The following is a 57,164-nucleotide window of genomic DNA, read 5'->3' as shown; positions in this document are numbered from 1 at the left end:
ACCAGCCGCTGTTCGTGATCGCCTGAGCCTTCGACCCCGCGCCGCCCCCGGCGGCGCTTCGCTTACGGACGAACGGGAATCTTCCATGCTGGATAAAGTCGTCATCGCCAACCGCGGCGAAATCGCGCTGCGCATCCTGCGCGCCTGCCATGCGCTCGGCATCCGCACCGTGGCCGTGCACTCCACCGCCGACCGCAACCTCAAGCACGTGGCCATGGCCGACGAATCGGTCTGCATCGGCCCGGCGCCGTCGCCCGAGAGCTACCTCAACATGCCGGCGATCATCGCCGCGGCCGAGGTCACCGACGCCCAGGCCATCCATCCCGGCTACGGCTTCCTGTCGGAGAACGCCGACTTCGCCGAGCGGGTGGAGCAGTCCGGCTTCATCTTCATCGGCCCCAAGCCCGACACCATCCGCCTGATGGGCGACAAGGTGGAGGCGATCCGCGCGATGAAGGCCGCCGGCGTGCCCTGCGTGCCCGGCAGCGGCGGCCCGCTGGGCGACGATGCGGCCACCAACGTCAAGATCGCGCGCGAGATCGGCTACCCGGTGATCGTCAAGGCCGCCGGCGGCGGCGGCGGGCGCGGCATGCGCGTGGTGCACTCGGAGGCGGCCCTGGTGAACGCCATCGCCACCACCAAGGCCGAGGCCAAGGCCGCGTTCGGCAACGACATGGTGTACATGGAGAAGTTCCTGGAGAACCCGCGCCACGTGGAGATCCAGGTGCTGGCCGACGGCCAGGGCAACGCCATCCACCTCGGCGAGCGCGACTGCTCGATGCAGCGCCGCCACCAGAAGGTGGTGGAGGAAGCGCCGGCGCCGGGCATCACCCCGGAATTGCGCGAGCAGATCGGCAAGGTCTGCGTGGAGGCCTGCCTGCGCATCGGCTACCGCGGCGCCGGCACCTTCGAGTTCCTGTTCGAGAACGGGCGCTTCTACTTCATCGAGATGAACACCCGCATCCAGGTGGAGCACCCGGTGACCGAGATGGTGACCGGCATCGACCTGGTGCGCGAGCAGTTGATGATCGCCGCCGGCCACAAGCTCTCGATCAAGCAGAGCGACGTGGTGCTGCGCGGGCATGCGATCGAATGCCGGATCAACGCCGAGGACCCGGACACCTTCTTCCCCTGCCCCGGCCTGATCCAGCACTTCCACGCCCCGGGCGGCCCCGGCGTGCGGGTGGACTCGCACATCTACGAGGGCTACCGCGTCCCGCCGAACTACGACTCGATGATCGGCAAGCTGATCGTGCACGGCGCCGACCGCGCCCAGGCGATCGCGCGCATGCGGGTGGCGCTGTCGGAGATGGTGATCGACGGGATCAAGACCAACATCCCGCTGCAGCAGCGGATCATGGCCGACGGCGGCTTCTGCCAGGGCGGCCAGAACATCCACTACCTCGAGAAGCGCCTGGCCGAGCGCAAGGAAAAGGCGCTGTCGATCCTCTGACCCGCGCCCGGGCCCGCCCCGTTCGAGGCGGCCCGCCTCTCCGTTCTGCGCGAGCGCACCTCCCCGCCCGGCATGAGCCCACCTCCCCGTTCGTGGTGCGCCTGTCGAACCACGGACGGGCCCACGCGCCCCGCTCATCCTTCGCCAGGCGCAGGACGAACGGGCGGAGGATTCCTCGCGCCCGCCCTCCGGCAAACGGCCTATGCCGCCGCGCGGTGGCCGCCGGCCGCGCCGTTTTCCGCTTTCCCCGGATAGCGCCCCGCTCTCCGGAGATCCCCATGCACCGCCGCACCACCGCGCTGTTCGCGCTGTCCGCCACCCTGCTGGCGCTGCCCGCCGCCAGCCAGCAGGGCAAGACCCCGCCGGTCAACCTGTACATCGACGTGCTCACCCATGACATGGCCGGGATGCCGGACATGGGCGGCATGCTGGGTGGCCTGGGCGGCTTCATGGCGCGCCGCATGGGCGGTGCCGAGCAGGTGCGCCCCACCTACCCGACCACCCGCAGCGGCGGCCTCACCGGCCAGTACCTGGACATGGCGCTGCTCAACACCCTCAAGCCCGGCGTCGCGGTCGAGGACCAGATCCCGGCCGGGCTGCAACTGGGCAAGTCGCTGACCCTGGTGCCGTTCGAACCCTCCACCTCCGGCAAGGGCACCAGCAGCCCCGGCAAGGTGCCGGACGTGGAGGTCAGGATCAGCGAATACTGGGGCTGCGGCGCCGGCATCCGCCCCGGCCAGCCCAAGGTGGCCACGTTCAAGGTCAAGGGCGGCGACAAGCCGATCGACCCGAAGAACCCGATGGCCGGGATGCAGGGAATCGCGGTGGAGGCCAGCGGCAGCCTGTCGCAGGGCCTGTACGCGCCGGACCGCGACATCGACCTCAAGCCCGGCTACGTGTACTGGCCCAACCGCCAGTACGGCAAGCAGGTGCCCAGCGGCGCGCGCCTGGCCGGCCAGCACCGCATCAGCGGGGACGGCATCCCGGCTTCGATGCAGTTCCAGGTGGAGCAGGCCGCCGACTTCATGCCGCGCCTGGCGCTGCGCACCCAGGGCGGCCTGGACCAGGCGATCGCGCTCGAGTGGCCGTCGGTGGAACGCGCGCGCGCCTACTTCATCACCGCCATGCACATGCAGATGCTGGGCGAACACGCGTTCGCGCTCACCGTGTGGAGCAGTGCCGACGTGCCCGGCGCCGGCAGCCAACTGCACACCTACCTCGGCGGCGGCACCCTCGACAAATGGCTGCGGCAGAAGGTGCTGCTGCCCGCCAGCGCCACCGCCTGCAGCATCCCGCAGGGCATCTTCGCCGGCACCTCCAACCTGCAGGGGCAGCAGATGGCGATGCCGGCCATGCTGATGATGACCGCCTACGGCCCGGAAAGCTGGATCACCTACCCGCCGCGACCGGCCGACCCCAAGCAGGCCTGGAACCCGCAGTGGAGCGTGCGCCTGCGCGCCCGCTCCACTGCCACCGCGATGCTTGGCTTGGATTTCGGCGGCATGCCGCGCATGGACGGCGGCGAGGACGGCCCCCCGCCGCCGCAGAAGAAGCCCTCGATGAAGGGCCTGCTGAAGGGCATCCTCGGCGGCTGAGCCTCCCCGCGCCGGCGGGGTTCAAGGCGCGCATCCTCTAGGTGCGCCCCTCCCGTTCGCGGTGAGCCCCCTCCCCCTCGTGGTGAGCCCCTCCCACTCGTGGTGAGCCCATCGAACCACGGGCGGGCCCGCGCGCCCCGTTCATCCTTCGACAGGCTCAGGACGAACGGGTGGAGGATTTACCGCTCATGGCAGGCCCGTCTCCCGTTCGCAGTGCGCCCCTCCCGTCCGTGGTGAGCCCCTCCCGCTCGTGGTGCGCCTGTCGAACCACGAACGGGCCGGGCGGAACCTGCGAGAATGGCGCGACCTCCGCGCTCCGTCCGCCCATGCCCTATCTGCAACTCTCCACGCCCTGCAGCGAAGCCGAATACCCGCGGTTCGAACGCGCGCTGGAAGACGTGGGTGCGCTGGCCGTGACCCTGCAGGACGCCCACCTCGACCAGCCCGATGAGCAGGCGATCTTCGAACCCGGCGTGGGCGAGCTGCCGCTGTGGCAGCAGATGACCCTGACCGCGCTGTTCGACGCCGCCACCGACGGCCTGCTCCTGCTGGCCGCGCTGGAAGCGTTCGACCCGGCGCTGGACTGGTCGCAGGCGCGCTTCGAGCGGATCGAGGACCAGGCGTGGGAACGCGCGTGGCTGGACAGCTTCCAGCCGATGCGGTTCGGCACGCGCACCTGGATCGTGCCGTGGAACCACCCGCTGCCCGCCGAGGCCGGCGCCGATGCGGCGATCGTGCGGCTGGACCCCGGGCTGGCGTTCGGCTCCGGCACCCATCCCACCACCGCGTTGTGCCTGCGTTGGCTGGACGAACTGGCGAGTGCCGGCGGCCTGCAGGGCAAGGCCGTGCTCGATTTCGGCTGCGGCAGCGGCATCCTCGCGCTGGCCGCGCTGAAGCTGGGCGCCGCCAGCGCGAGCGGGATCGACAACGATCCGCAGGCGATCACCGCCACCGCCGACAATGCCGAGCGCAACGGCGTGGAGATCGCCACCTTCCTGCCGCAGGACGCCCCCGCGGGGCGCTATCCGGTGGTGGTCGCCAACATCCTGGCCTCGGCGCTGGACGCGCTGGCCGAAACCCTCGCCGCGCGCACCGCGCCCGGCGGGCGGCTGGCGATGTCCGGCATCCTCGCCGGGCAGGAAGAGGCGCTGCTGGTGCGCTTCGCGCCGTGGTTCGATGCCCTGCAGGTGGCGCGCGAGGACGACTGGGTGCGCTTGGACGGCATCCGCAACCAGGCCGCGGTGGCGGCATGAGCCGCGCACCCGGCACCCCGGGCTTCCTGGCCGGCGGGCGGCCGGCGCCGCTGCGGCGGCGCGGCGAGTGGCTGGCGCTGGCGCTGCTGGCGGTGGCCCTGCTGGCGCAACTGGGCTGGCTGCAGCGCGCGCAGCTGGCCGCCAGCCCGCGCCTGCGGCCGCTGCTGGAAGCCGGCTGCGGCCTGCTGCACTGCCCGCTGCCGGCTTGGCGCGAGCCGGGCGCCTTCAGCATGCTCTCGCGCGACGTGATCGCCCCGCCCGACCGCCCCGGCGTGTTGCGCGTGCAGGCCAGCTTCCGCAACGACGCGCGCTGGGCGCAGCCGTGGCCGGCCCTGGTGCTGACCCTGGCCGATGCCAACGGGCGCACCCTGGGCAGCCGCCGCTTCCTGCCGCGCGACTACCTCGGCCCGGAGCCGCACCCGGCACTGCTGCAGCCCGGCCAGGCCGGCCAGATCGCGTTCGACCTGGTGGAGCCGGCGCCGGACGTGGTGGCCTTCGACTTCCGCTTCGAATGACCACCCGCGCCGCGCCTGCGCTATAGTCATAGCCCGCGCCGCACCCGTCCGGGTGCCGGCGCGCCGCCCACCGGGACCCCGCTTGAACGCATCCAGCCATCGCCAGGACACCGGCCGCGCGCCGCTGCGCGAGCATGTCGCCCACTCGGTACGCCGCTACCTGCAGGACCTGGACGGCTGCGACACCGACGACCTGTACAACACCGCGCTGCGCGAACTGGAAATCCCGCTGTTCACCGAGGTCCTGCGCCACTGCGCCGGCAACCAGAGCCGCGCCGCGGCGATGCTGGGCATCCACCGCGCCACCTTGCGCAAGAAGCTGCGCGACTACGGCCTGGCCTGAGCGGCGGCCGCGGCCGGCCCGGTGCCGGCCCGTATAATGCCGGGCTTCCCCATCGCACCGCCCTCTGCATGTCTGCCGATGCCTTCCCCGGCGCGCCGGTGACCGTTCGCCGCGCCCTGCTGTCCGTTTCCGACAAGACCGGCCTGCTCGACCTCGCCCGCGCGCTGGCCGCGCACGGGGTGGAGCTGGTCTCCACCGGCGGCACCGCGCGCGCGCTGCGCGAAGCAGGCCTGGCGGTACGCGACGTGGCCGACCTCACCGGCTTCCCCGAGATGATGGACGGCCGCGTCAAGACCCTGCACCCGGTGGTGCACGGCGGCCTGCTCGGCCGCGCCGGGGTGGACGATGCCGTGATGGCGGAGCACGGCATCGGCGCCATCGACCTGCTGGTGCTGAACCTGTATCCGTTCGAGGCCACCACCGCGCGCGCCGGCTGCACGCTGGCGGAGGCGGTGGAGAACATCGACATCGGCGGCCCGGCGATGCTGCGCAGCGCGGCGAAGAACTTCGCGCGGGTGGCGGTCGCCACCGATCCGGCGCAGTACGCCGGCCTGGTCGCCGAACTCGACGCCAGCGGCGGCCGCCTGTCGGCCGGCACCCGCTTCGCGCTGTCGGTGGCGGCGTTCAACCGCGTCGCCCAGTACGACGCCGCGATCAGCAACTACCTCTCGGCGATCACCGACGCCTCCGCCGCCGTGCCGGTACGCGCGGCATTCTCCGCGCAGGCCAACGGGACGTTCGTGAAGGTGATGGACCTGCGCTACGGCGAGAATCCGCACCAGCAGGCCGCGTTCTACCGCGACCTGCATCCGGCGCCCGGCTCGCTGGCCACGCTGGAGCAGCTGCAAGGCAAGGAGCTCAGCTACAACAACATCGCCGACAGCGACGCCGCGTGGGAATGCGTGCGCCAGTTCGATGTGCCGGCCTGCGTGATCGTCAAGCACGCCAACCCCTGCGGCGTGGCCGTGGGCACCGGCTGCCTGGACGCCTACGAGCAGGCCTATGCCACCGACCCCACCAGCGCGTTCGGCGGCATCCTCGCCTTCAACACGCCGCTCGACGGCGCCACCTGCAAGACCATCCTCGACCGCCAGTTCGTCGAGGTGCTGATCGCGCCGGATTACGACGACGACGCGCTGGCCTACGCGAAAAAGAAGGCCAACGTGCGCGTGCTGCGCATCGCGCTGGCGCCGCCGTCGCCCGGCTTCATCGACACCAAGCGGATCAACTCCGGGTTGCTGATGCAAACCTGCGACGACCGCGTGGTCACCCGCGACGAGCTGAAGGTCGTGACGAAGCTGGCGCCGACCGAGGCGCAGTTCGCCGACCTGCTGTTCGCGTGGAAGGTCGCCAAGTTCGTGAAGTCCAACGCCATCGTGTATGCCAAGGACCAGCGCACGATCGGTGTCGGCGCCGGGCAGATGAGCCGGGTGTATTCGGCGCGCATCGCCGGCATCAAGGCGCAGGATGCGGGGCTGGTGGTGCCGGGCTCGGTGATGGCCAGCGACGCCTTCTTCCCGTTCCGCGACGGCATCGACGCCGCGGCCGAGGCCGGCATCCAGGCGGTGATCCAGCCGGGCGGCTCACTGCGCGACGCCGAGGTGATCGCCGCGGCGGACGAGCACGGAATCGCGATGGTGTTCACCGGCGTCAGGCATTTCAGGCACTAATCGCCTTACTGTCATTCCCGCGCAAGCGGACCGCTGTTCACGACCGTTTTCATGTATTCAGCGCTTGTCATTGGCTGTGGAAAATCAAAGGCTGGATTCCCGCCTTCGCGGGAATGACGGGCCGGGAGTTTCAGGATGAAGGTTCTCGTCATCGGTTCCGGCGGTCGCGAGCACGCGCTGGCGTGGAAGCTGGCGCAGTCGCCGCGCGTGTCCGAGGTGATCGTCGCGCCCGGCAATGCCGGCACCGCGACCGAGGCCAAGTGCCGCAACGTGCCCGTGAAGGCCACCGATCTCGATGGCCTGCTGCGGCTGGCGCAGGAGGAAGGCGTGGCGCTGACCGTGGTCGGCCCCGAGCAGCCGCTGGTGGCGGGCGTGGTGGACCGCTTCCGCGCCGCATCCTTGCGCATCTTCGGGCCCACTGCCGCCGCTGCCCGGTTGGAAGGCAGCAAGGCCTTCGCCAAGGACTTCCTGCAGCGCCACGGCATCCCCACCGCGTTCTACGAAGTGCACACCGACATCGACGCGGCGCTTGCCTACGTCCGCCAGAAAGGCGCGCCGATCGTGGTCAAGGCCGACGGCCTGGCCGCGGGCAAGGGCGTGATCGTGGCGATGACGCTGGAGCAGGCCGAAGCCGCGGTGCGCGACATGCTCAGCGGCAACGCCTTCGGCGACGCCGGCGCGCGGGTGGTGATCGAGGAGTTCCTCGATGGCGAGGAGGCCAGCTTCATCTGCATGGTGGACGGCCGCACCGCGCTGCCGATGGCCACCAGCCAGGACCACAAGCGCGTGGGCGATGGCGACACCGGCCCCAACACCGGCGGCATGGGCGCGTACTCGCCCGCGCCGGTGGTGACGCCCGAGGTGCACGCGCGCATCATGCGCGAAGTGATCGAACCGACCGTGCAGGGCATGATCGCCGACGGCGTGCCGTTCACCGGCTTCCTGTACGCCGGGCTGATGATCGACGCCAGCGGCGCGCCGAAGGTGATCGAATTCAACGTGCGCTTCGGCGACCCGGAGACCCAGCCGGTGCTGCTGCGCCTGCAGTCCGACCTGGTCGAACTCATCGAGGCCGCCATCGACGGCAGGCTCGACGGCGTGGATGCGCAGTGGGACGCGCGGCCTGCGCTGGGCGTGGTGATGGCCTCGCGCCCCTATCCGGATACGCCCGTCACCGGCGAGGTCATTTCCGACCTCGACGCCGTGCCCGCCGACGTCAAGGTGTTCCATGCCGGCACCGCGCTGGGCGACGACGGCGCCATCGTCACCGCCGGCGGTCGCGTGCTGTGCGTATGCGCGCTGGGGAAGACCGTGGCGGAGGCGCAGCGCGCGGCGTATGCGGGCGTGGCGGCGATTCGCTGGCCGCACGCGTTCCACCGTACCGACATCGGCTACCGCGCGCTGGCACGCACGCCGCGGGACTGAACGCGCCACCGGCACGCAGCGTTCCGTGGCGGCCGCGCCGCGGATATGCCGGCGCGCGCACAATGCGGCCTCCCTTCCCCCTGGAGACCGCGATGAAGCTTTACTACCTGCCCGGTGCCTGCTCGCTGTCCCCGCATATCGTGGCGCGCGAGGCGGGCCTGGACCTGACCCTGGACAAGGTGGACCACGCCAGCAAGCGCACGGCCGCGGGCGAGGACTTCCTCGCCGTGAACCCCAAAGGCTACGTGCCGGCGCTGCGCCTGGACGACGGCGACGTGCTCACCGAGGGCGCGGTGATCGTGCAGTACCTGGCCGACCAACGCCCGGATGCCGGGCTGCTGCCGGCCGCGGGCAGCCGCGCGCGCTACCACGTGCTGGAAAGCCTGAGCTACATCGGCACCGAGCTGCACAAGACCTACAGCCCGCTGTTCAACCTGGCCACGCCCGAGGCCGTGCGCGCCGACCGAATCGCCTACCTCAAGCGCCGCTACGGCCTGCTGGAAGCGCGCCTGGCCGCGCAGCCGTTCCTGCATGGCGAGCAGTTCACGGTGGCCGATGCCTACCTGTTCACCGTCACCCGTTGGGCGGATTACCTGAAGCTGGACTTCTCCGAGTTTCCGGCCCTGGGCGCCTTCCAGCAGCGGGTGGCCGCGCGCCCGGCGGTGCAGGCCGCGCTGCGCGCCGAGGGCCTGTCCGGCTAACGCCTGCCGCCGGGCGGCGGCAGCGCATCCAGCGCGCGCAGGATCTCATCCGCCAGCAGCGGCTGCGCCTGCGCCGTGGGATGCAGGTTGTCGGCCTGGAACCAGCCCCGCCCGGTACCGAGCGGGGCCAGGAAATGCGGCACCAGCCCGGTGCCGAGGCGCTGGCTGATCAGCACGTAGCTGCGCTGGAACTCGCGCGCGTAGGGGCCGAAGTTCGGCGGCAGCTGCAGCCCGACCAGCAGCACGCGCGCACCGGCGGCGCGGCTGCGCCCGATCATCCAGCCGAGGTTGGCGCCCATCTGGTCCAGCGGCAGGCCGCGCAGGCCGTCGTTGGCGCCCAGTTCGATGATCACTATGTCGGGCCGGGTGCGCGCCAGCTCGGCATCGATCCGGCTGCGCCCGCCCGCCGTCGTCTCCCCGGACACGCTGGCGTTGCGGAAGTCGTATCGGCTCGATTTCGCATCCGCCAGCGCCACCCAGCCCTGTTCCGGGCGCAAGCCGTAGGCGGCCGAGAGTGAATCGCCCATCACCAGCACCACCTGCTCACGTGCGCTGGCCGTGGATGCGGCTAGCATCGCCAGCATGAACCCCACGCCCAGCCACCACGCTCGCACCACCGATACCATCGCGCCGCTCCCGGCTTCCGTTGCCGGCAACGCTAGCACGCCCGCGCCCGGCAGCCTGCGCATGCGCGGCGTCGGCAAGACCGTGGCGCTGCCCGACGGCGCGCTGACCATCCTCGACGGGATCAGCCTCGACATCGCGCCCGGCGAGCGCGTCGCGATCGTCGGCGAATCCGGCTCCGGCAAGACCACCCTGCTGTCGCTGTTGGCCGGGCTGGACCTGCCCAGCCGCGGCGAGGTGTGGCTGGACGGCGAGCCCATCCACGCCAGCGACGAGGACGCGCGCGCCGCGCTGCGCGCGCGGGCGGTCGGCTTCGTGTTCCAGAACTTCCAGCTGATGCCGGCGATGAGTGCGTTGGACAACGTGGCGTTGCCGCTGGAGCTGCGCGGCGAATCCGGCACCGACGCGGCGCGCGCGCTGCTGCAGCAGGTCGGCCTGGGCCAGCGCCTGCACCACCTGCCGCGCCAGCTCTCCGGCGGCGAGCAGCAGCGGGTGGCGATCGCGCGCGCCTTCGCCACCCGGCCGCGGATCCTGTTCGCGGACGAGCCCACCGGCAACCTCGACCGCCGCACCGGGCAGGCGATCGAGGACCTGCTGTTCGGCATGGACGATGCGCGCGCCACCACCGTGGTGGTGGTGACCCACGACGAGCGCCTGGCCGCGCGCTGCGACCGCCAGCTGCGGCTGGATGCCGGGCGGCTGCTGCCGTGACGCGGCTGCTGCGGATGGCCGCGCGCCAGGCCTGGTCGGGCTGGCGCAACGGCGAATTCGGGGTGCTGCTGGCGGCGCTGTTCGTGGCGGTGCTCGCGCTGGCCGGAGTGGGCAGCCTGACCCAGCGCACCAGCGACGCGTTGGCCGCGCAGAGCCGGCGGCTGGTCGGCGGCGACGCCGCCTTCAGCAGCGATGACCGCGCGCTGGGGACGGCCCTGCGCGATGCCGATCGGCTGGGGCTGCGCAGCTACCGCAGCGTGGAGCTGGCCAGCATGGTCGGCCGCCGCGGCGGCGTGCCCGAGCTGGGCACGCTGAAGGCGCTGGCCACGGATGCCCCGCTGCTCGGCCCGTACACCGTGCGCACCGCGGCCGGCGTGCAGCGGTTGCCGCGCCCGGCTCCCGGCAGCCTGTGGCTGAGCGCCAGCGGCGCGGCACGGCTGGGCGTGCAGCCGGGCGACCTGGTCGAGGTCGGCGGCCGCCCGCTGCGGCTGGCCGGGATCGTGCTGGACGAGCCGGACCGCCCGCTCAACGGGGTGGAACTGGGGCCGCGGGTGATCCTGCCGCTGGCCGAGGTCGAGGCCGGCGGCCTGCTCGCCCCCGGCGCGCGCGCCAGCTGGCGGCTGGCGGTGGCCGGCCCGGCGCCGGCGGTGGCCGCCTGGGTGAAGGCACGCGAAGCCGCGCGCGGCCCCGGCGACCGGGTCGAGACCGGCGACGACCTCAGCCCGCAGCTGCGCACCGCGCTGGACCGCGCGCAGCGCTTCCTCGCGGTGTCGCTGGTGCTCACCGCCGCGCTGGCGGCGGTCGCCATCGGCATGGCCGCGCGCCAGCACGCCGAGCGCCACCGCGCGATCGCCGCCACCCTGCGCGCGCTCGGCGCCGGCCAGCGCGCGATCGCCGGCCTGTACATCATGCAGCTGGGCCTGCTCGGCGGAATCGCCATCCTGCTGGCGCTGCTGGCCGCGCTGGGACTGCAGCAGCTGGCCGGGCTGTGGGTCGCGCGCGCGCTGGGCACCCCGCTGCCCCCGGCGAGCGCCTGGCCGCTGCTGAAGGGCGCACTGGTGGGCGGCTGGATCCTGCTGACCTTCGCGCTGCCGCCGCTGCTGGCGCTGCGCCGGGTCAGCGCGCTGGCGGTGCTGCGCCAGGACCTGCGCACGCCCTCGCCGCCGGCGCTGCTGCTGTTCGCGCTGGCGCTGGGCGGGTTGCTGGCGCTGTTCTGGCAGGCGGCCGGCAATGCCACCACCGGCGCGGTGCTGCTGGGCGGGCTGCTGGCCACCGCCGCGGTGCTGGGCGTGGCCGGCTGGGCGCTGGCGGCGCTGGTGGCGCGCGCCGGCCGGGCCGGCAGCGGGATCGTGCGCTATGCACTGCTGAACCTGTCGCGCCGGCGGCGCCTGACCATCGCGCAGGTGGTGGCGCTGGGCACTAGCCTGATGGCGCTGCTGCTGTTGCTGCTGGTGCGCACCGACGTATGGGACCAATGGCAGGCCAGCGTGCGCGCGGATGCGCCCAACCGCTTCGTGATCAACGTGCAGCCCGACCAGCGGCCCGCGTTCGAGGCGGTGCTGGCGCGCCTGGGCCTGCGCGCCACCGGGTTCTCGCCGCTGATCCGCGCGCGCTACGTGGGCGAGAGCGCGCAGCAGCGCGGGCGGCCGGCGCCGCAGGGCCGCGGCGAGCGCCTGCTCGACCGCGAGTTCAATCTCTCCACCGCCGATGCCCTGCCCACCGGCAACACCCTGCGCGCCGGCGCGTTCTGGAACCCGAAGACCGCACGCAATGAATTCTCGGTGGAGACCAGGTTCGCCGAACAGCTGCGCTGGCGGCTGGGCGATACCTTGGCGTTCGACGTGGCCGGCCGGCGCATCGAGGGCCGCATCACCAGCCTGCGCGACGTGCGCTGGGAAAGCTTCACCCCGAACTTCTTCGTGCTGGCCTCGCCCGACCTCGCGCGCGACCTGCCGGCCACCTACATCACCGCGGTGAAAGTGCCGGTGGGCGATACCCGGCTGGCGGTCGCGCTGGCGCAGGCGGTGCCGAACGCCAACGTGATCGACATCGATGCCATCACCGGCGAGATCCGGCGCATCGGCGACCAGGCCGCGCGGGTGATCCAGGTGGTGTTCTGGTTCGCCTTCCTCTCGGGCTGCCTGGTGTTCGTGGCGGCGGTGACGGCGACCCGCCGCGAACGCATCACCGAGCTGGGCGTACTGCGCACGCTGGGTGCCAGCAGCGCGCAGCTGCGGCTGGCGCAGCTGGTGGAATTCGGCGCGATCGGCGCGATCGCCGGCGGCATCGCCGCGCTGGCGGCGGCCGGCATCGGCACCCTGTTCGCCCAGCGCGTGCTGGACCTGCCACCCACCTGGAGCGGCACCACGCTGGCGATCGGCGCCATTGGCGGCATGCTGGCGGCGATGCTGGCCGGCTGGCTGAGCCTGCGCCGCCAGCTGCACGCCAGCGTGCGCGAGACGCTGGGCGCGGGCGTCGACTGAGCCGGCGCCCCAGGTTGCATGGGCCTCGCTGCCCGTATAACATCGGTTATAACAACCGCGAGGCCCGCCATGAAACTCAAGATCACCGCCATCGGCAATTCCGCCGGCGTCATCCTGCCCAAGGAGCTGCTGGCCCGCCTGCGCCTGGACAAGGGCGACGAGCTGTACGCGCTGGAAACCCCGGACGGCATCCGCCTGACCACCTACGACCCCGACTTCGCGGCCAAGATGGAGGTGGCGGAGCGGATCATGCGCGAGCGCCGCGGCCTGCTGCGCAAGCTGGCCGAGTAAGCCGACGTGCTGGTCTGGATCGACCGCGCGCTGGCGCTCGCCATCCACGGCCGCCAGCTGGCCGAGCACGGCGGCCGCGAAGGCGTGCGCGACGAGGCCCTGCTGCAGTCCGCGCTGGCGCGCCCGCAGCAGCGGCAGGCCTACGGCGACCCGCCGCCGGACCTGGCCGACCTGGCGGCCAGCCTGGCCTTCGGCCTGGCGCGCAACCATCCGTTCGTGGACGGCAACAAGCGCACGGCCGCGGTGGCCTGCGAAGTGTTCCTCGCCCTCAATGGCGCCACCCTGCTGGCGGATGATGCCGAGCTGTATCCGGTGTACATCGCACTGGCCGAGGGCTCGCTGGACGAATCCGAACTCGCCGACTGGCTGCGTCCGCGCCTGCGCCTGCCGGGGCGCGATGCGGTGCACGAGCCGGCCCCGCGCTGATCGGCAATCCGGCAGGCGCAGCGCACGCCCGGGCGCGCGCTCAGATGTTGGCATCCTCCGGCGCCACCCCGCGCGGCAAGGCGGCCGCCCCGGCCTCACCGCCAGCTGCAATGCGCGGGCCATCCGCGTCCAGGGTGAACGCGGCCATCGACAGTGACCCGTAGGCGAACCCGTCCACCAGCACGTCGCTTGCCCGCCCCGCGGCGGCGGACAGGCCGGCCAGGTAGAGCAGCGGCAGGAAATGCTCGTCGGTCGGCACCGCCTTGCGGTAGTCCGGATGCGTGGCCAGCGCGGGCAGGTCGTGCGGACGCTCGGCCAGCAGCGCGCGCGCATCGGCATCGAAGCGGCGTGCCCAGTCGAAGCCGCCCTCCGGCTGTGCCCAGTCGAGCGCGCGCAGGTTGTGCACCAGGTTGCCGCTGCCCATCACCAGCACCCCGCGCTGGCGCAGCGGGGCCAGCTTCGCCCCCAGCGCCAGATGCCAGTCCAGCGGCTTGCGTGCGTCCAGCGACAGCTGCACCACCGGGATGTCGGCCTCGGGGAAGGCGTGCACCAGCACCGACCAGGTGCCGTGGTCGAGCCCCCAGCCGTCGCGGTCGGCGCCGACCACGAAATCCGGCGCCACCGTATCCGCCACTTCCTCCGCCAGCTGCGGCAGCCCCGGCGCCGGGTACTGCAGGTCGAACAGCGCCTGCGGGAAGCCGTAGAAGTCGTGGATGGTGCGCGGGCGCGGCATCGCGGTCACCGCCAGGCCGTCGATATGCCAATGCGCGGACACCGCCAGGATCGCGCGCGGCCGCGGCACCGCCGCGCCGAAGGCCCGCCAGGCCGCGGTGTAGCGGTTCTCCTCCAGCGCGTTCATGGGGCTGCCGTGGCCGAGGAACGCGGCGGGCATCGGGGGGATTGCGGTCATGGCGCGGCTCCGGCAGTGGCGGGAGGGAGGATGACGCGGCGGGTCAATCGGCGCTGCCGCCCGCCGGCCGCAGCAGCGTATGCGGCAATCCATGCGGCACCGCGCGCAGGTAGCGCGGCGAGGCGGCCACCTGCGCGCCCAGCGCGGCGGCCGCATGCCACGGCCAGCGCGGGTTCCACAGCAGCGCGCGCGCCAGCGCGATGGCATCGGCGCGGCCCTCGGCCAGCGCGGCCTCAGCCTGCTCCGGGGTGGTGATCAGGCCGACCCCGATCACCGGCATCGCCACTTCGCGCCGGATCGCCTCGGCAAACGGCAGCTGGTAGCCGGGCGCCAGCGGGATCTGCTGGGCCGGATGCAACCCGCCGCTGGAGACGTGGATGTAGGCGCAGCCGCGCGCGCCCAGGCGCTTGGCCAGCGCGATGCTCTGCGTCAGGTCCCAGCCGCCGTCCACCCAATCGGTGGCGGAGATGCGCACGCCCACCGGCATCGCCTCCGGCACCGCCGCGCGCACCGCGTCGAACACCTCCAGCAGCAGCCGCATGCGCTGCTCCAGCCCGCCGCCGTAGGCATCCGTGCGGCGGTTGCTGAGCGGCGAGAGGAACTGGTGCAGCAGGTAGCCGTGCGCGGCATGGATCTCGATGGCATCCAGCCCCAGCCGCACGGCACGTCGGGCTGCGTCCGCGAACGCCTGCACCACGCGCGCGATCCCGGCGGCATCCAGCGCCTGCGGGGTCGGCCCGTCTTCCGCGTAGGCCAGCGCGGAGGGCGCCACCACCTGCCAGCCGTGCGGCTGCCCCGGCGCGATCGCGCGCCCGCCCTGCTCCCACGGGCGATGGGTGGAGGCCTTGCGCCCGGCATGCGCCAGCTGCACGCCCACCGGCACCGGCGACCACCGGCGCACGCTGGCCAGCGCCTGCGCGAACGCGGCCTCGCAGGCATCGTCGTACAGACCCAGATCGGCCCAGCTGATGCGCCCCTCCGGCAGCACCGCGGTGGCCTCGGTCAGCAGCAACCCGGCGCCGGACTGCGCCAGCATCCCCCAGTGCTGCACATGCCAGTCGTTGGCGCAGCCATCGCCGGCGCAGGCGTACTGGCACATCGGCGCCACCACGATGCGGTTGGCCAATGTCAGGGAACCGAAAGAAACCGGCGTGAACAGGTGCGGCATGGGCGGCTCCGGGGCGATCGGAAACGAGTGCCCGCCACTATCCGCGCCTGCGGGCAGCAGCTTCAAGCGCATTCATGCAACGCAGCCTTGCAGCCGTCCGCGCCGGCCGCGCGCCGCGGGTGCATCCAATCCGGATACCGCGGCGTACGCCACTGCACCGGCCGCGCGCCGGTCTTTCCCCCGCACAGGAGTCCCCCGCCATGCACCGCACCTCCGCAGCCCTGCTCACCCTGGCCCTGGCCCTGCCCGCCACCGCGATGGCCCAGAGCGGCCCCAGCTTCAGCCTGATCGCCGGTTATGACACCTCGGTCAGCGGCGACGTGCACAAGGGCGCGATCGCCCCGATCGCCGACCTCGGCCCGCTGAACCCCGACCTGGCCGGCGTGTCCGCCGAACTGCGGATCGGCGCGCGCTCGTACGACAAGATCTATGGCAAGGCGACCAACCTCGGGGTGGAAATGGCCTGGCCGATGGGCAACAGCGACGAGGTGTTCGGCCAGCTGGTGTACACCCGCACCGGCGCCGGCAGCACCCAGGTGGGCGGCGCCTACGTTCCGGCACTGGACACCACCTTGCCGGTGTATGGCCGCTTCGGTGGCTACGACGCGCTGGCGCTGGAAGGCGGCTACCGCTACTACTTCGGCAGCGGCGGCAGCGTGCGCCCGTATATCGCCGGCCGCCTGGGCACCACCCACGTCAGCAGCATCAAGGCCACCTTCACCATTCCCGATGCCAACATCGCCCTCAACGACGTGCCCTTCTTCAAGAGCGGCTGGCAGTTCAGCGGCGGCGCCGACCTCGGCGTGCTGTGGGCGCTGACCGACAAGACCTCGCTGGGGCTGGAAGTGGGCGCGCGCTACCACGGCAACCTGTCCGGCGACGACAGCGCGCTCGCCGGGCTGGGCCTGGCCGGGATCAACAACACCGGCAAGCGCACCTCCTACCCGGTCAACCTGCGCCTGCAGATGCGCTTCTGACGCGACCCCCTTCGCGCGCCGCCGCCACTCCCCCGTCCTCCTCCCCCGACGCGCGGCGGCGCGCGCTTCTCCTCCCCCGGCACCGGGCCTGCGGCTCTCCCCATACCGTCAAAGGTCCGGGGCCGCGGCCCGGTGTTTTTGCGTCAGCCCAGCGCCTTGACGTACAGCGCCTTGCCGCCACCGCCGCTTTCGCGCTCGACCACGCTGAAGTGCTTGGGATGCTTGCGCAGCAGGTCGCTGAGTTTCTTCTGCCCGTACAGGCGCGGGTCGAAGTTGGGCTTGATCTTGTTGAGGTAGGTGCCCATCGCGCCCAGGTGCGCCCAGCCCTCGTCGTCCGAGGCTTCCTCGATGGCCTGCCGCAGCAGCTCCAGCGGGAGCGGCAGCGGCCCGGCTTTTGCGGGCGCTGGCTCCGGCGTTGGCTCCGGCGCGGGCTTCGGCTTCGCGGCGGGCTTCTCCGCGGCCGGCTTGGCGGCAGGCTCCGGTGCCTCCTGCGCCTCGGCGCGCAGCACCTCGGTGTAGATGAACTTGTCGCAGGCCTGCACGAACGCATCCGGCGTCTTGTGCTCGCCAAAGCCATACACCGTCAGCCCCTCCTCGCGCAGGCGCTGCGCCAGCCGGGTGAAATCGCTATCGCTGGAGACCAGGCACATGCCGTCGAAGCGGCCGGTGTACATCAGGTCCATCGCGTCGATGATCAGCGCGCTATCGGTGGCGTTCTTGCCGCTGGTGTAGGCGAACTGCTGCACCGGGGTGATGGAATGCTTCAGCAGCACCTTCTTCCACTGCGCCTGCTGCTGCGAGGTGAAGTCGCCATAGATGCGCTTCACGCTGGCCAGCCCGTACTTGGCCACCTCCGCCAGCAGGCCCTCGATCACCGCGGCCTGCGCGTTGTCGGCGTCGATCAGCACCGCCAGCCGGCGCTGGCCGTCGTCGTGGGCCACGTGGGTGCGGGGTTTCATGGGTGTTCTCCTGTGGATGACGGCAAGCACAAGCACTGCTTGCGGCAAGGATCGTGTGTCTCCGGGCGGCTTGAAAGAATCATTCCGTCAACTCGGGGTAGCGCTCGCTCAGCGCATGCACGATGCGGTTACGCTGAGCCGGCGTAAGCAGCGGCGCGGCGCCCGCATCCAGGAACAACGACTTCATTTTCGGATTGATGACGCGCACCGCCGCGCCAGCGCTGCCTTTTACCAACGAGACGAACCAACCGGGCAAACACACAACGGGATGCACCACCACGGGCTCGCCAGTTTTATCGCGCAGATACTTGGCCAGCCAGTCCGCGATGGCGCGGGCCTGCTCTATCGGGCGAGTCTCTTTCCAGCCGGGGAATTGCAGGCATGTACCGTCATACCCGACGTTGGCTGACGCCTTTCCTTTCCCCGGTTTGCGGCGCGACTTGGTCTCGATGGCAAATACCGCGTGCGGCGCCACCACCACATGGTCGATATTGAAATCGCCAGCGGGAACATCGTGCAGCACGAAGCAGCCCTCGGCCTGCAACCGGTCCAGCTCCTGCGCGGCGGCAATTTCCGCCAGCATGCCTTCGCGCCATTGCCGGCGGCGGCGGCGCAACTGGGTGAAGCTGCGCACCAGCCACGCGACCCATGCCGTGGCGCCCGCAATCACCAGCCAATTGAGCCAGCCGAGCTGAAGTCTGTCCCAGCGCACCCGCGGCAGCAGGATGACCAGCATCGCCAGCGGACCGATCAGCATCAGCTGGGCCAATCGCTCCATCATGTCATCGCCCAGCGCGTCCATCTTCTGGCGCGCCTGCGCGCCAGCCTGGTGCAGCAGGCGCTCGCTGATGGGCGAACGGCGGTCACTGCGCTGCTCCCAACGCCGCTGCCACAGCATGGCAGCGATGGCGATGCCCAGCGGAACGAACACCAGGCCCAGCAGGATGACGCTTGGTATCAGGGTATTTAGCACGTCCGTGTTCTCCCGAACTCAGGTGCGCGCGCGCGCGAAATGCGTTCATGCCTAGCGAGCGGCGCGATCACGAGATCAATCAGCCCGCGTCCGTGCCCAGATCGACCAACCGCACCCAGTTGCCATCGCTGTTGCGGTATTTCCAGAACCACCAGCCGTTCATGCTGCGGTTGACGATAGACACGGCCGCCGCACTGAGTGACGGGTAGATCACCCCATCCAGCTTGACGGTATCGTCGCGGAGCAGCGTGGCGCGATAGGACTGGCGTTTGTAGTCGGCCTGCAAATGGAGTGGTCGCGGCAGTGCGGCGAATGCTGCCTCGCGGCGGGTGGACCGGGCAGTCGTCACAGGACGTGGCGATGTGGCCTTGCGTGCGGTCGGCATGTGGGACGCCCTGCCCAGCGCGGCCGCCCGCAAGCTGTCGTCGCGCCGCTTCATAGCCTGCGCCAGCGCGCGCTTGCGATCGCTGGCCCCCGGCAGCCGTCCACTCTGCTTGTTCCCGCTGGGGCTGTAGACCCGCAACAGCAGCGACTCCAGCGGCTTCAGATGTTCGTCGCGCGCGGTGAGGTACACGCTGAAGCGGTTCCATGCCCCGCGATGATGATCACTCTGGTGCTGATCCACCCGCCGCAGCAAGTCCACCGCTAGCCCCACGTAGTACAGCGTGTCGTCCTTGTAGAGCGCGTAGATGCCGGAATGGCCACGTATCAATTCGGCAAGCTGCGGACGATAGCGATCGTCCAGAATGGCGCCGGACATGCGCTCGATGTACTCGGTGACGAGGGTATCGTGCTGGCTCATGCAGCCCCCTTTGTTTTGCGTGGCTTCTTCGGCTTCGCCGCCGGCAGCAGGCTGGTCAGGGCCTGGTAGCGCTGGAACAGGAAGGCCACGCGTTCGGCGTCGGTGGAGAGTTTCGGCGGTTTGCGGCCGGCGGCTTTTTCGGCGGCGATGTAGGCGGCGTCCACCGCCTTGTCCAGCGCGGCGTGGGCTTTGACCAGCGCGGGCGGCATGGTCAGCGGGTCGTAGAGGTCGGCCAGTGTGGCGTCGGGGAACTGCGCGCGGGCGTCGAGGACGGCCTGTGCGGCGGCGGCGATGGCGGCGTGGTGTTTGTCGTCGTCGCCCAGCTCGGGCCAGGGGAAGTTGTTGTAGACGATGCCGGCAGAGTACTGATATCGACTTTCCAATCTTCCCGCGACTGCACGCATCCACGCCATATGCATCTGTGAGGTGATGACGCCGAAGTCGTACAGCCCGGCGCCCGCCACCACCAGGCTGGTGCCGCTGGCAATGGCATCCGGGCTTAGGAAACCGCAAGGGATGTATGCGCGGTTCTCGGAAGATACTTTTGGTAGCAGCAGATAGCGGCTGGCCGGCTGCCGGATTTCCCCGAACAGGCCCGGCGTTTTCGCCAGCTCGCGGGTGGTGGCCCTTCCGCTTCCAGCGCGGAATGCACGGCACGCTTCTATCCGTGCGCGCAGGAACGGTGACTGCTTGATGGCTGCCGGCGGCGCATCCACCAGCCACAGGCACCAGCGCGCGCCGGCATTGATGAATTCGTCGCCACCGAAATAAGGACGAATCCACGGCGCGATTGCCGGCTCGTCGGCAAGCGCCTGCCTGTACTCGTCATCACTCAGGATCAGGTGACCATCATCAATCGGCATGCTGCCGTAATTCATCGCGGGAGCCGTTGCACATAAAGGCGCACCGCGCTTCATGAGGAATACTTCCGGCGCATCCACCAAATAGGGATTAATGCGCTCCGCATCCAGCAACTGCGGCTCGCCATCCACACGCTCGTAGTCATACAGCGAAGCCGCGCGTAGGGGCTCAGCACCGAACCCAATAATCACGCAATGCACCGCCGCGTTCCCACGCGCCTCGTTGCTCCACTTGAACGTGCGGTGGGCGAACTGGATGTGCATGCCGCGCCGGTACAGCTCCGCCCATAGGATGCCGACCTGCTCGCCCTGGGTAATGGAATTGGTGGAAACGAACGCGACGCGCACGGGATGGCCGTCGATGTACTGCGCGGCCTTCAGATACCACGCGCAGACGAAATCCAGAACGCCGGCGCCCTTCACGCCCGCGAACACGGCCGCCATATCGGCCTTCTGCTCCGCGTTCTGCTCCTTCTTTCCCACGAACGGCGGATTCCCCAGGATGTAGTGCAGCTTCTCCGCCGGCACCACGTCGTTCCAATCCATCCGCAGCGCGTTGCCGTGGACAATCGTGGCGGATTTCTTCAGCGGCAGGCGCACCACGTTCTCGCCGAACTGCTCGGACACCCGCAGGTTCATCTGGTGGTCCATCAGCCACATCGCCACCTGCGCGATCTGCGCGGGGAACTCCTCGATCTCGATGCCGTAGAACTGGTCCACGTCCACCAGCACGTGGTCCTGCACGTGCGCCAGCACCGACTGCTGGGTGGCGAACTGGCGCTTGAGGATTTCCAGCTCCAGCGCGCGCAGCTCGCGGTAGGCGATCACCAGGAAGTTGCCGCAGCCGCAGGCCGGGTCGAGGAAGGTCAGCGTGGCCAGCCTGCGGTGCAGCTGCGCCAGCTTCTTTTCGTCATGGCCGGCCTTGTCCAGCTCGGCCTTGAGTTCGTCCAGGAACAGCGGGCCGATCAGCTTGAGGATGTTCTTCTCGCTGGTGTAGTGCGCGCCCAGGTTGCGGCGGGCCTTGGCGTCCATCACCGACTGGAACATGGCGCCGAAGATGGCCGGGCTGATGCGGCTCCAGTCCAGCAGGCTGGCATCCAGCAGCAGGCCGCGCATCTGCGCGTTGAAGTCGGCCAGCGGCAGGGTTTCCTCGAACAGCTTGCCGTTGACGTAGGGCAGCTCCGCCAGCTGCTCGTCCAGCGTGGTCTGGCGCTTCTCCGGCGGCGTGTTGAGCACCTGGAAGATGCGCCCCACCCACAGCCCGAGGTCGGCGCCGTCCTCGCTGGTGCGCTGGGCGATGAGCTCGTGGAAGCTCTGGCGCGGGAAGATGCCGGTGTCGTCCGCGAACAGGCAGAACAGCAGCCGCACCAGCAGCAGCTCCAGCGCGTGGCCGTCGTAGCCGGCGGCCTTCAGCGCATCGTGCAGCTTGCCCATGCGCTCGGCGGCCTGCACGTTGACGGGGTCTTCTTCCTTGTAGCTGCGGCTCTGGTAGCCGCTGATGAAGCCGAAGCGCCCGATCTGTTTGTGCAGCTCGGCCAGCGGAAAGTCGGTGCGCTCGCCGGTTTCCAGGTCGTGCAGGCGGAAGCGCTGGAAGTCGGAGACCAGTACGAAGCGCGGCAGCTCGGCGTCCTTCAGCCCGGCGAAGTAGTCGGTGGCCTGTTCGAACGCGGCGTCCAGGTCGCGGCCCTCGCTCTTGTGCTCGGCCAGCATCACGCCCGGCCAGAACACGTCGATGCGGCCGTGCTGGCTGCCGCTGAAGCGGGCGGCCTTCTGCTCGAACACGGCCACGCGCCGGCGGTTGACGCCGAACACGTTGAAAAACTCGTTCCAGAAGCTCTGCGCCTCGGCGCGCTCGCTGGTTTCCCCGGCCCATTCCCTGGCGAACGCGCGGGCGCGCTCGCGGATCTCGTTGAGGCTCAGTGGCATTCCTTGTCCCTCCCCCGGTGAGGATAGCCGGTCACGGCTCCGGTTTGCGCTGGGATCGCGGCATGGCTTGCGGGCTGCGTTGCTGGCAGGCGCAGCATGGCGGGCACGCACTCGCGGGAGGCCGCCCGTGGTTCGACAGGCTCACCACGAACGGCATCCTGATTCCGCCCACCACGCCCGGCCATCGCCGCAGGCCCGCAATGGGCGCGCGACTGCGGCTATCCTCCATGCATCCATCCGCTTCCTGCCATCGCCATGCGCACCTTCATTCCGCTGCTGCTGGGTACCGCCATCGCCACCGCCAGCGCGCAATCCACGCCGCCACCGGCCGACCTGCCGCTGCTGGACGCCCTGGGCCGCGCGCCTTCGGCGGCCAACATCGAGCGCGACGTGCGCACGCTGGTGGGCTTCGGCACCCGGCACACGCTGTCGGACACCACCTCGCCCACGCGCGGCATCGGCGCGGCGCGGCGCTGGGTGTTCGACGAGTTCACCCGCATCTCGAAGGCCTGCGGCGGCTGCCTGGAGGTGCGCTACGTCAGCGGCACCGTGCAGGGCGAGCCGCGCATCCCGGGGCCGGTGGAGGTGGTCAGCGTGATCGCCATCCAGCGCGGCACGGTGGACCCGAACCGCTACGTGATCATGAGCGGCGACATCGACTCGCGCGCCAGCGACGTGATGGACGCCACCTCGGATGCGCCCGGCGCCAACGACAACGCCAGCGGCCTGGCCGGCGTGCTGGAAGCCGCGCGCGTGTTGAGCCGGCAGCGCTTCGCCGGCTCCATCGTGTACGCGGCGCTGTCCGGCGAGGAGCAGGGCCTGTACGGCGGCAAGTTCCTCGCCGAGGAGGCCAAGCGCCAGGGCTGGCGGATCGAGGCGGTGCTGAACAACGACATGATCGGCAACATCGCCGGCATCGACGGCGTGATCGACAACCACACCGCGCGCGTGTTTTCCGAGGGCACGCGCGCCACCGAAACCGCCGAGGAAGCGCGCCAACGCCGCTTCACCGGCGGCGAGCTGGATTCGCCCAGCCGCAACCTGGCGCGCTACATCGCGCGCATGGCCGAGCACGTGCCCAACCTCGACGTGATGCTGGTCAACCGGCTGGACCGCTTCGGTCGCGGCGGCCACCACCGCCCGTTCAACGAGGCCGGCTATCCGGCGGTGCGGGTGATGGAAGCGCACGAGCACTACGACCGCCAGCACCAGGACGTGCGCACCGAAAACGGGCGCCGCTACGGGGACACCATCGACGGCGTGGATTTCCCCTACGCCGCCAAGCTCACCGCGCTCAACGTGGTGGCGCTGGCCGGCCTGGCCTCGGCGCCGCCGCCGCCGGCGGACGTGCGCATCGAGGGCGCGGTGAGCGCCGACACCACCCTGAAATGGACGCGCCCGCCCGCCGCGCAGGCCGCCACCCTGGCCGGCTACCGGGTGTACTGGCGGCTCACCACCGACCCGCAGTGGACGCACGGCCGCTGGGTGGGCGATGTCACCACCGCCACGCTGCACGACGTGGTGATCGACGACTACTTCTTCGGCGTGGCCGCGGTGGCGAAGGACGGCAGCGAGAGCCCGGTGGTGTTCCCCGGCGCCGCGGGCAGCTTCGGCGGGTACTGACGCCGGCTTCCGCTATCCTCCGCGCATCCATCCGGGGGATGCCATGGCCCACTCGCAGTTCGACCTGCTCCGGCAGCGCCGCTTCCTGCCGTATTTCACGGTGCAGGCGCTGGGCGCGTTCAACGACAACGTGTACCGGCAGGCGATCATCGGCCTGCTGGCGTACATGGCGGTGGACAGCGCCGAAATGGGGCTGTACGCGAACCTGGCGCCGGCACTCTTCATCCTGCCGTTCTTCCTGTTCTCGGCCAGTGCCGGGCAGATCGCGGAGAAGCTGGAGAAGCAGAAGCTCATCGTGATCACCACCTCGATGGAGATCGCGGTGATGTCGCTGGCGGCGGTGGGCTTTTTGCTGCAGAGCATGCCGGTGCTGCTGGTGGCGCTGTTCGGCACCGGGCTGCAGTCCACCCTGTTCGGGCCGGTGAAGTATTCGATCCTGCCCTCGGTGCTGAAGCCGGAGGAACTGACCGGCGGCAACGGGCTGGTGGAGATGGGCACCTCGGTGGCGATTTTGCTGGGGATGATCTACGGCGGCGCGGTCTTCCAGCTGGCCGGCGATCACGGCCCGCAGCTGGCGGCGGCCTCGGTGGTGCTGCTGGCGATCGCCGGCAACACGCTGGCGCGGCGCATCCCGAAGGTGGATGCCGGCGACCCGGGCCTGAAGGTGGACTGGAACATCCTGCGCGAGTCCTGGCGCATCTGGCAGCTGACGCGCCGGCAGCTGGCGGTGCGCAACGCGGTGCTGGGCGTGAGCTGGTTCTGGTTCGTGGGCACCGTGCTCACCGCGCAGCTGCCGGTCTATGCGCAGGCGAACCTGGGCGGCACCCAGGCGCTGTACATCTTCGCGCTGGCGCTGTTCTCGGTGGGCGTCGGCATCGGCTCGATCTCGTGCGAGAAGCTGTCCGGGCGCACGGTGGAAATCGGCCTGGTGCCGCTGGGCGCGTTCGGCATCAGCGCCTTTCTGCTCGACCTGTACTTCGCGCGGCCCGGGCAGGCGCTGGCGCACGGGCTGTCGGTGCTGGAGTTCGTGCGCGCGCCGGGTAGCCTGCGGATCATGGCCGACCTGGTGGGGATCGGCCTGTTCACCGGCTTCTTCGTGGTGCCGCTGTTCGCGCTGATCCAGAGCCGCACGCCGCGCAACGAGTTGGCGCGGGTGATCTCGGGCATGAACATCCAGAACGCGATGTTCATCGTCGCCGCGGCGATCATCGGGCTGGCGCTGCAACGTTTCCTCGGCTGGACGATCCCGCAGGTGTTCCTGGCGCTGGCCATCGCCAACACGCTGGTGGCGCTCTACATCTTCACCATCGTGCCCGAGTTCTTCATGCGCTTCCTCAGCTGGGTGATGGTGCGCACGCTGTACCGGCTGAAGCTGCACGGCATCGAAGACCACGTGCCGGACGAGGGCGCGGCGCTTTTGGTGTGCAACCACGTGAGCTACATGGACGCGCTGATCCTTTCGGCCTGTATCCCGCGCCCGGTACGGTTCGTGATGTATTACAGGATCTTCAACATCCCCGTGCTGCGTTGGATCTTCCGCACCGCCAAGGCGATCCCGATCGCCGGCGCGCGCGAGGACCCGGAGGTGATGCAGCGCGCGTTCGACGCGGTGGACGCGGCGCTGGCCGAGGGCGAGCTGGTGTGCATCTTCCCGGAAGGCGCGCTGACCAAGGACGGGCAGATCGCGCCGTTCAAGTCCGGCGTGGAGAAGATCCTCGCACGCGCCGCCGCGCGCGGGCAGGACGTGCCGGTGGTGCCGCTGGCGCTGCGCAACATGTGGGGCAGCATGTGGAGCCGGCGCAGCGCGTCTGCCGAAAGCGGGCGCTTGGGCCGCATGCGCCTGCCACGCCGGCTGCGCGCGCGGATCGAGGTCGTCGCCGGCGCGCCGATTCCGGGCGCGCAGGCCAGCGCCGCCCTGCTGGAAGCCCAGGTCCGCGCCCTGCGCGGGGACGCGGCGTAGGGCGGCGTCATCCCGCCTCCGCAGCGCCCCCCGCAATTCCCGTTCACGGTGAGCCCGGAATCCGGTTCACGGCGAGCCCGCAACTCCCGTTCGTGGTGAGCCTGTCGAACCACGGACGGGCCAGCAAGCCCCGTTCATCCTTCGACAGGCCCAGGGCGAACGGCGCATTCGGCGCGCGGCCGGACTCAACCCACCCAGCCGGCCACCACGAACAGGGCCAGCACCGAAAGCCACAGCAGCAGGACGCGCCAGGCCAGGTTCATCGCCTCGCGCAGTTCCGGCAGCGGGCCGAACACCTCGGTCAACGCCACCTCGGCGGCGATGCCTTCGGCGGTGTAGTCGGCGACTTCCTCGGCGATGTCGGTGCGCACGCTGGCGCGCGCTGCGGCATCCAGCAGGCCAGCCTGCAGTCCGAACGCGCCGGGCATGCGCCAGGCCGCGGCCACCGCGGAAAAATCCGCGACCACCGCCAGCGCCAGCACCATCAGCTGGGTCACCGGCCAGTCCAGCAGTGCCAGCAGGGTGCGCACAAACGGCCGGACGGGGCCCGGCACCGCCTCGGCCTGGTCTTCCGCGGCCAGCGCCGCCAGCCGGTACAGCAGGGCGCCGGCCGCGCCCAGCAGGCAGAACCAGAACAGCACCCCGAACCAGCGCCGCTGCGCGCCGCGGAACACCGCCTCCACGCAGGCCGCGGCGTCCGCCGGGGCGCCGCCGGCGGGCCACAGGCGCGCCGCCGCGGCCCGCCGGCCGGCCGGATCGGGCGCGGCCAGCACCGCCGCCACGTCGCGGTCGAGATCGCGTGGGCCCCAGCACCAGAACAGCACGACGATCCCCAGCAGCAGGCTGGCCAGGCCCCAGCCGAACGGGCGCAGGCCCAGCTGCAGGACGCCCATCGCCAGCACGGGCAGGCCCAGGGCGAGCAGCAGGTACAGCGCCGCCGGTAGGCGCTGCCCCGGCCAGCGCAGCCAGTCGCGGTAGGCCTCGAAGCGACGCACGCGGGCCGCCAGCCCCGGCGCCAGGTGGCCCAGGGCCAGGGCGATGACGACCGCGAGCAGGGTGATGGCCATGGCCGCCAGTCTAGCCGGCGCGGGCGGCGTCGTATTCGTCCAGCCAGGCGCGGATCACGTGGCGGGCGATGGAGATGGGCGACGGCAGCACGATGTCGTCGCCGGGGCCGTCGGCATCGTTCCAGTCGCGCGCCAGCGCCGCGCGCACGTCCTCGGCGCTGAACCAGCGCGCGGCTTCGATCTCCGACCCCGGCTGCGGCGGATCGGGCTCGGCCTGGGCAAGAAAGCCGAGCATCAGCGCGCCCGGGAACGGCCACGGCTGCGAGGCCAGGTAGCGCGCGCTGTGCAGGTGCACGCGCACGCCGGTTTCCTCCATCACCTCGCGCACCACCGTCTGCTCCAGGGTCTCGCCGGGTTCGACGAAGCCGGCCAGCACCGACCAGCGCCGCCGCGGCCAGCTGGCCTGGCGCGCCAGCAGCAGGCGCTCACCGTCGGTGATGGCCGCGATCATGGCCTGGTCGGTGCGCGGGTAGTGCTCGCTGCCGCAGGCATCGCACACGCCCAGCCAGCCGCCACGCGCGAACCGCAGCGGGCCGGCGCAGGCCGGGCAGAAGCGGTGGCGCTGGTGCCAGTGCTGCAGCGCCCGCGCCTGCGCAAACAGGGTGGCTTGCCAGGCCGGCCACTGCGCCGCGGCGCTGCGCAGGTCCAGCCAGCCGGCGGCCGTGGGCGCGGCGGTTTCGGCCAGGAACCAGGCGCGGCCTTCGCGCAGGCCGAGGAAAGTGCACTCTTGCGGACCGCCGGCCACCGCGGCGGCGGCCAGTTCCAGCAGCTGGCCGCGGGCATCCACCGGCGCCTGCCCGCGTGCGTCCAGCGCGATCACCCCGGCCTGCGGCCACAGCGCGGCCAGGGCCTCGGGGTCGCTGCGCAGGTGGTCGGCGCGGTCGAGCGCGCCGTCCACGAATGCGAACGGGCACGCCGGCGGCGCCGGGGCCGCGGTCATACGGTGAAGCTGCTGCCGCAGCCGCAGGTGGTCTTGGCGTTGGGGTTGCGGATCACGAACTGGGCGCCGGCCAGCGATTCGCTGTAATCGACCTCGGCGCCCATCAGGTATTGCAGGCTGAGCGGATCCACCAGCAGCGTGGCGCCGTCGGTGGCGATCGCCAGGTCGTCCGGCTCCTGGCCCTCGTCGAACTCGAAGCCGTACTGGAAGCCGGAGCAACCGCCGCCCTGGATGTACACCCGCAGCTTGAGCGCCGGGTTGCCTTCCTCCGCCACCAGTTCGCGCACCTTGGCCGCGGCGGCGGCGGTGAAACGCAGTGGGGATGCGGGCGGCAGCGGCGGCGCGGCGGGTTCGAGCAGGGGCAGATCCATGCCAACAGCATGGGGCGCGGGCGGCGTGGATTCAACCCGAGGATGCGATCGGGGAGGCCCTGCGATCACTCCTCCCCGGACTGCGCCGGGGCCACCACCGCCGACCACGGGAACGCCTGTTCCAGCGGTGCGCCGTTCTCGGGCAGCAGGCGCACCACCACCCGCACCGGCCTGCTGCCGCGCGGCAGCACCAGGTCGCCTTCCACCTGCTGGAAATACTTGAAGGCGTAGGGAATGCCCGCGGCGGCGGCCGGCGCGGCCAGGGCCGGCCACTCCAGCCGGCGCAGGTGGCGCCCGTCGCTAGCTTCCACCTGCAGCTGCAGGCGGCCGGCATTGACCACCCCGCGGTTGATGTTCTGGGTCAGAGTGGCGGTGAAGTGCCACAGCTGCGGGTCCCGCTGCGGTTGCAGTACCAGCGCGTGCACCCCCAGTCCGCGGCGCTGGGCGCTGCCGGCGAAACGCTCGTAGAAGGCGACATCGGCGCGCAACGCGGCGATCTCCTCGTCGCGCTCGGCCAGGGTCGCCTGCAGGCGGGCGTTGGCCTCGCGGCTGATGCGGTCGGCCAGGGCCAGGGTCGCGTTGCGCTGCTCGAGCGTCGCGATCCGGCGCGCCTGCGCCTGCAGCTGCTCGCGCGCATTGGCCGGCTGCGGGGCGAAACTGCGCCAGGCGCCCCACAGGCCCAGCAGCAGGGCCGCGGCGACCAGCAGCGCGCGCGCCAGGCGCGGATGCCCGGGGCGCGGGCGCGATGGCAGCGGAGAGGTCGGCATTCAGGGGGGTATCGCATCGCCGCGATCACTGCGTCAAGCCAAATTGGCGTATAGACTGGCCCCGACCCCCGCCGGAATGCGCGGCGCCGACGTGCGCCGGCGACCTCCATTCCCCGCGTTTTGCGTCAGAATCACCAAATATGGACGTGCTGCCCCGCCCGATGGACTCCCGCATCGTCAATGCTTCCGCCCTCCTTCCTGCGCCGGTCGCGGGGAACCCCGCATGAGCACGCTGCAGGACCCGGCCGCCGTCGATGCCCTTCCCTACCGCGTGCTGATCGTCGAGGACGATCGCAGCCAGGCGGTGTTCGCGGAAGCGATCCTGCGCGGCGCCGGGATGCAGGTGGAAGTGGTCGCGGTGCCGGAACGGGTGCTGGAGGCGGTGGAGCGCTTCGCGCCGGACCTGGTGCTGATGGACCTGCACCTGCCCGGCACCAGCGGCACCGTGCTCACCCGCCAGATCCGCGAGCTGGCGCGCTTCGAACACACGCCAGTGGTGTTCCTGACCGGCGACCAGGACCCCGAGCGCCAGCTGGAAGTGCTGGAGCAGGGCGGCGACGACTTCATCCTCAAGCCGGTGCGTCCGCGCCATCTGATCGTGGCAGTGCAGAGCCGCGTGCGCCGCGCGCGCGCGCTGTTGAGCAGCCGCCAGGCCCCGGCCGAATCCGACCGCCATCCAGTGACCGGGCTGTATACCCGCCCTGCGCTGATGAAGGCACTGGCGGCACAACTGGCCAGCGGCGCGCCTGGAGGCGCGGTGCTGGTGGAAACCGGCAATGCGGTCGCCCTGCGCGGCCGCTACGGATATGCCGCCTTCGAAACCCTGATGAGTGACGCCGGGCGCTTCCTAGGCAGCCTGACCGGCGAGCATCCCGCTGCCCGGCTCGGCGACAACGTCTTTCTGATCGCGGCCAAGGGCCTGGACCGCGAGGCGCTGGACGCATTCGTGCGCCGCCTGCGCGACGGCATCGGCTACCACGACTTCCAGGTGGACGGCGAACCGCTGCGGCTGCGCTGCACCCTGGGCTACACCACCTACGAGCACGGCTTCGTGGATGCCGGCGCCGCACTGGCCGCGGCCGAGGACGCGGCGCGCGAGGCGCATGCCTCGCCGGTGGGGATCGCGGCCTACACGCCGCCCGACACCACCGCCGATGGCGACGTGGTGCAGGAGCTGCGCGCCGCGCTGGCGCCGGGCGGGCAGGGCCTGTACCTGGCGTTCCAGCCGGTGGTGGCGGTGGCCGGCGGCGACGAGGCCCAGTTCCAGGTCCTGCTGCGGATGACCGGGGCCGACGGCAACGTGCGCAAGGCCGCCGAGTTCCTGCCCGCGGCGCAGGCCAGCGGGCTGATGCCGCAGCTCGATCGCTGGGTGATGGAGAACGCGCTGCAACTGCTGCAGAAGCGCCGGGCCGAGAGCCGCCCGCTGCGCCTGTTCGTCTCGCAGTCGCCGCGCACCCTCGCCCAGGACAGCTATGTCGGCTGGCTGCAGGAGGCGCTGGACCGCCATGCGGTGGACGGCCCCTCGCTGGTGATCGATCTGCGCCTGGAGGATGCGGTGATCCACGTGGTGCTATTGCACCAGGTCTGCGAGCAGCTGGTGCCGGCCGGGGTGCAGTTCTGCCTCAGCCAGTTCCGCAGCAACGAGGATGCCAACCAGCTGCTGCAGGAGCTGCCGCTGGGCTATCTGCGGCTGTCGGCCGAATTCGCCCGCCATCCGCTGCCGCCGGAGTTGCAGGACGAAATGCGGGTGATCATCGAGCGCGCGCACCGGCTCGGCCTGCAGGTGATCGGGCAGGCGGTGGAAGACCCGCAGGCCGCGGCCGCGCTGTGGGTGGCCGGGATCGACTTCATCCAGGGCAACCTGGTCCAGCACCCCGACCAGGCGCTGGAATTCGATTTCCGGAGCGCCACCCTGTGAGCACGGCGGGCGGCTCGGGCCTGACCCTTGCCAGTGCCCGCTGGATGGCCCTGGGCGCGGCGGCCGGCGCGGCGCTGGCGCTGGTGGTGGAGCAGCTGGGCGTGCAGGGCCCGTGGCAGATCATCGCCCTGATCCTCGCCCTGCTCGCGCTGTTCGCCAGCACCACCTATGCGCTCACCGCGCGCAATCGGGAACTGGAGCTGCGCGAACAGGCCGAGCAGACCCGGCGCCAGGTGGAGGAAATCAGCCTGCTGCAGCGGGAGATCGACCGCCACACCAAGCTGGAAGAAGAGCTCACCCGCGCCAAGCAGGCGGCGGAGGCGGCGGTGATGGCCAAGGGCGAGTTCCTGGCCACCATGAGCCACGAGATCCGCACCCCGCTGAACGGCATCATCCCGATGCTGGACCTGCTGACCAGCTCGCGCATGACCCTGGACCAGCAGGAGATCCTGCGCACCGCGATCGCCTCGGCGCAGCAGCTGCTGCGGATCGTGGACGACATCCTGGATTACTCCAAGCTGGAAGCCGACCGCCTGGAGCTGGAGACCACCGCGTTCAACCTGCGCGAGCTGCTGCAGAGTGTGATCACGCTGATGGAGCGGCCGGCGGCCGCCAAGAACCTGCACCTGACCCTGTACATCGATTCCTCGGTGCGGTTGCCCGTGCGCGGCGACCCGGTGCGGCTGCGCCAGGTCATCAGCAACCTGGTCAGCAACGCGATCAAGTTCACCGAGCGCGGCAGCGTCACCGTCACCGTCAAGCGGATCGGCGAAACCCCGGCCCAGCACCTGCTGCGCTTCGAGGTGCAGGACACCGGCATCGGCATCGAGCCGGCGATCCGCGACAAGCTGTTCCAGCCGTTCAGCCAGGCCGATGCCTCCACCACCCGGCTGTACGGCGGCACCGGCCTGGGGCTGGTGATCTCGCAGCGCATCGTGGCGTTGATGGGCGGCAAGATCGGGGTGGAGTCGCAGCCGGGGCTGGGTTCCACCTTCTGGTTCGAAGTGCCGCTGCTGAAGGTCGCCGGCGACATGCCGACCCAGCAGGAAGACCTGCACGGCGGGCGCGTGCTGCTGATCACCACCGATGCGCGGCTGCGCATGCGCCTGACCATGCTGCTGCCGAACTGGGGCCTGCGCGTCACCACCGTGGAGAACACCCACGACGCGCTGGAGCGCCTGCGCCAGGCGCATGCGCAGGGCGAGCCGTGGACCTTCTCGGTGGTGCTGGCGGACCTCTCCAGCATCCGCAGCACCGCGCTGTCGCTGGCGCGCAACATGGAACGCCGCCAGCAGTACGGCGACGTGCGTCTGGTGTACCTGCGCGGCGACGACGTCACCTCCCTGGATCTGCCGCTCTCGGCCACCATCATCCCGCGCAACGTCGAGGATGCCGACCTGCGCGCGGCGCTGTCCGCCTCCGGGGTGTCGTGGGCGCACCACGATCCGCATCCGGCTCCGGCCAAGCACGGTGCGGCCGCCGGCCAGACAGAGAGCACGCGGGCGCCGCGCGTGCTGCTGGTCGAGGACAACCCGGTCAACCTGATGGTGGCGCAGCGCCTGCTGCAGGTGCTGGGCGCCGAGTGCGACACCGCCGGCAACGGCCAGGTGGCACTGGAGAAGCTCGAAGGCGGCGATTACGACCTGGTGCTGATGGACTGCCAGATGCCGGTGCTGGACGGCTATGCCGCCACCCGCAAATGGCGCGAGATCGAGCAGCAGCGGCCGACCGCACGGCGCATGCCGATCGTGGCGATGACCGCCAACGCGATGGCCGGCGACCGCCAGAAGTGCCTGGACGCCGGCATGGACGACTATCTGGCCAAGCCCGTCACCCGCGCCGAGCTGGAGCAATGCATCGCGCGCTGGCGCGGCACCCGCATGCCGGTGCCCGACAGCCTGCCGCCGCCCGCCGAGCTGGCGGAACGCTCGCCGCCGGTGCTCGATAGCGGGGTACTGGGCGAGCTGCGCGAAGTCCTCGGCGCCGAAGTGGACAAGATCATCGCGGTGTATCTGGAAGACGCGCCGCGCCTGATCGCGCAGCTGGAGCGCGCCGCGGTCTCCAACGACCCGATCGCGCTGCGGGTGGCCGCGCACACCCTGAAATCGTCCAGCGCCAACGTCGGCGCGACCACATTGTCGAACGCCGCGCGCGACCTCGAGCACGGCGCGCGCGACGGCACCCTGACCGAGCCCTCGGCCGCGGTGGCCGCCATCGTCGCCGAGTTCGCGCGCGTGCGCGCAGCGCTGCAGGGGCAGCAGGCTGCCGGCAAGGCGCCGGCCTGACCGCAGCCTCCGCGCCCCGGCCCGCCGGTCAGCCGCTGTAGCGGCAGCCCGAGGTGCAGGTCTCGCGCACCACCACCGCCGACAGCAGCGGTACCCGTGGCTTCAGCCGCTCCCAGATCCAGACCGCCAGGCGCTCGCTGGTGGGATTCTCCAAGCCCTCGATGTCGTTGAGGTAGTGGTGGTCCAGCTGCTCGTACAGCGGCTGGAAGGCGGCCTTGAGGTCGGCGAAATCCATCACCCAGCCGGTCTCGGCCCCGGGCTCGCCGCTGACGTGCAGTTCGATCCCGAACGAATGCCCGTGCAGGCGCGCGCACTTGTGCCCGGCCGGCACGTTCGGCAACCGGTGCGCGGCTTCGAGGGTGAAGGTCTTGTAGATGTCCATGCGAGCACGCCGGAGCCGGGGCCACGAGGGGCCGGAAACGAACAACCCCGCAAATCCGCGGGGTTGGGAGTGGCTGCGCGTTGGTGGCTATGGGTGGACTCGAACCACCGACCCCAGCATTATGAGTGCTGTGCTCTAACCGGCTGAGCTACATAGCCAACGCGGAGCCGGGCATTATCCTGATCCTCCCGGCCCGCGTCAATTCATCGCGCGGGCGCTTGCCCGCCCCGGCGGCGGCTGGCACAGTCGGGCCATCGCTTGTTGCAAGGAGTCCGCCTCGTGGTCGATCCGGACGGCTTCCGCCCCAACGTCGGCATCGTGCTGATGCAGGAAGACGGCCACCTGTTCTGGGCGCGTCGGGTGCGTCGCGACGGCTGGCAGTTCCCGCAGGGCGGCATCCACACCGACGAGACCCCGCTGGAGGCGATGTACCGCGAGCTGCGCGAGGAAACCGGGCTGCTGCCGGAGCATGTCGAGGTACTGGGAGCCACGCCCGGCTGGCTGCGCTACCGGCTGCCGCCGCACGCGATCCGCCACCGCGACCGGCTGGTCTGCATCGGCCAGAAGCAGGTGTGGTTCCTGCTGCGCTTCCGCGGCCACGAGCGCGACCTGCGCCTGGACCTGACCACCACCCCGGAATTCGACGACTGGCGCTGGGTGGACTACTGGTACCCGCTGGCGCATGTGGTGCCGTTCAAGCGCAACGTCTATACCCGCGCCCTGCACTACCTGGCGCCACTGGCGCGCGCGGTGGCGGGCCCGCAGGCCATCCCCGAGCCGACCCCGGACGCCCCGCAGCGGCTGCGCCAGCGCTGATCCGCGCCCGCCATCGCGGTGCGCACCTGAACGCCGGACGACCGTCCGTCGGCGCGGGCAGCAGGCATGTTGCATCGCAACAAAACCCCGGTTATGCTGCACCGCACAAACCGGCAATGCCTGCCGGATCGCCACGCAGGAGACCGCCATGTACCAGTTCAACCTCAACGAGCAGTTCAGCAAGGCCGCCGGCCAGTTCGCCGAAGCCGCTGCCAACGTCAACCGCCTGGCCCTGGCCAATGCCGAAAAGGCGTTCGGCCTGCACATGGCCGCGCTCGAGGAGAACATCAACGCCACCTTCGCCTTCGCCGGCGAGCTGGTGGGCGTGCGCGACGCCGAGGCGCTGAAGACGGTGTGGCCGAAGGGCCTGCAGGTCGCACGAGCCAATGCCGAGCGCAGCCTGGGCGCCGCCCAGGAGGCCTTCGCGCATACCCTGAAGACCAACGAGGCGATCGGCGCGCTGGCCAAGAGCCAGTTCGAGCAGGCCGGCGCCCAGGTCAAGGCCGAGGTCGAGAAGGCCGCCAAGGCCGGTGCCAAGGCCGCGAAGTAAGCCCCTATTCCCCCTCCGGAATACCGCCGGACACGATCCCCCTCCGGTTCGGCGCGTTTTACGCCCGGCAGCCCCGCTGTCGGGCGTTTTTGTGTCTGGTGATCTTGTCTCCAGCGATCCGGCCGCCGGGACCCTGCGTAAAGGCCCGCGCGCGCCCGGGAATATGTGTACCGGAAAGTTCACTAAGCGTGCTACCCTTGCGCGCCCCTCTTCCGCCCTCCCGGGAACCCACCCATGTCCCCCACCCCCTCCCGCTCCAAGCCCAATGTCCCGCTGCGCTGGATCCTGATGCTGGCCGGCGTGCTCGTCGTGTTCGGCGGCGTGTTCCTGGTCAAGGCGGTGTTCGCGCGCAAGACCAATGACTTCTTCGACCACATGCCGCAGCCGGCGGTGGCGGTGAGCACCTTCACCGCGAAGACCGAGCGCTGGAACAGCGACAACCAGGCGGTCGGCACCCTGGTCGCGGTAAACGGCACCAACGTCACCACCGAGTCCGGCGGCGTGGTCCGCAGCATCGAGTTCCAGGCCGGGCAGCCGGTGCGCGCCGGCGACGTGCTGGTGCGCCTGAACACCGCCAACGAAGAAGCCACCCTGAAGGCGCTGGACGCCGCGGCGACGCTGGCGCAGGTGCAGGCCGAGCGCTGGACCCGGCTTGGCCAGGACCAGCTGGTGTCGAAGGACGACGTGCAGCAGAAGCAGACCGCCGCCGCCAGCGCACGCGCGCAGGCCGAGGCGCAGCGGGCGCTGATCGCGCAGAAGACCATCCGCGCGCCGTTCTCCGGGGTGCTCGGCATCCGCCAGGTGAACCTCGGCCAGTACGTGGCCCCGGGCGGGACGATCGTGCCGCTGCAGCAGCTGGACCCGATCTACGTGAACTTCAGCCTGCCCGAGCAGCTGGCCGGCAAGCTGTCCACCGGGATGGCGGTCACCGCCAGCGTGGACGCGCTGCCCGGCAAGGTGTTCGAAGGCACGCTGACCGCGATGGACCCGCTGGTCGATCCGAATACCCGCAACTTCAAGGCCCAGGCCACCCTGCGCAACCCGGACGGCGTGCTGCGCCCCGGCAGCTTCGCCAAGGTCGGCTTCAACCTCGGGGAGGCGCAGGACGTGGTGGTGATCCCGCAGACCGCGGTCAGCTTCAACCCCTACGGGAACAGTGTGTTCGTGGTGACCAAGACCGCGCGCAAGCCGGGCGAGACCGACATGCAGGGCAAGCCGCTGACCGGCGACAAGTTCATCGTCACCCAACGCTTCGTCAAGACCGGCGCCACCCGCGGCGACCTGATCGCGGTCAGCGACGGCCTGAAAGCCGGCGAGACGGTGGTCACCTCCGGCCTGCTGAAGCTGCGCAACGACGCCGAGGTGACCATCAACAACAGCGTGCAGCCGGCCGCCGACCTGCATCCGCAGGTGCAGAACAGGTAAGGGCGAGGCCCGCGAGGCGGGCGCGCGGCCTGCGCGCCCGAGACCGCCACCTCTCCCACCCTGCCACCAGGACGCCCCCATGAAATTCACCGATATCTTCATCCGGAAGCCGGTGCTGGCGATGGTCGTCAGCCTGTTCATCCTGCTGCTGGGCCTGCGCGCCTCCAGCGAACTCAACGTGCGCAAATTCCCGGAACTGCGCAATGCGGTGGTCAATGTCACCACGGTCTATTACGGCGCGGATGCCAACCTGATCCAGGGTTTCATCACCACGCCGCTGGAGCGCGAGATCGCCAGCGCCGAGGGCATCGATTACATCGCCTCCACCAGCTCGGCCGGGGTCAGCAGCATCCAGGCCTACATCCGGCTGGACAAGGATCCCAACCAGGCGCTCACCCAGATCAGCGCCAAGGTCAACAAGCTGCGCGGCCAGCTCCCGCGTCAGGCGGAAGACCCGGTGATCGAATTGCAGCAGGGCGAGCAGATCGCGGCGATGTACGTCTCCTTCGCCAGCACCTCGCTGACCAACAACCAGATCAGCGACTACCTGACCCGGGTGATCCAGCCCAAGCTGGTGACCGTGCCCGGCGTGCAGCGCGCCGAGATCCTCGGCGCCGGCACCTTCGCCATGCGCATCTGGCTCAAGCCGGAGAAGATGGCCGCGCTCAAGGTCACTGGCAGCGACATCAGCAACGCGCTGCAGTCAAACAACGTGCTGGCGGCGGTCGGCTCGACCAAGGGCCAGATGGTGGCGATCGACATGACCGCGCGCACCGACCTGCGCAGCCCAGAAGAATTCCGCAACCTGATCGTGCGCGAGCAGGACGGCGCGATCGTGCGCCTGGGTGATGTGGCCGATGTCGTGCTGGGCTCGGAGAGCTATGGCACCTCGGTGCGCATCAACGGCGAGGCCGCCACCTTCATGGGCATCTACGTGGCCCCGGACGCGAACTCGCTGGACGTGATCCGCGCCGTGCGCAAGCTGTGGGACAGCCAGATCGTGCCGCAGCTGCCGCAGGGCATCACCGCCACCATCCCGTACGACAGCACCCAGGCGATCAACGACGCCATCAACGAGGTGATCCGCACCATCGTCGAGGCGCTGGTGATCGTGATCGTGGTGATCTACCTGTTCCTGGGCTCGCTGCGCAGCGTGCTGATCCCGGCGGTGACCATCCCGCTGTCGCTGATCGGCGGGCTGTTCCTGATGCTGGTGCTGGGCTTCTCGATCAACCTGCTCACCCTGCTGGCGATGGTGCTGGCGATCGGCATCGTGGTGGACGACGCGATCATCGTGCTGGAGAACATCCACCGCCACATCGAGGAAGGCATGACGCCGCTGGACGCCGCCATCCGCGGCGCGCGCGAGCTGGCCTGGCCGGTGGTGGCGATGACCACCACCCTGGTCGCGGTGTACCTGCCGATCGGCTTCCAGGGCGGCCTGACCGGGGTGCTGTTCACCGAGTTCGCGTTCACCCTGGCCGGCGCGGTGCTGCTGTCCGGCGTGATCGCACTGACCCTCACCCCGATGATGAGCTCGCGCATCCTCAAGGCGCACGATCCCGAGCACCCCAAGAGCCGGCTCGAAGACTGGCTGGATCGGCGGTTCGAGGCGCTGCGCCATGCCTACCAGCGGCGCCTGCACGGCGCGCTGGAAACCCGGTCGGTGATCGCCGCATTCGGCCTGATCGTGCTCGTCAGCTGCGTGTTCCTGTACAGCACCGCGCCGAAGGAACAGGCGCCGCTGGAGGACGAGGGCTTCATCTTCTCGGTCGCCAGCGCCGACCCCACCGCCACCCTCGACTACGTCGAGCGCTATACCGCCGAGATCAACCGGATCGCCAAGGGCATCCCGGAGGTGCAGGACTACTTCCTGTTCAACGGCGGCTTCGGCGGCGGTGGCGGCGGCGCCAGCCCGATGGCGATGGGCGGCTTCGTGCTCAAGCCCTGGAGCCAGCGCAGCCGCTCCACCAACCAGGTGCTGCAGCAGGAACTGCAGCCGAAGCTCTCGCAGGTGACCGGCCTCAACGTGTTCTCGCTGGTGCCGCCCTCGCTGCCCAGCGCCGGCGGCGGCGCCAGCGGCGGCGAGTTCATCATCGGCGGCGTGGGCGACCTGTCGCAGCTATCCGAACTGGCGGATGCGGTGCTGGCCAAGGCCCGCGCCAGCGGCCGCTTCATCTTCCTCGACAAGGACCTGAAGATCGACAAGCCGCAGATCGAGGTGGTGGTGGACCGCGACAAGGCCGCCACCCTCGGGATCGACATGCGCACCCTCGCCGCCGACATGTCGGCGATGCTGGCCGGCGGCTACACCAACCTGTTCTCGATGCAGAACCGCTCCTACCGGGTGATCCCGCAGGTCGAGCGCGAGCGCCGGCTGAACGCGCACGACCTCGAGAACTACTACACCCGCACCCGCGACGGCCAGCTGATCCCGCTGTCCACCCTCGTCACCCTCAAGGAGAGCACCCAGCCGCAGTCGCTCAAGCGTTTCCAGCAGCTCAACGCGGTGGCCATCACCTTCGCGCCGCGCCCGGGCGTGACCAAGGGCGAGGCGCTGGCGATCCTGGACCAGGCCGCCAAGGACGTGCTGCCGCAGGGCTACAGCGTGGACTACGCCGGCGAATCGCGGCAGTTCAAGCAGGAAGGCTCGGCCATGCTGCTGACCCTGGTGCTGGCGCTGATCGTGATCTACCTGGTGCTCTCCGCGCAGTTCGAGAGCTTCCGCGACTCGCTGATCATGCTGCTGACGGTGCCGATGGCGATCAGCGGCGCGCTGCTGGCGCTGAACGTGCTGGCGCTGGTGGCCAACGTGCTGCAGTTCGCCGGGATCGAGGCCTTCCCCGGGATGAGCATCAACATCTACACCCAGGTGGGCCTGGTGACCCTGATCGGCGTGATCTCCAAGCACGGCATCCTGATCGTGGAGTTCGCCAACAAGCTGCAGGAGCAGGGCCTGTCCAAGCGCGAGGCGATCGAGCAGGCCACCGGCATCCGCCTGCGCCCGGTACTGATGACCACCGCCGCGCTGGTGTTCGCGATGATCCCGCTGCTGCTGGCCAAGGGCCCAGGCGCGGCCTCGCGCTTCTCGATGGGCATGGTGATCGCCTCCGGCATGACCATCGGCACCCTGTTCACCCTGTTCGTGCTGCCGGCGTTCTACCTGTACCTGGCCCGCGACCATGCGCACGACCGCGCGCGCCTGGCAACCGAACAGACCGAGGCGGACACCCTCGGCGAGGCCCCGCTGACCACGGCGCCGCCACGGGACTGAGCCGGCGCGCATGGCCACTCACGCAAACGCCCGGGCCTGCCCGGGCGTTTGCATTTGCGCACGAGGCCGCTAGGGATAGTCTGAACAACGCCATCCAGGCGTTGTCAGCCCACGCCGAGTCCGGCACAGGTCCGGACTCGGCTCACACGCATCAATCACTTGCGTGATTGATGCGTGGCCGGCCATCCATGGCCGGCGGGAACCTCTGAATTGATCAGAGGCTCCCTAGGCGGCCAGCGTCGGCACGCGCAGGTGCGCCGCCAGCGCCTGCGGATCGCCGTCCGGCGCATGCGGCAGCACGCCCCAGCACGGCGCCGGCAGGCGCGCGCGCAGCATCGCGAGGTTGTCCTCCACCCGCTCCATCGCCGAGTCCACGTGCGAGCCGATCCAGCCCGCCAGATGCAGACCATCGGCGGCGATCGCACGCGCGCTCAGCAGGGCGTGGTTGAGGCAGCCCAGGCGCAGGCCCACCACCAGCACCACGGGCAGGCGCAGCGCGCGCACCAGGTCGGCCTGCATCAGGCTGGCCGACAGCGGCGCGGCCCAGCCGCCGACGCCCTCCACCACCAGCGCGTCCACCCGTGCCGCCAGATGCGCATGCGCAGCCAGGATCGGCGCCAGCGCCACCTCGGTGCCGGCATCGCGCGCGGCCAGCTCCGGCGCCAGCGGATGCTCCAGCGCAAACGGGTTGATGTCGGCGTAGTCGATCCCGGGTTCGCCGGCGCGCTGCAACGCCAGCGCGTCGGCGTTGCGCCAGGCGCCGTCGATACGCTCGCAGCCGCTGGCCACCGGCTTCATCCCGGCCACGCGCAGCCCGCGCGCGCGCAGCGCATGCAGCAGGCTCGCGCTGGACAGGGTCTTGCCGATGCCGGTATCGGTGCCGGTGACGTAGATCGAGAACATGCGGGCTCCGGAGCTCCAAGCGACAGGTGGGCGGGCATGGTAATCCCGGCGCCCGGCATTGCTACACTGCACGCATGAGCTTCTCCTTCTCTCCTCTGACCGGCACCAAGCCGGAGCGCTATGCGCAGCTGCTGGAGCAGGTGCGCGCGCTGCTGCACGGCGAACGCGACCGCATCGCCAATGCCGCCAACCTCTCCGCGCTGGTGTACCGGGCGCTGCCCGACCTCAACTGGGTGGGCTTCTATTTCTTCGATGGCACCGAGCTGGTGGTCGGCCCGTTCCAGGGCCTGCCGGCCTGCGTACGCATCCCGCTGGCGAAGGGCGTCTGCGGCGCCGCCGCGCGCACCCGCCAGACCCAGCGCGTCGACGACGTGCACGCCTTCCCCGGCCACATCGCCTGCGATTCGGCCAGCCGCTCCGAGCTGGTAGTGCCGCTGTACCGCGGCGATGCGCTGATCGGCGTGTTCGACCTCGACAGCCCGCTGCCGGCGCGCTTCGATGGCGACGACCAGCGCGGGCTGGAGGCGATCGCCGCGGCCTACCTGGAATCGCTGGGATGAGCCTGAAGCTGCGCAACATCGGCCCGAAATCCGCGGCCTGGTTGCGCCAGGTGGGGCTGCGCACACCCGAGGACCTGGCCGCGGTGGGCGCGGTGGGCGCCTACGTCAAGGTGCGCCGCGCCGGCTTCAAACCCAGTTTGAACCTGCTCTACGCGCTGGAAGGGGCGCTGGCCGACTGCCACTGGCAGGAGGTTCCGGACGCGCGTCGCGCGGAACTGGTGCAGGCCGCCGAAGCCGCGATCGCGCAGCTGCCGCCGCCGCGCGGACGCCCGGCCGCCGCGCCGGTGACCACCACCCACCACGAGGCCGCTCCCATGGCGCCGGCACTGGCCCTGTTCGACGATGATCGCAACGGGCATCCAGGCGACGGCGACTGAACCACGCGCTACACTAGCCGCGCTTGAGGTGACCTGCCGGCAAAGCCGGCGGGTTGAAACGGGAAGCCGGTGACGAGGCGCGCGAGCGCCGCCAGTCCGGCGCTGCCCCCGCAACGGTAGGCGCGACAAGACCAGCATCCGCCACTGTGCACGCATCATCCGATGCCGGCATGGGAAGGCGCTGGCCGGGGACATCTTCGATGTTCCGCGCGCAAGCCCGGAGACCGGCCCCAGGCATGTCTGGTGGCGATGCGGAGGGCGTCGCGCGGCCTGCGCGCGCGTTGCTGCCCGCCGTGTCCGTCTCGATCCCCCCGCATGGCCATCGCCCACCATCCCAGGGCGCGCGGGCGTGCGCGCCGGAGACGACCCACCATGCAATCCAAGCTCCACAGACTTCAGCTCGCGACCCTGCCGCTCGCGCTTGCATCCACCCTGCCGTTGGCCGCGCATGCCGACGATGCCAAGACCCTCGACCGCGTGATCGTCACCGCCACCCGCACCCCAACCACGGTGGATGCCGCGCTGGCGGCGGTGGAGGTGATCGACCGCGACCAGATCGACGCCAGCGGCGCGCACTCGCTGCCGGAGCTGCTGCGCGGGCGCGCCGGCATCGACATCGTCAACCAGGGCGGGCTGGGCAAGCTGAGCACCCTGTTCCTGCGCGGCACCGAATCCGACCACACCCTGTTCCTGGTGGATGGCGTGCGGATCGGCTCGCCCACCTCCGGGCTGGCGTCGATCCAGGACATCCCGTTGGAATTGATCGAACGCATCGAGATCGTGCGCGGGCCGCGCTCCTCGCTGTACGGCGCGGACGCGATCGGCGGGGTGATCCAGATCTTCACCCGCCGCGATGCGGCCCAGGGCACGCATGCGCGCGCGCGCATCGCGGCCGGCAGCCACGGGCTGCGCGAAGCCTCCGCGGGACTGGACCTGCGCACCGCGCGCGGTGGCGTTGGCCTCGACGTGGCGCATCAGCGTACCGACGGCATCAATGCCTGCACCGGCTATTACGACCCGCTGACCTGGAACGGCGCCGGCTGCTTCATCGTGCCCGGCACCCAGCTCGACCGCGACGGCTACCGCAACCACAGCGCGAACCTGCGCGCGGACTTCACGCCGGCCGAGGGCTGGCAGCTGGACGCGCATGCCTTCCGCGCCACTGGCCACAACGACTACGACGGCAGCTACGTGGACAATTCCGACATCGTGCAGCAGGTGGTCGGCGGCAGCGTACGCTGGACGCCTTCCGATGCCGTGCAGCTCAAGCTCAGCGCCGGCCGCGACACCGATGACTCCAGCAACTACCTCGGGCATGTCTTCAGCAACCGCTTCGCCACCCACCGCGACAGCGCCAGCCTGCAGGGCGATTTCACCCTGGCCAAGGGCCGGCTGCTGAGCGCGGGCTTCGACTGGCTGCGCGATGCCGCCAACGTCAGCGACCCGTGGGCGCCGTTCGCGCGCACCCGCGGCAACCGCGGGCTGTTCGTGCAGTACCAGGGCGAATCGGCGGTGGCCGCGGGCATGCAGAACCTGCAGCTTGCCCTGCGCCATGACGACAACGACCAGTTCGGTGGCCACACCACCGGCAGCCTCGCCTGGGGCCGCGATCTCGGCGGCGGCTGGCGGCTGACCGCCAGCCACGGCACCGCGTTCAAGGCGCCCACCTTCAACGAGCTGTACTACCCTGGCTTCAGCAATCCGCTGCTGCGCCCGGAAACCGCGCGCAGCAGCGAGCTCTCGCTGGCGCGCACGGGCGACGGCTGGCACCTGCAGGCCAATGCCTATCAGACCCGCATCGATGACCTGATCGCCTATGACGCCGCGCTCGGCAAGCCCGCCAACATCGATTCCGCGCGCATCCGCGGGCTGGAGCTGACCGGCGATGCGCAGTGGGGCGAGTGGACCGCGCGCGGCCAGCTGGGCTGGCTGCAGACCCGTAACGAAAGCGCTGGCAGCAACCACGGCAAGTGGCTGCCGCGCCGGTCGCCGCGCAGCGCGCGCCTGGATCTGGAGCGCGCAGCCGGCGCCTGGAGCTTCGGCCTGACCGGAATCGCCCAGGCCGCGCGCTGGGACGACGTGGCCAATACCCTGCGCGTGGGCGGCTATGCCACGCTGGATGCGCGCCTGTCGTGGCGCTTCGCACGCGGCTGGACCCTGCAGGGCAACCTCACCAACCTGTTCGACCGCCCCTACCAGACCAGCGCGTATTACCCGCAGCCCGGCCGTGAGTTCACCCTGAGCCTGCGCTGGCAGGGCGATTGAGGCGACCCCACGCACGGACGAAACCATCCGCGCAGAACCGCAAAGGCCCGGCGTATTGCCGGGCCTTTGCACGTGGCCGCGATGCCGATCGCGCCGGGCGGCTCATCCGGCCGCCGTGCCGCCCTCGGCCAGGCGCTTGCAGGCGCCCAGCAGGTCGCGGCACTCGGGCGGTGCCAGCGGCTTGAAGAACAAATAGCCCTGGGCCTGGTCGCAATGCACCTCGCGCAGGCAGGCGAACTGCGCCTGGGTTTCCACGCCCTCGGCCACCACCACCAGGCCCAGGCTGTGCGCCAGCGCCACGATGGTGCGCACGATGGTCGCATCGTGGCCGTCGCCGGTGATATCGGACACGAACGAGCGGTCGATCTTCAGGCAGTGCAGCGGCAGCGATTTCAGGTAGGCCAGCGAGGAGTAGCCGGTGCCGAAATCGTCGATGGCGATGCGCACGCCCAGCCGCTGCAGGTCGGTCAGCGCCACCGAAGCCGCGGCGAGATCGTCCATCAGCATCGATTCGGTGATCTCCAGCTCCAGGTCATGCGGCTGCAGCCCGGTTTCGCGCAGCACCCGGCTGACCTCCTCGGCGATGTCGCGCTGGCGGAACTGGCGCGCCGACAGGTTCACCGCCATGGTGCCCGCCGGCAGCCCCTCGTCGCGCCACTGCCGCAGCTGAAGGCACGCCTGCCGTAGCACCCAGTCGCCGATCGGCAAAATCAATCCGGTGCGCTCGGCCACCGGGATGAACTCGTCCGGGCGCACCTCGCCCAGTTCTGCGCTGTGCCAGCGCAGCAGGGCTTCCCAACCGCTCAGGCGCCCGCTTTCGATCTCCCACTTCGGCTGGTAGTGCAGCGCGAGTTCGCCGCGCGCAAGCGCCTGCCGTAGCCCCGCTTCCAGCTGCGTCTCGCGCCGGAACACCGCATCCAGCGCATCGCTGTAGGCGATCTGGCAGTTGCGACCGGCCTGCTTGGCCTGGCGCAGGGCGAGATCCGCGCGCCGGATGAGCGTATCGGCCGAGATCGGTTCCAGCGCATGCCCGGCCAGCCCGATGCTGGCGCTGATGCCGATGCGGTCCTCGCCCAGTTCGAACTCGCGCGCCAGCGCCACCAGAAGCGACTCGGCACACTGCCGCGCCGCGGCCTGGGTGGTGTCCTCCAGGTGCACCATGAACTGGTCGCCACTGAACCGCGCCAGCGTGGCCTGCGCCGGCAGCACCTCGCGCAGGCGCGCGGCGATTTCCACCAGCAAGCGGTCGCCCTGCTCGTGGCCGAGGGTGTCGTTGATGTTCTGGAAATGGTCCAGGTCCAGCAGCAGCACCGCGCCGGGACGCCGGGACGCCCCGGCCCTGGCCAGCGTGGCGGCCAGGTGCTCGATCACTGCCGACCGGCTGGGCAGGCCGGTCAGGGCATCGTGGCTGAGCATGTGCTGCATCTGCCGGAACGGCCGGCGCACGGCCTCCACGTAGATCGCGCGGTAGAGGAAGTAATAGGCCGCGAGCTTGTAGACATGCCCGAGCAGGTTGGTGCTGCTGGTGATGCGCACGTACAGGGTGAAGAACAGTTCGCTGACCGCCATCAGCAGCAGCGCCAGCAGCAGGCTGCCGAACTCGCAGCCGGAAATGCGGCGCCGACGCAGCACCAGCAGCAGCGCCGCCAGCAGGTACAGCCCGCAGGCGCCCCATTCCAGCCAGATCTTGAGCGGGGTCAGCCCCACGCCCTCTTGATACAGGCTGGCCAGCTGGTCGGGCGCGGTCAGCGGCAGCCAGGCCAGGCCCAGCGCCAGCAGCAGCATTCCGACGAACCAGCCCATGCGCAGCCAGCGCGACGCCGGCGCCGGGCGCTCCGCGAGCAGCACGTAGCCGAGCAACCCGAACGCGGCGATATAGCGCGCCAGCAGCCATAGCAGGATGGTCTTCTGCGGACTGTTCGGGCCCAGCAGGTCGGGCATGCCGGCATACGCCAGCAGGTGCAGCAGGTCCAGCACGCCCACCGCCAGGAACGCGCCGCCCAGCTCCATCGCCCGGCTGGAGCGGCCGGTCTCGGCGACCGCCGCGCCGGTGAAAAACACCAGCGTCGCGACCACGATGGCCAGGATCTCCAGGGTGGAATGCAAGGCCAGGAAATCGGCCTGCGCGACCATCCACTGCTGCTCCGGCATGGATTGCCACAGCAGCAGCGGCACCGCCAACACCAGCAGCAGGCTCCCGACCCAGTGGCGCGGGGCAAGCGTCGGCATCGGCAGTCCTCCTCGGCGTGGTGGTGACAGGGATGATCGGGACGCGGAGCGCATGCCTTCAATGACGCGCTGCGGCGATCATCCTAAACGCAAAGGTCATTCCCCTCACTCCACCGTCACCGACTTCGCCAGGTTGCGCGGCTTGTCCACGTCGGTGCCGCGCGCCAGCGCGGTGTGGTAGGCCAAGAGCTGCACCGGGATGGCATGCACGATCGGCGATAGCACCCCGACATGGCGCGGGGTGCGGATCACGTGGACGCCCTCGGAGTCGCTGAAGCGGCTGTCGGCATCGGCGAACACGAACATCTCGCCGCCGCGCGCGCGCACCTCCTGGATGTTGGACTTCACCTTCTCCAGCAGCGCATCGTTGGGCGCGATCACCACCACCGGCATCTGGGTGTCCACCAGCGCCAGCGGGCCGTGCTTGAGCTCGCCGGCCGGGTAGCCCTCGGCGTGGATGTACGAGATTTCCTTGAGCTTGAGCGCGCCTTCCAGCGCGATCGGATAGTGCGTGCCGCGGCCAAGGAAAAGCGCATGCTGGCGCGGCGCGAACGCCGCCGCCCACGATGCGATCTGCGGCTCCAGGTTCAGCGCGTGCTGCACGCTGCCCGGCAGGTGGCGCAGCTCGTCCAGCAGCGCGGCCTCGCGCGCACCATCCACCTGCCCGCGCTGGCGGCCCAGCGCCACCGCCAGCGCGAACAGCGCCACCAGCTGGGTGGTGAAGGCCTTGGTCGAGGCCACCCCGATCTCGGCGCCGGCGCGGGTGTAGAACACCAGCCGGCTGGCGCGCGGGATCGCGCTCTCGGGCACGTTGCAAATGGACAGCGTCCTGTCGTGGCCCTGCGCCTTGGCGTACTTCAACGCCTCCATCGTGTCCAGGGTTTCGCCGGACTGCGAGATGGTGACGATCAGCTGCTTCGGGTTGGCGATGACCTTGCGGTAGCGGTACTCGCTGGCGATATCCACCGCGCACGGGAGGCCGGCGATGTCCTCGATCCAGTAGCGCGCCACCATCCCGGCGTAATAGCTGGTGCCGCAGGCGAGGATCTGCACCGACTCCACGTCGGCCAGCACCGCGGCCGCGTCCTTGCCGAACAGCGCCGGGTCGAAACCGCCGGCATCGAGGATGCCTTCGGCCGTGTCGCTGAGCGCGCGCGGCTGCTCGTGGATTTCCTTCTGCATGAAGTGGCGGTACGGGCCGAGTTCCAGTGAGGCCAGCGACACGTCGGAGACATGCACCTCGCGCTCCACCGGCGCGTCACTGGCGCCGAACACCCGCACGCCCGTGCAGGTGAGCTCAGCGGTGTCGCCTTCCTCGAGGAAGATCACCCGGCGCGTCGCGGACACGATCGCGGACACGTCCGAGGCCACGAAGTTCTCGCCCTCGCCCAGCCCCACCAGCAGCGGGCAACCCATGCGCGCGGCCACCAGCGTGCCCGGGTCGCGCCTGTCGACCACCGCCAGCGCATAGGCGCCGTGCAGCTCCTTGACCGCGCGCTGCAACGCGCCGAGCAGGCTGGCGCCCTGCGCGCGGTAGTGGTGGATCAGGTGCGCCACCACCTCGGTATCGGTCTGCGATTCGAACGTGTAGCCCAGCGCGCGCAGGCGCTCGCGCTGCTGCTCGTGGTTTTCGATGATGCCGTTGTGGACCAGCGCCAGCTCACCGGCGCTGATGTGCGGATGCGCGTTGGACTCGGTGACGCCGCCGTGGGTGGCCCAGCGCGTGTGGCCGATCCCAAGATGGCCATGCAGGCCTTCGGCCGCGGCCGCCGCCTCCATCTCGGACACGCGCCCGGTGCGGCGCACGCGGCGCACCGTCTCGCCCGCCACCACCGCAAGGCCGGCGGAATCGTAGCCGCGGTATTCCAGCCGCTTCAGGCCGTCCACCAGCAGGGGCACCACGTCACGGTTGGCGATCGCTCCGACGATTCCGCACATCTTGCGTCTCTCTGGCTCCTTGAGGAGCGCCAGTTTAAGCCAAGCCCGCAGAGGCGCCCCCGGCGACGTGGCCGGCGTCCGTCCGGGTGTCCGCGCGGACACCGGTGTCCGCCCTGCGGACGCCGCGGACACCCCGTGCACCCCATGCAAATCAATCACTTGGATTTGGCACGCGAATTGCCATTCCCCTCGCATGGACACGCCCAACAGCCCGCACCGCATGCAAACCCGCGCCCGCATCCGCGACACCTCCGGCCAGGACCGCGCGCCGGCCACGCCCACCACTTCCCGCAAGCGCCCGCCGCGCTGGCTGGGCTGGGCCGCCGGCGGCCTCGGCGTGCTGCTGATGGCCGGCTGGGTGGCCAAGGGCTGGCTCGGCGGCGCCAATTCCTACGACGCCTCGCGCCTGCGCATCGCCAGCGTCACCCGCGGCGATCTGGTGCGCGACCTCAGCGCCGAGGGCCGGGTGATCGCCTCCAACAGCCCCACCCTGTACGCGATCGCCGCGGGCACCGTGGCGCTGAAGGTGGTGGCCGGCGACAAGGTGCGCAAGGACCAGCCGCTGGCGGTGATCGACAGCCCCGAACTGCGCAGCAAGCTGGTGCAGGAGGAATCCACCCTGGCCAGCCTGGAGGCGGAGGCCAGCCGCGCCGTGCTGGACGCGCAGATCGCGCGCGCCAATGCGCAGCGCGCGCTCGACCAGGCCACCATCGACCGCACCGCCGCGCAGCGCGACCTGGAACGCTACCAGCGCGCCTACGCCGGCGGCGCGGTGTCGCAGAACGACCTGGCGCGTGCGCAGGACGGCATGCAGAAGGCCGAGATCGGCCTGGCCGCAGCGCACAAGGATTTCCAATTGCAGAGCACCGGCGCCGGGCTGGACGCGCGCAACAAGCAATTGCAGGCGCAGCGCCAGCGCGCGGTGGTGGACGAGGCCCGCCGCCAGGTGGACGCGCTGACCCTGCGTGCGCCGTTCGATGGCCAGGTCGGCCAGGTGCAGGTGCCGCAGGGCACCCAGGTCGCCGCCAACGGGCCGGTGCTGAGCGTGGTCGATCTCAGCCGCTTCGAGGTCGAGATCAAGGTGCCGGAAAGTTTCGCCCGCGATCTCGGCATCGGCATGCCGGCGCAGATCACGGCCAACAACGCCCGCTACGCCGGCGAGATCTCCGCGGTTTCGCCCGAGGTGGTGAACGGGGAGGTCACCGCGCGCGTGCGCTTCGCCCGCGGCCAGCAGCCGCCGGACCTGCGCCAGAACCAGCGGCTGTCGGTGCGGATCGTGATGGACACCCGCCACGACGTACTGATGGTGGAGCGCGGCCCGTTCCTGGAACAGGACGGCGGCAACTTCGCCTACGTTGTGGAGGGCGACAGCGCCGTGCGCCGCCCGATCCGCACCGGCGCGGCCAGCCTGTCCAGCGTGGAGATCCTGTCGGGCCTGAAGCCGGGCGACCGCATCGTGGTGTCCGGCAGCGATCAATTCAACAACGCGGACCGCGTCCGCATCTCTGGAGAATGAACATGAACGCCTTCCTGCCCCTGCCTGCGCATTTCCACTGGAACGCCCAGCAGCTGGCCGACGCCGTCCCGCGCCGCCTGAGCCAGATGCCGCTGTTCGATGCCGCGCCCGACGCCCGCGTCGCCGGCAACGATGCCCGTGCCCGGGTGCGGCCGCCGGCCGAGTACCTGCCGCGGCGGGCACTCGCGCCCACGTTCCGCATTCATTGACTCCGCCGCACGCCCTTCCCACCGCGCCGCTATCGCGCATCCATACAAGGACTCCTCCCATGCTGAGCATGCACCAGGTCGCCAAGGTCTACCGCACCGAACTCGTCGAAACCCACGCGCTGCGCTCGCTCGACCTGCACGTGGCGGAAGGCGAGTTCGTCGCCGTCACCGGCCCCTCGGGCTCGGGCAAGACCACCTTCCTCAACATCGCCGGCCTGCTGGAGGAATTCACCGGCGGCGATTACCTGCTGGACGGCGTGAACGTGAAGGGGCTGGACGACAACGCGCGCTCGCACCTGCGCAACGAGAAGATCGGCTTCATCTTCCAGGGCTTCAACCTGATCCCCGACCTCAATCTGTTCGACAACTGCGACGTGCCGCTGCGCTACCGCGGGATGCCTGCCTCCGAGCGCAAGCTGCGGATCGAGGACGCGCTGGGCATGGTGGGCCTGGGCTCGCGCATGAAGCACTACCCGGCGGAGCTGTCCGGCGGCCAGCAGCAGCGTGCGGCGATCGCGCGCGCCCTGGCCGGCAGCCCGCGCCTGCTGCTGGCGGACGAACCCACCGGCAACCTGGATTCGCAGATGGCGCGCAGCGTGATGGAGCTGCTGGAGGACATCAACCAGCAGGGCACCACCATCGTGATGGTGACCCACGACCCGGAGCTGGCCGCGCGCGCGCAGCGCAACGTGCACATCGTCGATGGCATGGCCACCGACCTCAGCGCCGCGCCCTCGGTGGTGCGCCCGCTGCACGCCGACGCCACCGCCGCCTGAGGAGGCCGCCATGTTCGGGTATTACTTCCAGCTGGCCCTGCGCAGCTTCAAGCGCAACAAGGTGCTGACCGCGCTGATGGTGCTGGCGATCGCGCTGGGCATCGGCGCCTGCATGACAACCCTGACCGTGTTCCACGTGCTCTCCGGCGACCCCATTCCGGGCAAGAGCGACCGCCTGTTCTACGTGCAGCTGGACCCGGAGCCGATCGACGGCTACACGCCGGGCGCCGAGCCGCAGGACCAGCTGACCCGCTACGACGCGCAGGAACTGCTGCGCCAGGCCAAGGCGCCGCGGCAGGCGATGATGAGCGGCGGCGGCGGCGTGCTGGAGCCTGCAGGCACCAAGCTCAAGCCGTTCCTGATCGGCACGCGCTATACCTCGGCCGATTTCTTCCCGATGTTCGAGGTGCCGTTCCTGCACGGCCGCACCTGGAGCGCGGCGGATGACCGGGCGCACGCACGCGTCGCGGTCATCACCCGCGAGCTGGCGGAAAAGCTGTTCGGACGTACCGATGTCGTCGGTCGCGACGTGCGTGTGGACGGCCACGACCTGCGCATCGTCGGCGTACTCGACCATTGGGCACCGACCCCGCATTTCTTCGACCTGACGACCGGAAGCTACGCACGCGAAGAAGAAGTGTTCCTGCCGATCACCACCGCACTGGAACTCAAGCTCGACCGTAACGGCAATATGAACTGCTTCGGTCGCAGCGTGGTGGGTGATCCGACCGCCGAGAACGTGCCCTGCGCCTGGCTGCAGTACTGGGTGGAGCTGGGCTCGGCAGCGGATGCGCCCGCCTACAAGGCCTACCTCGACCAGTATTCCGAGCAGCAGCGCCGCGCCGGTCGCTTCGAGCGCCCCGCCAATACCCGCCTGCGCAACGTGATGGAGTGGCTGGAGTTCCGCCAGGTGGTGCCGGGCGACGTGCGCCTGCAGCTGTGGCTGGCGTTCGGCTTCCTGCTCGTGTGCCTGCTCAACACCGTCGGCCTGCTGCTGGCCAAGTTCCTGCGCCGCAGCGGCGAGATCGGCGTGCGCCGCGCCCTCGGCGCCTCGCGGATGGAGATCTTCAAGCAGTGCATGGTCGAATCCGGCGTGGTCGGGCTGGCCGGCGGCGTGGCCGGGCTCGGCTTGGCCCTGCTGGGATTGTGGGCCGTGCGCCAGCGTCCGACCGATTACGCCGCGCTGGCGCAGCTGGACGGCCGCATGCTGCTGCTGACCTTCGCGCTGGCCATCGCCGCCAGCCTGCTCGCCGGGTTGCTGCCCGCGTGGCGCGCGATGCGCGTCCCGCCGGCCCTGCAGCTCAAGTCGCAATGATCCGTAGCGCCGCGGCGCTGCCATCCATTCCCCGGAGAATCCCGATGGAAATCCGTCCCATCCTGTCCACCCTGGCGCGCCACAAGACCGCCGCCGCATTGATCGTGCTGGAGATCGCGCTGACCTGCGCGATCCTGTGCAACGCGCTGTTCCTGGTGACGCAGCGCCTGGAGACCATGCACATGCCGAGCGGCATCGACGAGGACCGGCTGCTGATGGCCCAGGTCAACGGCATCGGCACCCAGACCGATGCCGATGCACGCACCCAGGAGGACCTGGCCGCGCTGCGCGCCATCCCCGGCGTCACCGACGCGGTGATCGTCAACCAGGTGCCGTTCCGCAACGGATCATGGAACACCGCGTTGGGCACGCGCCCCGACCAGCCCACGCCGACCCTCACGGCCGCGCAGTACATGGTCAGCGAGGGCGCACTCAAGGCGATGGGCCTGAAGCTGGCGGCCGGTCGCGACTTCCGCGCCGACGAATACAAGACCGTCACCGCACTCAATCTCACCGAAGACCCGAAGGCATTGTCATCGCCGGTCATCCTGTCCGCGCAGGCGGCGCAGCGGCTGTTCCCGGACGGCAATGCCCTGGGGCGCAACGTGTACATGGCCAACATCCCGCTGACCGTGGTCGGCGTGGTCGAGACCCTGACCCGGCCCGCCCAGATGTCCGGCGACCGTAGCAACTCGATCCTGCTTCCGGCGCGCATGAACTTCGCCAATGGCGGCTTCTACCTGGTGCGGGTGGCCGATCCGGCGCGCCGTACCGAGGTCGCCAAGGCGATTGAGCGCGCGCTGGAGAAGGTCGATCCCAACCGCCTGATCAAGCCGGCCAAGACCTACGAGGACAACCGCCGCGACTACTTCGCCGCCGACCGCGACATGATCGGCCTGCTGCTGGTGGTCAGCGCGCTGCTGCTGCTGGTGACCGCGCTCGGCATCGTCGGCCTGGCCAGCTTCTGGGTGCAGCAGCGCACCAAGCAGATCGGCATCCGGCGCGCGCTGGGCGCCACCCGCGGGCAGATCCTGCGCTACTTCCAGACCGAGAACTTCCTGCTCGCCTCGATCGGCATCGTGCTCGGCATGCTGCTGGCCTTCGCCATCAACCAGATGCTGATGGGCAAGTACGCGCTGCCGCGGCTGCCCTGGCAGTACCTGCCGCTGGGGGCGCTGGCCCTGTGGCTGCTGGGCCAGCTGGCGGTGCTGGGCCCGGCCTGGCGGGCGATGGCGATCTCCCCGGCGATCGCCACCCGCTCGGCCTGAGCCAGCGCCTACAATCGCCCGCATGCCCACCATCCTGGTCATCGACGACAACCCCGCGATCGCCACCGCGCTGGACGTGCTGTTCTCGCTGCACGACATCCACACGCTCGGCGCGGCCTCGCCCGAGGCCGGGCTGGCGCTGCTGGAGCAGGCGCCGGTGGACCTGGTGATCCAGGACATGAACTTCGTCGCCGACACCACCTCCGGCGACGAAGGGGTGGCGCTGTTCCACCAGATCCGCGCGCGCCATCCCGACCTCCCGGTGATCCTGCTGACCGCCTGGACCCACCTCGAGGCGGCGGTGGAGCTGATCAAGGCCGGCGCCGCCGATTACCTGGCCAAGCCGTGGGACGACCACAAGCTGCTGGCGACGGTCAACAACCTGCTGGAGCTGGGCGAGAGCCGGCGCCAGCTGGCCGCGGCCAGCCACGGCGAACGCCAGCGCCGCGGGCAACTGGCGCGCAGCTTCGACCTGCGCGGGATCGTGTACGCCGACCCCGCCAGCGAGGCGGTGCTGACCCTGGCCTGCCAGGTGGCGCGCGCCGACCTGCCGGTGCTCATCACCGGCCCCAACGGCGCCGGCAAGGAACGCTACGCCGAGCTGCTGCACCACAACAGCGCGGTGAAGGACGGCCCGTTCGTGGCCCTGAACTGCGGCGCGCTGCCGGCGGAGCTGATCGAGGCCGAGCTGTTCGGCGCCGATGCCGGCGCCTATACCGGAGCGAACAAGCCGCGCGAGGGCAAGTTCGAAGCCGCCGACGGCGGCACCCTGTTCCTGGACGAGATCGGCACCCTGCCGCTGGCCGGGCAGGTGAAACTGCTGCGGGTGCTGGAGACCGGCCGCTTCGAGCGCCTGGGCAGCAACCGCGAGCGCAGCGTGAAGGTGCGCATCGTCAGTGCCACCAACGCCGACCTGCCCGCGCTGATCAATGAGGGCAAGTTCCGAGAGGACCTGTATTACCGCCTCAACGGGATCGAACTGCGCCTGCCGCCGCTGCACGCGCGGCCGCGCGACATCCTCCCGCTGGCCTGCCATTTCCTCCCCGCCGGCAAGCAGCTGGGCGAGGACGCGATGCGCGCCCTCCAGCGCCATCCGTGGCCGGGCAACGTGCGCGAGCTGCGCAACGTGATGCAGCGCGCCGCCCTGTTGGCACGCGGCGACACCATCACGGCCGCCGATCTGGCGCTACCGGCGATGGCTCCCATGCCCGCGCACGCCACCGGCGAGGAGCCCGACCGCGCCACCATCGAGGCCGCGCTGGCCCGTTGCGGCGGAGTGCTGGCCCAGGCCGCCGCCGAGCTGGGGATGTCGCGGCAGGCGCTGTACCGCCGGCTCGACCGGCTGGGCATCGCGCGCGGCTGAGATGCGCCGGCTTTCGCTCACGCTGCGCATGATCGGCCTGGCGGCGGCCGCCGTCGCCGTGGCCCTGGCCGGTAGCCTGCTGCTGCAGCGCTGGCTGCTGGCGTGGCAGGCCGCACTGGTGGCCTGGCTGGTGGTCGCGTTGCTGCTGGCGCTGGCGGTACGCCGCCTGCTGGCGCCGGCACGCGCGCTGTTCCGCGCCCTGGCCGGCACCGTCGCCAGCTACCGCGACGGCGACTTCAGCTTCGGCATCGCCTGGCAGAGCGGCGGCGAACTCGGCGAACTGGTCGCCGCCCACAATGCGCTCGGGCACGCCCTGCGCGAGCAGCGGCTGGCGCTGGTGCAGCGCGAACTGCTGCTGGACACCATGGTGCAGAACACGCCGGTGGCAATGGTGCTGGTGGACCCCGCGCGCCGGGTGGTGCTGGGCAACCTGGCCGCACGCCGGATGCTGGGCGAGGGCCGCCGCCTGGAAGGCCGTGGCATCGACGACCTGCTGGCCGCCACCCCGGCCGCGCTGCAGGAGGCGTTCGCGCGCGGCGGCGACGGCATGTTCAGCCTCGGCAGCGACGACGACGAGGACATCTACCACCTCTCGCGCCGCAGCTTCCGCCTCAACGGACGGGTGCACGAACTGATCCTGCTGCGCCAGCTCACCGCCGAGCTGCGCCGCCAGGAAGTGCAGACCTGGAAGAAGGTGATCCGCGTCATCAGCCACGAGTTGAACAACTCGCTGGCGCCGATCGCCTCGCTCGCGCATTCCGGCGCGGAGCTGCTGCGCCGCGGCCAGCACGAGCGCCTGCCGGCGGCGCTGACCACGATCGAGGAGCGCGCCCGCCACCTGGAAGGCTTCATCCGCGACTACGCGCGCTTCGCCAAGCTGCCCGCGCCCCGGCTGGCCCCGGTGGAGTGGAGCCGCTTCATCGAACAGCTGCGCGCGCAGGTGGTGTTCACCGCCGACCTGTCGCCGGCGGACGGGATCGCCCGCTTCGACGCCGCGCAGCTGGAGCAGACCCTGATCAACCTGCTCAAGAACGCGCATGAATCCGGCTCGCCCGCGGACGAGGTGCGGCTGTCGGTGCGACGGCTGGCGGATGGCTGGCGGATCGAGGTGCTGGACCGCGGCAGCGGCATGAACGAGGCGGTGCTCGCCAACGCGCTGCTCCCGTTCTATTCCACCAAGCGCAACGGCACCGGCCTGGGGCTGGCGCTGGCACGCGAGATCGCCGAAGCCCACGGCGGGCGCATCGCCCTGCTCAACCGCGAAGGCGGCGGGCTGTGCGTGTCGCTGCTGCTGCCGGCCTGAACCGTCCGCCGGATTCGGCACCCTACACCGTCAGCGCGGGGCCTTCTTCACCGGCCGCTGCCAGCCTTCAACCGTCACCTGCTTGGCACGTGCCACCGTCAGCTTGCCCGCCGGCGCATCCTTGCCGATCACCGAGCCGGCGCCGATGGTGGCCCCCTCGCCGATCGTCACTGGCGCCACCAGCGCGCTGTTGGAGCCGATGAAGGCGCCATCGCCAATCACGGTTTGATGCTTGTTGGCGCCGTCGTAATTGCAGGTGATGGTGCCGGCGCCGATGTTCACGCCCGCGCCGATCTGGGCATCGCCCAGATAGCTCAGATGATTGGCCTTGCTGCCCTCACCGATGCGCGCGTTCTTGGTCTCCACGAAATTGCCCACGTGTACGCCGGGACCGAGCACGCTGCCGGGGCGCAGGCGCGCATATGGGCCGATCTGCGCAGCCGGACCGATCTGCGCGCCCTCGATGTCGCAATGGGTGCGGATCTCGCTGCCGGCGGCGATGCGCACGTCGCGCAGGCGGCAGAACGGGCCGATGCGCACGCCGTCACCGAGCTCGACCTCTCCTTCCAGCACCACGTCCACGTCGAGCTCGACATCCTGCCCTGCGCGCACCGTGCCGCGGATGTCGATCCGCGCCGGATCCGCCACCCGCACGCCCTGCGCGCACAGCGCGCGCACCTGCCGCAGTTGGAAGGCCCGCTCCAGCTGCGCCAGTTGCCAGGGATCATTCGCCCCTTCGGTCTCCAGCGGGTCCTCGACCACCACCACCTCGGCCGCCGCGAATTCACGCGCAGCCGCGGCGAACACGTCGGTCAGGTAGTACTCGCCCTGCGCATTATCGTTGCGCAGGCCGTCCAGCCAGCGGCGCAGGGCATCGCCCTCGGCGGCGATCACCCCGGTATTCACCAGCCGGATGCGGCGCTGCTCGGGATCGGCGTCCTTGTGCTCCACGATCGCCGCGACGTGGCCCTCGGAATCGCGCACGATCCGACCGTAGCCGCTGGGATCGTGCAACTCCGCCGCCAGCACCGCCAGCGGCCGCCGCGACTGCAGCAGGCGGTGCAGGGTCTGCGCGGTGATCAGCGGCACGTCGCCATACAGCACCAACACCCGCGCCCCGCTCGGGATCGCCGGCATCGCCTGCTGCACCGCATGTCCGGTGCCCAGCTGCTGTGCCTGTTCGGCCCAATGCAGATCAGGTTGATCTGCGAACGCCTCCCGTACCTGCGCGCCACCATGCCCGTACACCAGGTGCACCCCGGCCGGCGCCAGCGCACGCGCGGCCTCGACCACGTGCACCAGCATCGGGCGCCCGGCGATCCGCTGCAGCACCTTCGGAATGGCCGAGCGCATGCGCTTGCCCTCGCCCGCGGCCAGGATCACGACGTGCAACGGGGCATCCATGCTCGACTCCAATGATGTTGATCGTCCGCGGATTCTAGCGCGCCGGGCCGTGGTTTCAGGCCGGCACCTTGCGCGCAATGGATGCCCTGGCAGCCCGATGATCCATTGCCATCCGCGGCGCATCGGCCATTGGCCTTGCTTTGGGTTTTCCCTACGCGCAAAGAAAGGTAATTCCTAGCCTTTCCGGACCAAAGTTGGCTTGAGTTCCTGGATCGACGTCTGCTTGAGAAGCTTGTAGATCAAGGGTTTCAGGTCTTCGCCCCGATGGTTGTAGCGGTAGCAAACCTCACCCAGA

47 protein-coding genes, 1 tRNA gene, 1 pseudogene and 1 riboswitch (1 of these 50 running past the window's edge) are annotated in these 57,164 nt (G+C 70.5%); of the genes and pseudogenes, 32 read left to right on the top strand and 17 right to left on the bottom strand.

Annotated features, from left to right (window positions below):
* The 9 genes from accB to gstA form a co-directional block, all read left to right on the top strand.
* Positions 1-26, top strand: partial view of an acetyl-CoA carboxylase biotin carboxyl carrier protein gene (gene accB, locus EDC34_RS09840; protein WP_114960640.1) — the 3' portion only. It extends 457 nt beyond the left edge of the window; 26 of the gene's 483 nt are visible here — the last part of the coding sequence; the start codon falls outside the window, past its left edge; it ends in the stop codon at positions 24-26.
* Between the two features lie 59 nt (positions 27-85).
* The gene (gene accC, locus EDC34_RS09835; RefSeq protein WP_114960641.1) at positions 86-1,453 is read left to right on the top strand and encodes an acetyl-CoA carboxylase biotin carboxylase subunit; all 1,368 of its coding nucleotides are present in this window, start codon (positions 86-88) and stop codon (positions 1,451-1,453) included.
* 278 nt (positions 1,454-1,731) lie between these two features.
* Positions 1,732-3,048 (top strand): hypothetical protein, encoded by a 1,317-nt coding sequence (locus tag EDC34_RS09830; protein WP_114960642.1) that lies wholly within the window; start codon positions 1,732-1,734, stop codon positions 3,046-3,048.
* A gap of 326 nt (positions 3,049-3,374) precedes the next feature.
* Positions 3,375-4,301: a 50S ribosomal protein L11 methyltransferase gene (gene prmA / locus EDC34_RS09825; protein WP_114960643.1), complete on the top strand. Its 927-nt coding sequence runs from the start codon at positions 3,375-3,377 to the stop codon at positions 4,299-4,301.
* Positions 4,298-4,816 (top strand): DUF3426 domain-containing protein, encoded by a 519-nt coding sequence (locus EDC34_RS09820; RefSeq protein ID WP_114960644.1) that lies wholly within the window; start codon positions 4,298-4,300, stop codon positions 4,814-4,816. The genes prmA and EDC34_RS09820 overlap by 4 nt, the downstream gene beginning before the upstream one ends.
* Before the next feature lie 82 nt (positions 4,817-4,898).
* Positions 4,899-5,159: a DNA-binding transcriptional regulator Fis gene (gene fis, locus EDC34_RS09815; protein WP_114960645.1), complete on the top strand. Its 261-nt coding sequence runs from the start codon at positions 4,899-4,901 to the stop codon at positions 5,157-5,159.
* A gap of 68 nt (positions 5,160-5,227) precedes the next feature.
* Positions 5,228-6,829 (top strand): bifunctional phosphoribosylaminoimidazolecarboxamide formyltransferase/IMP cyclohydrolase, encoded by a 1,602-nt coding sequence (gene purH / locus EDC34_RS09810; protein ID WP_114960646.1) that lies wholly within the window; start codon positions 5,228-5,230, stop codon positions 6,827-6,829.
* 135 nt (positions 6,830-6,964) lie between these two features.
* Positions 6,965-8,254: a phosphoribosylamine--glycine ligase gene (gene purD, locus EDC34_RS09805; protein ID WP_114960647.1), complete on the top strand. Its 1,290-nt coding sequence runs from the start codon at positions 6,965-6,967 to the stop codon at positions 8,252-8,254.
* Positions 8,255-8,346: 92 nt separating this feature from the next.
* Positions 8,347-8,955, top strand: coding sequence for a glutathione transferase GstA (gstA, locus tag EDC34_RS09800; protein WP_114960648.1), 609 nt, complete (start codon positions 8,347-8,349; stop codon positions 8,953-8,955).
* Here gstA and EDC34_RS09795 read toward each other — a convergent pair.
* Positions 8,952-9,530 (bottom strand): arylesterase, encoded by a 579-nt coding sequence (locus EDC34_RS09795; RefSeq protein ID WP_240311113.1) that lies wholly within the window; start codon positions 9,528-9,530, stop codon positions 8,952-8,954. The genes gstA and EDC34_RS09795 overlap by 4 nt on opposite strands.
* A gap of 7 nt (positions 9,531-9,537) precedes the next feature.
* Here EDC34_RS09795 and EDC34_RS09790 point away from each other — a divergent pair, with 7 nt between their 5' ends.
* The 4 genes from EDC34_RS09790 (at position 9,538) to EDC34_RS09775 (ending at position 13,490) form a co-directional block, all read left to right on the top strand.
* A complete protein-coding gene (locus EDC34_RS09790) occupies positions 9,538-10,290 on the top strand; it encodes an ABC transporter ATP-binding protein (protein ID WP_240311114.1) in 753 nt (250 codons plus the stop codon).
* On the top strand, positions 10,287-12,773 hold the full coding sequence (locus tag EDC34_RS09785; RefSeq protein ID WP_114960650.1) for an ABC transporter permease: 2,487 nt from the start codon (positions 10,287-10,289) through the stop codon (positions 12,771-12,773). The genes EDC34_RS09790 and EDC34_RS09785 overlap by 4 nt, the downstream gene beginning before the upstream one ends.
* Positions 12,774-12,842: 69 nt before the next feature.
* The gene (locus tag EDC34_RS09780) at positions 12,843-13,064 is read left to right on the top strand and encodes an AbrB/MazE/SpoVT family DNA-binding domain-containing protein (RefSeq protein WP_114960651.1); all 222 of its coding nucleotides are present in this window, start codon (positions 12,843-12,845) and stop codon (positions 13,062-13,064) included.
* A gap of 6 nt (positions 13,065-13,070) precedes the next feature.
* Positions 13,071-13,490 carry a type II toxin-antitoxin system death-on-curing family toxin gene (locus EDC34_RS09775; protein ID WP_114960652.1) on the top strand — a complete coding sequence of 140 codons (420 nt, stop codon included), beginning with the start codon at positions 13,071-13,073 and terminating at the stop codon, positions 13,488-13,490.
* Positions 13,491-13,530: 40 nt separating this feature from the next.
* On the opposite strand, the gene ygiD is transcribed toward EDC34_RS09775, so the two are convergent.
* Both ygiD and EDC34_RS09765 read right to left on the bottom strand, forming a co-directional pair.
* Complete coding sequence (gene ygiD / locus EDC34_RS09770; protein ID WP_240311115.1) at positions 13,531-14,400, bottom strand: 4,5-DOPA-extradiol-dioxygenase; 870 nt, start codon at positions 14,398-14,400, stop codon at positions 13,531-13,533.
* A 43-nt stretch (positions 14,401-14,443) separates the two neighbouring features.
* Positions 14,444-15,568: an NADH:flavin oxidoreductase/NADH oxidase gene (locus EDC34_RS09765; RefSeq protein ID WP_114960692.1), complete on the bottom strand. Its 1,125-nt coding sequence runs from the start codon at positions 15,566-15,568 to the stop codon at positions 14,444-14,446.
* Between the two features lie 200 nt (positions 15,569-15,768).
* On the opposite strand from EDC34_RS09765, the gene EDC34_RS09760 reads away from it, so the two are divergent.
* A complete protein-coding gene (locus EDC34_RS09760) occupies positions 15,769-16,545 on the top strand; it encodes a hypothetical protein (RefSeq protein WP_114960654.1) in 777 nt (258 codons plus the stop codon).
* Between the two features lie 143 nt (positions 16,546-16,688).
* Here EDC34_RS09760 and EDC34_RS09755 read toward each other — a convergent pair whose 3' ends face one another.
* The 4 genes from EDC34_RS09755 to EDC34_RS09740 all read right to left on the bottom strand — a co-directional run bounded on the left by EDC34_RS09755 (position 16,689) and on the right by EDC34_RS09740 (position 22,065).
* Complete coding sequence (locus tag EDC34_RS09755; protein ID WP_114960655.1) at positions 16,689-17,504, bottom strand: NYN domain-containing protein; 816 nt, start codon at positions 17,502-17,504, stop codon at positions 16,689-16,691.
* A gap of 79 nt (positions 17,505-17,583) precedes the next feature.
* Entirely contained in the window at positions 17,584-18,477 is an 894-nt protein-coding gene (locus tag EDC34_RS09750; protein WP_132982883.1) for a nuclease-related domain-containing protein, read from the bottom strand.
* Positions 18,478-18,556: 79 nt separating this feature from the next.
* Positions 18,557-19,279, bottom strand: coding sequence for a hypothetical protein (locus EDC34_RS09745; RefSeq protein WP_114960657.1), 723 nt, complete (start codon positions 19,277-19,279; stop codon positions 18,557-18,559).
* Positions 19,276-22,065, bottom strand: a complete 2,790-nt coding sequence (locus EDC34_RS09740; RefSeq protein ID WP_114960658.1) for a DNA methyltransferase — start codon at positions 22,063-22,065, stop codon at positions 19,276-19,278. Before EDC34_RS09740 ends, EDC34_RS09745 begins: the two co-directional genes overlap by 4 nt.
* 255 nt (positions 22,066-22,320) lie before the next feature.
* On the opposite strand from EDC34_RS09740, the gene EDC34_RS09735 reads away from it, so the two are divergent.
* The gene (locus EDC34_RS09735; protein ID WP_114960659.1) at positions 22,321-23,688 is read left to right on the top strand and encodes a M28 family metallopeptidase; all 1,368 of its coding nucleotides are present in this window, start codon (positions 22,321-22,323) and stop codon (positions 23,686-23,688) included.
* Between the two features lie 43 nt (positions 23,689-23,731).
* Entirely contained in the window at positions 23,732-25,648 is a 1,917-nt protein-coding gene (locus EDC34_RS09730) for an MFS transporter (protein WP_114960660.1), read from the top strand.
* 185 nt (positions 25,649-25,833) lie between these two features.
* Here the strand turns inward: EDC34_RS09730 and EDC34_RS09725 are convergent, their stop codons facing one another.
* The 4 genes from EDC34_RS09725 to EDC34_RS09710 all read right to left on the bottom strand — a co-directional run bounded on the left by EDC34_RS09725 (position 25,834) and on the right by EDC34_RS09710 (position 28,793).
* A complete protein-coding gene (locus EDC34_RS09725; RefSeq protein WP_114960661.1) occupies positions 25,834-26,715 on the bottom strand; it encodes a hypothetical protein in 882 nt (293 codons plus the stop codon).
* Between the two features lie 10 nt (positions 26,716-26,725).
* Positions 26,726-27,655, bottom strand: coding sequence for an NAD(+) diphosphatase (gene nudC, locus EDC34_RS09720; RefSeq protein WP_114960662.1), 930 nt, complete (start codon positions 27,653-27,655; stop codon positions 26,726-26,728).
* On the bottom strand, positions 27,652-28,026 hold the full coding sequence (gene erpA, locus EDC34_RS09715) for an iron-sulfur cluster insertion protein ErpA (RefSeq protein WP_114960663.1): 375 nt from the start codon (positions 28,024-28,026) through the stop codon (positions 27,652-27,654). Before erpA ends, nudC begins: the two co-directional genes overlap by 4 nt.
* Before the next feature lie 65 nt (positions 28,027-28,091).
* Positions 28,092-28,793: a DUF6776 family protein gene (locus tag EDC34_RS09710; RefSeq protein WP_240311116.1), complete on the bottom strand. Its 702-nt coding sequence runs from the start codon at positions 28,791-28,793 to the stop codon at positions 28,092-28,094.
* Positions 28,794-29,016: 223 nt separating this feature from the next.
* Here EDC34_RS09710 and EDC34_RS09705 point away from each other — a divergent pair, with 223 nt between their 5' ends.
* Together EDC34_RS09705 and EDC34_RS09700 are read left to right on the top strand one after the other, a co-directional pair.
* Positions 29,017-30,711, top strand: coding sequence for an EAL domain-containing protein (locus EDC34_RS09705; protein ID WP_162797709.1), 1,695 nt, complete (start codon positions 29,017-29,019; stop codon positions 30,709-30,711).
* Between the two features lie 44 nt (positions 30,712-30,755).
* Entirely contained in the window at positions 30,756-32,996 is a 2,241-nt protein-coding gene (locus EDC34_RS09700) for an ATP-binding protein (protein ID WP_114960694.1), read from the top strand.
* A 28-nt stretch (positions 32,997-33,024) separates the two neighbouring features.
* On the opposite strand, the gene queD is transcribed toward EDC34_RS09700, so the two are convergent.
* Together queD and EDC34_RS09690 are read right to left on the bottom strand one after the other, a co-directional pair.
* Positions 33,025-33,378 (bottom strand): 6-carboxytetrahydropterin synthase QueD, encoded by a 354-nt coding sequence (gene queD / locus EDC34_RS09695; RefSeq protein WP_114960665.1) that lies wholly within the window; start codon positions 33,376-33,378, stop codon positions 33,025-33,027.
* An 81-nt stretch (positions 33,379-33,459) separates the two neighbouring features.
* Positions 33,460-33,536 (bottom strand) — tRNA-Met (locus tag EDC34_RS09690).
* Positions 33,537-33,657: 121 nt separating this feature from the next.
* Between EDC34_RS09690 and EDC34_RS09685 the strand changes: the two are divergent.
* From EDC34_RS09685 to EDC34_RS09670, 4 genes and pseudogenes are all read left to right on the top strand, one after another.
* A pseudogene (locus tag EDC34_RS09685) lies at positions 33,658-34,149 on the top strand (RNA pyrophosphohydrolase); the annotation flags it as partial.
* A gap of 193 nt (positions 34,150-34,342) precedes the next feature.
* Positions 34,343-34,744, top strand: coding sequence for a phasin family protein (locus EDC34_RS09680; RefSeq protein WP_114960667.1), 402 nt, complete (start codon positions 34,343-34,345; stop codon positions 34,742-34,744).
* 234 nt (positions 34,745-34,978) lie between these two features.
* Positions 34,979-36,169 (top strand): efflux RND transporter periplasmic adaptor subunit, encoded by a 1,191-nt coding sequence (locus tag EDC34_RS09675; protein WP_114960668.1) that lies wholly within the window; start codon positions 34,979-34,981, stop codon positions 36,167-36,169.
* A 79-nt stretch (positions 36,170-36,248) separates the two neighbouring features.
* On the top strand, positions 36,249-39,443 hold the full coding sequence (locus EDC34_RS09670; RefSeq protein ID WP_114960669.1) for an efflux RND transporter permease subunit: 3,195 nt from the start codon (positions 36,249-36,251) through the stop codon (positions 39,441-39,443).
* Positions 39,444-39,668: 225 nt separating this feature from the next.
* Here the strand turns inward: EDC34_RS09670 and bioD are convergent, their stop codons facing one another.
* Complete coding sequence (gene bioD / locus EDC34_RS09665; protein ID WP_114960670.1) at positions 39,669-40,346, bottom strand: dethiobiotin synthase; 678 nt, start codon at positions 40,344-40,346, stop codon at positions 39,669-39,671.
* A gap of 74 nt (positions 40,347-40,420) precedes the next feature.
* Here bioD and EDC34_RS09660 point away from each other — a divergent pair, with 74 nt between their 5' ends.
* The 3 genes from EDC34_RS09660 (at position 40,421) to EDC34_RS09650 (ending at position 43,548) form a co-directional block, all read left to right on the top strand.
* Positions 40,421-40,906 carry a GAF domain-containing protein gene (locus tag EDC34_RS09660; protein WP_114960671.1) on the top strand — a complete coding sequence of 162 codons (486 nt, stop codon included), beginning with the start codon at positions 40,421-40,423 and terminating at the stop codon, positions 40,904-40,906.
* Positions 40,903-41,283 carry a TfoX/Sxy family protein gene (locus EDC34_RS09655; RefSeq protein ID WP_114960672.1) on the top strand — a complete coding sequence of 127 codons (381 nt, stop codon included), beginning with the start codon at positions 40,903-40,905 and terminating at the stop codon, positions 41,281-41,283. Before EDC34_RS09660 ends, EDC34_RS09655 begins: the two co-directional genes overlap by 4 nt.
* Positions 41,284-41,292: 9 nt before the next feature.
* Positions 41,293-41,530, top strand: a riboswitch (cobalamin riboswitch).
* Positions 41,531-41,655: 125 nt separating this feature from the next.
* Positions 41,656-43,548: a TonB-dependent receptor domain-containing protein gene (locus tag EDC34_RS09650; RefSeq protein WP_114960673.1), complete on the top strand. Its 1,893-nt coding sequence runs from the start codon at positions 41,656-41,658 to the stop codon at positions 43,546-43,548.
* Positions 43,549-43,650: 102 nt separating this feature from the next.
* Here the strand turns inward: EDC34_RS09650 and EDC34_RS09645 are convergent, their stop codons facing one another.
* Entirely contained in the window at positions 43,651-45,777 is a 2,127-nt protein-coding gene (locus EDC34_RS09645; RefSeq protein ID WP_114960674.1) for a putative bifunctional diguanylate cyclase/phosphodiesterase, read from the bottom strand.
* A 105-nt stretch (positions 45,778-45,882) separates the two neighbouring features.
* A complete protein-coding gene (glmS, locus tag EDC34_RS09640) occupies positions 45,883-47,715 on the bottom strand; it encodes a glutamine--fructose-6-phosphate transaminase (isomerizing) (RefSeq protein ID WP_114960675.1) in 1,833 nt (610 codons plus the stop codon).
* Between the two features lie 193 nt (positions 47,716-47,908).
* Here glmS and EDC34_RS09635 point away from each other — a divergent pair, with 193 nt between their 5' ends.
* The 7 genes from EDC34_RS09635 to EDC34_RS09605 are packed head-to-tail and all read left to right on the top strand — an operon-like array spanning position 47,909 to position 55,465.
* Positions 47,909-49,231 carry an efflux RND transporter periplasmic adaptor subunit gene (locus EDC34_RS09635; protein WP_240311117.1) on the top strand — a complete coding sequence of 441 codons (1,323 nt, stop codon included), beginning with the start codon at positions 47,909-47,911 and terminating at the stop codon, positions 49,229-49,231.
* A gap of 2 nt (positions 49,232-49,233) precedes the next feature.
* Complete coding sequence (locus tag EDC34_RS09630; protein ID WP_132982882.1) at positions 49,234-49,440, top strand: hypothetical protein; 207 nt, start codon at positions 49,234-49,236, stop codon at positions 49,438-49,440.
* Between the two features lie 59 nt (positions 49,441-49,499).
* Positions 49,500-50,216: an ABC transporter ATP-binding protein gene (locus EDC34_RS09625; RefSeq protein ID WP_114960677.1), complete on the top strand. Its 717-nt coding sequence runs from the start codon at positions 49,500-49,502 to the stop codon at positions 50,214-50,216.
* A 10-nt stretch (positions 50,217-50,226) separates the two neighbouring features.
* On the top strand, positions 50,227-51,531 hold the full coding sequence (locus EDC34_RS09620; protein WP_114960678.1) for an ABC transporter permease: 1,305 nt from the start codon (positions 50,227-50,229) through the stop codon (positions 51,529-51,531).
* A 44-nt stretch (positions 51,532-51,575) separates the two neighbouring features.
* Positions 51,576-52,799 (top strand): ABC transporter permease, encoded by a 1,224-nt coding sequence (locus EDC34_RS09615; RefSeq protein ID WP_114960679.1) that lies wholly within the window; start codon positions 51,576-51,578, stop codon positions 52,797-52,799.
* Between the two features lie 22 nt (positions 52,800-52,821).
* Entirely contained in the window at positions 52,822-54,162 is a 1,341-nt protein-coding gene (locus tag EDC34_RS09610; protein WP_114960680.1) for a sigma-54-dependent transcriptional regulator, read from the top strand.
* Between the two features lies 1 nt (position 54,163).
* Positions 54,164-55,465 carry a sensor histidine kinase gene (locus tag EDC34_RS09605; RefSeq protein ID WP_114960681.1) on the top strand — a complete coding sequence of 434 codons (1,302 nt, stop codon included), beginning with the start codon at positions 54,164-54,166 and terminating at the stop codon, positions 55,463-55,465.
* 30 nt (positions 55,466-55,495) lie between these two features.
* Here EDC34_RS09605 and glmU read toward each other — a convergent pair whose 3' ends face one another.
* Positions 55,496-56,869 (bottom strand): bifunctional UDP-N-acetylglucosamine diphosphorylase/glucosamine-1-phosphate N-acetyltransferase GlmU, encoded by a 1,374-nt coding sequence (gene glmU / locus EDC34_RS09600; RefSeq protein ID WP_114960682.1) that lies wholly within the window; start codon positions 56,867-56,869, stop codon positions 55,496-55,498.
* Between the last annotated feature and the right edge of the window lie 295 nt (positions 56,870-57,164).

This window comes from Thermomonas haemolytica (assembly GCF_004346265.1).
In the GTDB taxonomy this organism is placed as follows: domain Bacteria; phylum Pseudomonadota; class Gammaproteobacteria; order Xanthomonadales; family Xanthomonadaceae; genus Thermomonas; species Thermomonas haemolytica.
This window is presented reverse-complemented; position numbering and strand designations above follow the sequence as displayed.

Bases quoted from the DNA above. Each gene is read 5' to 3' on its own strand.
- accC (WP_114960641.1), top strand. From the start codon at position 86: ATGCTGGATAAAGTCGTCATCGCCAACCGCGGCGAAATCGCGCTGCGC.
- EDC34_RS09830 (WP_114960642.1), top strand. From the start codon at position 1,732: ATGCACCGCCGCACCACCGCGCTGTTCGCGCTGTCCGCCACCCTGCTG.
- prmA (WP_114960643.1), top strand. From the start codon at position 3,375: ATGCCCTATCTGCAACTCTCCACGCCCTGCAGCGAAGCCGAATACCCG.
- EDC34_RS09820 (WP_114960644.1), top strand. From the start codon at position 4,298: ATGAGCCGCGCACCCGGCACCCCGGGCTTCCTGGCCGGCGGGCGGCCG.
- purH (WP_114960646.1), top strand. From the start codon at position 5,228: ATGTCTGCCGATGCCTTCCCCGGCGCGCCGGTGACCGTTCGCCGCGCC.
- purD (WP_114960647.1), top strand. From the start codon at position 6,965: ATGAAGGTTCTCGTCATCGGTTCCGGCGGTCGCGAGCACGCGCTGGCG.
- gstA (WP_114960648.1), top strand. From the start codon at position 8,347: ATGAAGCTTTACTACCTGCCCGGTGCCTGCTCGCTGTCCCCGCATATC.
- EDC34_RS09795 (WP_240311113.1), bottom strand. From the start codon at position 9,530: ATGCTAGCCGCATCCACGGCCAGCGCACGTGAGCAGGTGGTGCTGGTG.
- EDC34_RS09790 (WP_240311114.1), top strand. From the start codon at position 9,538: ATGAACCCCACGCCCAGCCACCACGCTCGCACCACCGATACCATCGCG.
- EDC34_RS09780 (WP_114960651.1), top strand. From the start codon at position 12,843: ATGAAACTCAAGATCACCGCCATCGGCAATTCCGCCGGCGTCATCCTG.
- ygiD (WP_240311115.1), bottom strand. From the start codon at position 14,400: ATGACCGCAATCCCCCCGATGCCCGCCGCGTTCCTCGGCCACGGCAGC.
- EDC34_RS09765 (WP_114960692.1), bottom strand. From the start codon at position 15,568: ATGCCGCACCTGTTCACGCCGGTTTCTTTCGGTTCCCTGACATTGGCC.
- EDC34_RS09760 (WP_114960654.1), top strand. From the start codon at position 15,769: ATGCACCGCACCTCCGCAGCCCTGCTCACCCTGGCCCTGGCCCTGCCC.
- EDC34_RS09755 (WP_114960655.1), bottom strand. From the start codon at position 17,504: ATGAAACCCCGCACCCACGTGGCCCACGACGACGGCCAGCGCCGGCTG.
- EDC34_RS09745 (WP_114960657.1), bottom strand. From the start codon at position 19,279: ATGAGCCAGCACGATACCCTCGTCACCGAGTACATCGAGCGCATGTCC.
- EDC34_RS09740 (WP_114960658.1), bottom strand. From the start codon at position 22,065: ATGCCACTGAGCCTCAACGAGATCCGCGAGCGCGCCCGCGCGTTCGCC.
- EDC34_RS09735 (WP_114960659.1), top strand. From the start codon at position 22,321: ATGCGCACCTTCATTCCGCTGCTGCTGGGTACCGCCATCGCCACCGCC.
- EDC34_RS09730 (WP_114960660.1), top strand. From the start codon at position 23,732: ATGGCCCACTCGCAGTTCGACCTGCTCCGGCAGCGCCGCTTCCTGCCG.
- EDC34_RS09725 (WP_114960661.1), bottom strand. From the start codon at position 26,715: ATGGCCATCACCCTGCTCGCGGTCGTCATCGCCCTGGCCCTGGGCCAC.
- nudC (WP_114960662.1), bottom strand. From the start codon at position 27,655: ATGACCGCGGCCCCGGCGCCGCCGGCGTGCCCGTTCGCATTCGTGGAC.
- erpA (WP_114960663.1), bottom strand. From the start codon at position 28,026: ATGGATCTGCCCCTGCTCGAACCCGCCGCGCCGCCGCTGCCGCCCGCA.
- EDC34_RS09710 (WP_240311116.1), bottom strand. From the start codon at position 28,793: ATGCCGACCTCTCCGCTGCCATCGCGCCCGCGCCCCGGGCATCCGCGC.
- EDC34_RS09705 (WP_162797709.1), top strand. From the start codon at position 29,017: ATGAGCACGCTGCAGGACCCGGCCGCCGTCGATGCCCTTCCCTACCGC.
- EDC34_RS09700 (WP_114960694.1), top strand. From the start codon at position 30,756: ATGGCCCTGGGCGCGGCGGCCGGCGCGGCGCTGGCGCTGGTGGTGGAG.
- queD (WP_114960665.1), bottom strand. From the start codon at position 33,378: ATGGACATCTACAAGACCTTCACCCTCGAAGCCGCGCACCGGTTGCCG.
- EDC34_RS09680 (WP_114960667.1), top strand. From the start codon at position 34,343: ATGTACCAGTTCAACCTCAACGAGCAGTTCAGCAAGGCCGCCGGCCAG.
- EDC34_RS09675 (WP_114960668.1), top strand. From the start codon at position 34,979: ATGTCCCCCACCCCCTCCCGCTCCAAGCCCAATGTCCCGCTGCGCTGG.
- EDC34_RS09670 (WP_114960669.1), top strand. From the start codon at position 36,249: ATGAAATTCACCGATATCTTCATCCGGAAGCCGGTGCTGGCGATGGTC.
- bioD (WP_114960670.1), bottom strand. From the start codon at position 40,346: ATGTTCTCGATCTACGTCACCGGCACCGATACCGGCATCGGCAAGACC.
- EDC34_RS09660 (WP_114960671.1), top strand. From the start codon at position 40,421: ATGAGCTTCTCCTTCTCTCCTCTGACCGGCACCAAGCCGGAGCGCTAT.
- EDC34_RS09655 (WP_114960672.1), top strand. From the start codon at position 40,903: ATGAGCCTGAAGCTGCGCAACATCGGCCCGAAATCCGCGGCCTGGTTG.
- EDC34_RS09650 (WP_114960673.1), top strand. From the start codon at position 41,656: ATGCAATCCAAGCTCCACAGACTTCAGCTCGCGACCCTGCCGCTCGCG.
- EDC34_RS09645 (WP_114960674.1), bottom strand. From the start codon at position 45,777: ATGCCGACGCTTGCCCCGCGCCACTGGGTCGGGAGCCTGCTGCTGGTG.
- glmS (WP_114960675.1), bottom strand. From the start codon at position 47,715: ATGTGCGGAATCGTCGGAGCGATCGCCAACCGTGACGTGGTGCCCCTG.
- EDC34_RS09635 (WP_240311117.1), top strand. From the start codon at position 47,909: ATGGACACGCCCAACAGCCCGCACCGCATGCAAACCCGCGCCCGCATC.
- EDC34_RS09630 (WP_132982882.1), top strand. From the start codon at position 49,234: ATGAACGCCTTCCTGCCCCTGCCTGCGCATTTCCACTGGAACGCCCAG.
- EDC34_RS09625 (WP_114960677.1), top strand. From the start codon at position 49,500: ATGCTGAGCATGCACCAGGTCGCCAAGGTCTACCGCACCGAACTCGTC.
- EDC34_RS09620 (WP_114960678.1), top strand. From the start codon at position 50,227: ATGTTCGGGTATTACTTCCAGCTGGCCCTGCGCAGCTTCAAGCGCAAC.
- EDC34_RS09615 (WP_114960679.1), top strand. From the start codon at position 51,576: ATGGAAATCCGTCCCATCCTGTCCACCCTGGCGCGCCACAAGACCGCC.
- EDC34_RS09610 (WP_114960680.1), top strand. From the start codon at position 52,822: ATGCCCACCATCCTGGTCATCGACGACAACCCCGCGATCGCCACCGCG.
- EDC34_RS09605 (WP_114960681.1), top strand. From the start codon at position 54,164: ATGCGCCGGCTTTCGCTCACGCTGCGCATGATCGGCCTGGCGGCGGCC.
- glmU (WP_114960682.1), bottom strand. From the start codon at position 56,869: ATGGATGCCCCGTTGCACGTCGTGATCCTGGCCGCGGGCGAGGGCAAG.